This window comes from Streptomyces sp. NPDC031365 (assembly GCF_055569765.1).
Genome location: NZ_JBVIIM010000002.1, coordinates 214,614 through 256,559 on the forward strand (window position 1 = coordinate 214,614; position 41,946 = coordinate 256,559).

Genomic DNA, 41,946 nt, shown 5'->3' on the forward strand with positions numbered 1-41,946 from the left:
TCCCCCACGGGGACTGCGGAGCCGTCGCCGGACCCGACCGGCCCGAGCCCTTCGCCGAGCACCCCGGACGCCTGCCCCTCGGAGCCGGACACACCGTCCCCCGACCCCACGGCCTCCCCGGCCGACCCCGACTCACCCTGCCCGACCCCGTCGGCCACATCGCCCGAGGAGTAGGGGCAGGGGAACTGGGGATCAGGGGAAGGCGACGGGTGGACCGGGCCGTTGCCGCCCGTGGGTGGCTCAGCCCGCCTGCCCCATCCCCGCCGCGTTGGGCCAGGCGGTCTGCGGTCCCGGCCAGCCCGTCGCCGGGGCCATGGAGAGGCCGTCGGTGCCCCTGACCTGGGCGGCCGTCAGGCCGCCGCGGGCCGGGACACCGGGCGGGGTGGGGCCGGCGGGCGGCGGCATCTGGGCGGCCGGTACCGGCGCCGGGTACGCCGCCGCGGCGGGCATCGGAGCCTGCGCCGCCGGCGCGAGCGGCTGTGCTGGCATCGGTGCTGGCATCGGTGCGGGCTGCGGGACCGGCTCCGGGACCGGCTCCGGGAACTGCTGGGGCACGGGGTGCGGCACGGGCTGAGGCAGTTGCTGCGGCACCGGCCGGGCGACAGGCTGAGGCATCCCCTGGGGCCCCAGCCCGATCCCCGGCGAGGCCGCGGCCGGCACCGGTATCCCACCGCCGGCGTCCGCCATCACGGTGGACGCGGCTGCGGGGAGCGGCATACCGGTGCCGGCGGCCGGAGCGGCGAAGAGCCCCGGGGCGCCGGCACCGATGGCCTGAGCGGCGAGTCCCCGCATCCCCGACCCGTTGGTCTCGCTCACCAGGCGGTCCACGGCCGCCGTGCCCGAGCTGTAGCTGGTCCCCGAAGCCTGCTCGGGTACGGCGGCTCCCCTCCTGGATGCCCCGTAGAGCACCTGTTCCAGGCCGGACACCAGGCGACGCACATCCACCTGGGGGCGCACCACGAGACGCAGGAAGCGGCTGGACGAGCCGATCTTGTTGCCGCACTCACGGACCAGGATGCGGTGCTCGGTGAGCATCCGGTCCCGGACCACGGTTCCCTCGGCGCCCACGGGGAGGCGTACGAAGAGGAAGTTGCCCTGGGACGGGTAGACCGTCAGCCCGGGCAGCGACGAGAGCTGGCCCGACATGTCCATCCGGTCGCGGCGGACCTGGTGGAGGCTCTGGGCGTACTCGGCGCCGTGCTCCTTCAGCATGAACACCACGTGCTCCGCGAACGAGTTGAGGTTCCACTTGGGGAGCATCGAGCGCACCTTGCCCGCGAGCGCCGGGTTGGCGACCAGATAACCGAAGCGGATGCCGTGCAGACCGAAGTTCTTGCCGAGGCTGCGCAGCACGATGACGTTGGGCCGCAGCATCGCCTCCTGGACCACACTGGGTTCGTTCTCCGCGTCGGCGAACTCCAGGAAGGACTCGTCGATCACCACCAGGTCCAGGTCGGCCATCGCGTCCATGAACTGCACGACCGCGTGCTTGTGCAGGAAGCCGCCATCAGGGTTGTTCGGGTTGCAGATCACCGCCACCCGGGTGCCCCTGGCCCGTATGAACTCCGCGTACTGCGCCAGGTCGAGCGCGAATCCGCCGGACTCCTGGAGCGGGAACATGTCGACCCGCTTGCCGGTCTCCATGGGCTGGTCGGTCCAGCGGCCGAAGGTGGGGACGGGCACGGCGAGGGACTCGCGGACCAGGAGGTGGTCGATCCAGGTGATGAGCTCCGTCGAACCGTTGCCCATGGCCACGCACTGCGGCGGCAGTTGCAGCAGGCTGCACAACTCGGCGGTGATCGTGTCGGCGCTGCTCGGGTAGTACGTGATGATGTCGCGCAGCCGGACCGCCATGTCCTCGAACATGGCGGGGGTCGGGAAGTACGGATTGCAGGGAATGCAGAAGTCCACCGGGCCGGCCCCGTCGCTCTCCCGTGCCAGCGCCGCCATCGACGGACTGTGCGCCGCGGTGCTGCGGAACAACGAGGTGACGTTGTCGGCCATGGAACCTCCGTGTACGGCGGGCCGGCCGGGGAGGTTGCGGGCCCGTCATGCCTGGGTGGCCCGTGCGGGGGAGCACGGGCCACCCAGGAGTACGGAGCGGGACAGGCCGCCGTTCAGCTCATGTGTGGGAAATGTGACGGCGGCTCATGGCCGGGGCTCACGCTCCGAAGGAGTGCAGCGTCGTCGTCCGGTAGGTCTCTCCCGGCCGCAGCACGGTCGACGGGAACGACGGCTGGTTCGGCGAGTCCGGGAAGTGCTGGGTCTCCAGGCACAGCCCGTCGCCCTGCCGGTAGACCCGGCCGCCGCTGCCGACGAGGGTGCCGTCGAGGAAGTTGCCGGAGTAGAACTGCAGGCCCGGCTCGGTGGTGGCGATGCTCAGGGTACGGCCGGAGCCCGGGTCACGGAGTACGGCGACCCGCTCGGGGCGGCGGGTGATGCCCTTGTCGAGGGCCCAGTTGTGGTCGAACCCCTGCCCGTACAGCACCTGCTGTTGCGCGCTGCGGATGTCCCGGCCGACCGGCTTGGTCCGCCGGAAGTCGAAGGGGGTGCCCCCGACCCGCGCCCGTTCGCCCGTGGGGATCAGCCCGGAGTCGACGGGTGTGTAGCGGGAGGCGTCGATGGACAGCTCGTGGTCGTATATCGAGCCGCTGCTCTCGCCGGCGAGGTTCCAGTAGACGTGGCTGGTGAGATTGACGACGGTGGCCTTGTCGGTGGTGGCCTCGTAGTCGACGCGCCAGTCGCCGTCCCGGGTGAGGGTGTACGTGACCTTCGTGCGCAGCGTGCCCGGGTAACCCATCTCACCGTCGACGGCGGTGTAGTACAGGTACAGTCCGATGTCCGAGCCCCGGGTGAAGGGCTCGACGTCCCAGACCCGCTTGTCGAAGCCCCGGTCGCCGCCGTGCAGGCTGTTCTCGCCGTCGTTGACGGAGAGCTGGTACGGAGTGCCGTCGAGGGTGAAGCGGCCGCTGGCGATGCGGTTGCCGTAGCGGCCGATCAGGGCTCCGAAGTACGGGCTGGAGGCGACGTACTCCTCGAGGGTGTCGAAGCCGAGGGAGACGTTGGTGCGGCGGCCGTGGCGGTCGGGGATCTCCAGGGACTGGACGATGCCTCCGTAGGAGAGCACCCTCATCCGGGTCCCGCCGTTCGCCAGGGTCCAGCTGTGGACCTTGGTGCCGTCGGCGAGCCGGCCGAAGAGTGTCCGCGCCGGCTTCCCCCTGCCCGGCGAGGCGTGTGCCGTACCGCCGAGGGCGGTGGTGGCGGCCACCCCGGCCGCCGCCGCTCCGGCTCCTGCGATGACCGTGCGTCTGCTCAGTTCCATGTGCGGCTCCCGAAAGGGAAGGGGCCCCGCCGTCCGGCGGGGCCCGAGCTGACTTACGAACCGACCTTGCGCTTGTTCCACACGTCGAAGCCGACCGCCGCGAGCAGCACCATGCCCTTGATGACCTGCTGCCAGTCGGTGCCGATGCCGACGAGGTTCATACCGTTGTTCAGCACGCCCAGGACCAGGCCGCCGATGATGGCGCCGAGCACGGTGCCGACACCGCCGGCCATCGACGCTCCGCCGATGAACGCGGCGGCGATCGCCTCGAGTTCGAAGTTGAGGCCGGCCTTGGGAGAGGCCGCGTTGAAGCGGGCGGCGAAGACCAGACCCGCCAGGGCCGCGAGCATGCCCATGTTCAGGAAGACCAGGAAGGTCACCCTCTTGTCCCGCACGCCGGACAGCTTGGCCGCGGGCAGGTTGCCGCCGATGGCGTAGATGTGGCGGCCGATGACGGCGTTGCGCATCACATAGCCGAACCCGACGAGCAGCGCGCCGAGGATCAGCAGCACGATCGGGGCGCCCTTGTAGCTGGCCAGCAGCATCGTCACCACGAGGATGGCGGAGGCGAGCGCGACGAGCTTCAGCAGGAACAGCTTGGTGGGCAGGACGTCGAGGTCGAACTCCTTCTGGCGCCGGCGGTCGCGCATCTCCTGGAGGAGGACGAGCGCGATCAGCGCGAGGCCGAGGAGCAGGGTGAGATTGTGGTAGTTCGTCTGCGGGCCGACCTCGGGCATGAAGCCGTTGGCCACCTTCTGCAGGCCCTTGGGGAAGGGGCCGAGGGTCTGGCCCTCCAGGAAGATCTCGGTGAGACCGCGGAAGGTCAGCATGCCCGCGAGGGTCACGATGAACGACGGTATGCCGCCGTAGGCGATGAACCACCCTTGTATCGCGCCCGCGATGGCCCCCACGGCCAGGCACAGCACCACCGCCAGTGGCCAGGGTATGTCGTTCCTGACCATGAACACCGCGGCCATCGAGCCGACGAACGCCGTCAGTGAACCGACCGACAGGTCGATGTGGCCGGCGATGATGACCAGCATCATGCCGATCGCGAGGATCAGGATGTAGCTGTTCTGCAGCACCAGGTTGGAGACGTTGCGCGGCAGCAGCAGGTCGCCGTCGGTCCACACCGCGAACAGCGCCACGATCAGGCCGAGCGCCATCAGCATGCCGTACTGCCGCATGTTGCGGCGCATACCGTCCAGCATCAGCTGGAGCAGGCCGTCACCGCTGCCCGTCCCGTTCCCGCCCGGCGGCGCGGCCGCCGGGGTCTTGTCGGTGACTGTGCTCATCGGGATACCTCTTTGTCCTTCGTCATCTGACGCATCAGCGATTCCTGGGAGGCCTCGGCCCGCGGGAACTCACCGGTCAGCCGCCCCGCGGCCATCGTGTAGATGCGGTCGCACATGCCGAGCAGCTCGGGCAGTTCGGAGGAGATGAAGACGACCGCCTTGCCCTGGGCGGCCAGCTTGTCGATGACCGTGTAGATCTCGTACTTGGCGCCCACGTCGATACCGCGGGTCGGCTCGTCGAGGATCAGTACATCGGGACCGGCGAAGATCCACTTGCTGAGCACGACCTTCTGCTGGTTGCCGCCGGACAGCTTGCCCACCGGCTCGAACACCGTCGGCGCCTTGATGTTCATGGACGTGCGAAAGCCCTCGGCGACCTGCCGCTCCTCGTGCTCGTCCACGACGCCCCGCTTGGCGACCTTGCCGAGCGCGCTGAGCGAGATGTTGCGGTTGATGGTGTCGATGAGGTTCAGGCCATAGTGCTTGCGGTCCTCGGTGACGTACGCGATGCCGTGTCCGACCGCCTCCGGCACGGTCTTCGTACGGATCTCCTTGCCGTCCTTGAGGACCGTGCCGCCCGCGTGCCGGCCGTAGGTGCGGCCGAAGATGCTCATCGCCAGCTCGGTGCGGCCGGCGCCCATCAGCCCGGCGATCCCGACGATCTCGCCGCGCCGGACCGTCAGCGACACGTCGTCGACGACCTTGCGCTGCTGGTCGATGGGGTGGTGCACGGTCCAGTTGCGGACCTCCAGGGCCGGGGCGGTGCCCTCCTCCGGGTGGTGCGGGGTGCGCTCCGGGAAGCGGTGCTCCAGGTCGCGGCCGACCATGCCGCTGATGATCCGGTCCTCGCTGGTCTCCGGGGCCTTCACGTCGAGCGTCTCGATGGTCTGCCCGTCCCGCAGGATCGTCACCGAGTCGGCGACCCTGCGGATCTCGTTCAGCTTGTGGGAGATGATGATGCAGGTGATGCCCTGTCCCTTCAACTGCAGGATCAGATCGAGGAGTTTGCCGCTGTCCTCGTCATTGAGCGCCGCGGTGGGCTCGTCGAGGATGAGCAGCTTCACCTTTTTCGACAGCGCCTTGGCGATCTCCACCAGCTGCTGCTTGCCCACACCGATGTCGGCGACGCGGGTCTCGGGATGCTCGCCGAGCCCGACCCGGCGCAGCAGTTCGGCGGCGTGCCTGAGGGTCTCGTTCCAGTTGATGAAGCCCCGGGTGGCGTGTTCGTTGCCGAGGAAGATGTTCTCGGCGATCGACAGATAGGGCACCAGGGCCAGCTCCTGGTGAATGATCACGATGCCGTGCTGTTCGCTGGCCCGGATGTCCTTGAACCGGCAGGCCTCCCCCTCGAAGAGGATCTCCCCTTCGTAGGAGCCGTGCGGGTGGACGCCGGAGAGGACCTTCATCAGGGTCGACTTGCCGGCGCCGTTCTCCCCGCAGATGGCGTGGACCTCGCCCTGCCGGACGGTCAGTGTGACGTCCGACAGCGCCTTGACGCCGGGAAAGGTCTTGACGATCGAGCGCATTTCCAGGACGGGTCCCGCCATGGTCGTGCCTTCCAATCCGTGGTGGGCGGGAGTTAGCTGAGGTCGCCTTCCTTGATGTAGCCGGAGTCGACGACGGTCTTCTGGTAGTTCTCCTTGTCCACCGCGACCGGCTCCAGCAGGAAGGCCGGGACGACCTTGGCGCCGTTGTCGTAGGTCTTGGTGTCGTTGGTCTCGGGCTTCTTGTCGTTGAGCAGGGCGTCGACCATGTTGGAGGCCACCTTGGCGAGCTCGCGGGTGTCCTTGTAGACGGTCATCGACTGCTGGTCGGCGATGATCGACTTCACCGAGGCGACCTCGGCGTCCTGGCCGGTGACGACCGGCAGCGGCTTGTCCTTGGACCCGTAGCCGTCCGACTTGAGGGCGGACAGGATGCCGATGGAGATGCCGTCGTACGGCGAGAGCACCGCGTCCACCCGGGCGTTGCGGTAGGCCGAGGTCAGAATGTCGTCCATGCGCTTCTGGGCGGTGCCGCCGTCCCAGCGCAGGGTGGTGACCTGGTTCAGTTCCGTCTGCTTGGACTTGACGACGAGCTGCTTCTTGTCGATGTAGGGCTGGAGGACGTTCATGGCGCCCTGGAAGAAGTAGCGGGTGTTGTTGTCGTCGTTGGAGCCGGCGAACAGCTCGATGTTGAACGGGCCCTTCTCGCTGCCGTCCTTCAGGCCGAGCTGCTCGACGATGTAGGTGCCCTGGAGTTCGCCGACCTTCTCGTTGTCGAACGAGGCGTAGTAGTCGACGTTCTCCGTGCCGAGGATGAGGCGGTCGTAGGAGATCACCGGGATGTCGGCGTCCTTGGCCTGCTGGAGGACGTTGTTCATCGACTTGTTGTCGATGGCCGCCACGATCAGGGCGTCCACGCCCTGCGTGATCATGTTCTCGATCTGCGAGACCTGCTGGTCGGTGTCGTCCTCGCCGTAGGCCAGCTTGGTCTTGTAGCCCTTGGACTCGAGGTTCTTCACGACGTTGTTGCCGTCGGCGATCCAGCGCTCGGAGGACTTGGTCGGCATCGCGATGCCGATGGTGGCTCCCTCGGAGCCTCCCTTGTTCTCCTCGCTGCCGCCCTCACTGTTCTGGCCGCAGGCGGTCAGGGTGAGGGCGAGGGAGGCGGCGGTGGCCATGGCGGCGAAGGCGGCTCTGCGATTACGCATGGTCATCATCCTTGATCTGTGCGGGTCGGGTCTGGGCGGGCGGGGCGCTTGCGGGGGTGAAGCCGTGGAGCCGAGAACAGTAGTGTGCGATTGTGCGCGGCTGTGTCCACTTCTGTGAAGCCGAGTTTCCGAAGCGTTATCACGAGATGTCGAACCGGCTCAGATTCCCGGGGAGCCGTGAGCCGAGCGGCGCCATGTCGCCGTCCGCGCCGTGGCGGGCCAGCAGATCCAGGGCCAGCCGTCCGCGCCGCACGCGCTCCTTCGCGGTCGCCAGGGTGAGCTCCCGCAGCTGGTGCCCGTAGGGGTAGATCCCGGGTGCCTTCGCCAGGCCGAACTTCAGGTACAGCGGGGCACCGCGCCGGATGAGCTCGGCGACCTCGTACATCCGCACGTATCCACCCAGGTCGTCAGGGGCCTCGATGTACATGTCCATCGGGGCGGCCGAGACCCTGCGTATCTCCGTGAGATGCGCGAGCGTCAGATCGCTCGGCACGTTGATCGAGTCCGCGCCGAGCCGCTCATGGACCGCGTACGAGGCCGGGTTGACGGGTCCGACGAGCGCCGACACCTTCAGCGTGGTGTCGGCGGGCAGCAGCCCGGCCGCCCGCGCCCGGTGCAGTGTCCACAGCACGCCCTCGTCCGCGACGAGCAGGCACCTGACGCCCAGTTCCGTGGCCCGCACGGCGTCCTCGACGCATCCGGCGACCGCGTCGTGTCCCCGGGCGCGCACTCCGGCGCCGTGGGACTCGGTACGGGTCGAGCCGCCGATGTCCCAGGTGCCGCGCGGGCCGGTGAACAGGCACAGCTCGATGTCCCGCTCCGCGGTGGCCTCGACCATCTCGGTGACCTCGGCGTCGGTCAGCATCCAGACGCCGCTGCCCTGGCTGATCCGGTGGATCGGCACATCGAGGCGCGAGGCCTCCTTCAGTACCACCGCCAGCGCCTCGGGTCCCTCGCACGAGGGGATCTCGGTGCGCCAGCGGCCGCCGCCGGGGAAGGTGTGCGGTGAGGCGTCGGCGGGGTCGAGGGCGGGCGCGCTCAGGCCGAGCGCGGTGAGCGCCTGCTCACCGGGCCGGCGGGGCGCCTTGGCGGAAGCGTCGGTCACGGGGTGTCCTTTGTGTTCGATATTTCGGACGAGGTTCGCGGCTCGGGGTGCGGGCCGGGAAGGTCGCGGCGAGGGGGAGGGGGAGGGTGGGAGTACGCCGGTGCGACGGCCGTCAGGTCGCCCTCGTACCGGCATACGGTCAGGGACGCAGCAGGACCTTGCCCACCTTCGGGTCGCCCGACCCCACCAGCTCGATGGCCTGTGGGAACTCGGCGAGCGGCAGCTCGTGGGTCACCAGCGGCAGCGGATCGAGGAGCCCGGCGGCGAACACCCGCACCGTGTGCGCCCAGGCGTCCGGCGGTGCGCCGAAGACGGTGTGCACCTCCAGTTGCCGTACGACCAGGTCGGTCGGGTCGAGCCCGTCGGCCCCCGGCGCCGGGATCCCGGTGAGGACCAGGCGCCCGCCGCGCCGCAGCAGTGAGGCCGCCGTACGGGCCGCGTCCGCGGACCCGGCGGTCTCGATCACCACGTCGAAGTCGTCCGGGAGCCGGCGGTCCTTGGTCCGGAATTCGGTCGCTCCGTACTGCCGCGACAGCGCCTCCCGGTCGCCCCGGGTGCCGACGACCAGCAGCTCCGAGGGGGAGTTCGCCCTGAGGAACTGCACGGCGAACATGCCGAGCGTGCCGGTGCCCACCACGGCCACCCGCTCACCGGGCACGGCGTTCGCCTTCAGCGCGGCAGCGGCGATGCAGGCGGCCGGCTCCAGCAGCGCGGCCGCGCTCAGGTCGGCGTCGTCCGGGAGGACGTGCAGCAGCCGGGCGGGCAGGGTCAGCGTGGCGGCCATGGCGCCCGGCTGGGTGAACCCGGTCTCCTCGTAGCCCGCCGAACACAGCGTCGTCTCGCCCGCGTGACAGCGGTCGCAGACCTGGCAGTTGCGGAACCCCTCGCCGACGACCTTGCGGCCGACGAGCGACTGAGGCACCCCCGTCCCCACCCGCTGCACGGTCCCGGACCACTCGTGGCCCGGCGTCAGCGGGTAACGCACGTACCCCTCGGGGCGGTTGCCCTGGTACACCTCGCGGTCGCTGCCGCAGATACCGGCGGCGTGCACCCGGACCAGGGCCTCGCCGGGTGCGGGATCGCGCGGCTCGTGCGGGACCAGGCGGTGCTCGCCGGGCGCCTCGATGACGACGGCGGTGCCCGCCCCGGGGCGCGGGTGGCCGGCGGCGGTCACTTCGTGTCCTTGGGCTTGCGCTGTTCCCAGCCCTCGGCCCACAGGTCGAACCGGGCCTGCTGCTGCGGGAATTCGGCCGCCGCGTCGACGTCCAGCTCGACGCCGAGACCGGGGGCGTCGGAGAGGTGGAAGCAGCCGTCCTCCGGGTTCACCTGGGGCGCGCCCTTGACGACCTTCTTGATGTCCGCGTCCGCGAAGTCGTTGAAGTGCTCCAGGATCTTGAAGTTCGGGGAGGTGAAACCGACCTGGAGGGACGCGGCGGTGAGTACGGGGCCGCCGACGTTGTGCGGGGCGACCAGCATGTAGTGCGTCTCGGCGGTCGCGGCGAGCTTGCGGGTCTCCCAGATGCCGCCGATGTGGCCGACGTCCGGCTGGAGGATGTCGACCGCCTGGCTCTCGAACAGTTCGCGGAACTCGATGCGGTCGTGGATGCGTTCACCGGTGGCGACCGGCATGTCGACCTTCGCGGCCACCTTCTCCAGCGCCTTGAGGTTCTCCGGCGGGACCGGCTCCTCCAGCCAGGCCGGCTTGAAGGGCGCGAGCTCCCCGGCGAGGCGGACGGCGGTGGCGGGGGAGAAGCGGCCGTGCATCTCCAGCATCAGCTCGGCGTCGGGGCCGATGGCGTCACGCACCGCCTCGATCAGGGAGACGGCGTACAGGGTCTGCTGGTGGTCGAGTTCGAAGTGTCCGGTGCCGAACGGGTCGATCTTCAGCGCCCGGTAGCCGCGCTCCATCACCGTCCGCGCGGCCTTGTGGTACGCCTCCGGGGTGCGCTCCGTGGTGTACCAGCCGTTGGCGTACGCCTTGACCTTGTCGGTGACCTTGCCGCCGAGCAGCTGCCAGACGGGGACACCGAGTGCCTTGCCCTTGATGTCCCAGCACGCCATCTCGACGACGGCGATACCGGACATCACGATCTCGCCGGCGCGACCGTAGTCGCCGTACTTCATCCGGCGGACGAGGTCCTCGACAGCGAACGGGTCGGAGCCGAGAATGTGGTTGACCTGGGCTTCCTTGAGGTAGCCCAGGAGGGCGTCGGTGTGCCCCAGCATCCTGGTCTCGCCGACTCCCGTGATCCCCTCGTCGGTGTGCACCTGGACGTACGTCAGGTTGCGCCACGGCGTCCCGACCACGTGTGTGCTGATTCCGGTGATGCGCACGGCAGTTCGCCCCTCGCTGCGGTTGTGGACCCTGTCCTCGGTGTCCGCGGTTCGACATGTTCGATATTTCGTCACACGTTCGAAATGCTGGCGTGACAGTAAGGACGGGGTGGTGGGGGTGTCAATGGGTCACGCGCACATAGGTTTCGGCAGTTTCGAAACCTATGAGCATTGGTCCGCACCAAACCTTCACAGCAGGGCCTATGAAGCGGACCCGAACGGAACCTAACCTTCCCGCGTCATGGACTTTTGCCACTCGTGCCGACGGCACCTCAATGGCGCGCTCGCATGCCCCGGCTGCGGCACGCCCGTCGAGACGCTCCGCGCCCGCCGGCAGCAGGAGCTCGCCGCGTCTTCGGGACACGAGGGTGCGGCGGGCGGAACCGCGGAGGCCGCCGGAGCCGCCGGGTCCGCCCAGGCCGACGGGTACGGGCAGGAGTACGACGCCGAGCGGCCGGACGAACGGTACGGCGACCAGGGTGACGGGGAGTCACCGGCCGAACAGCCGGGCGGGCGGCGGGCGGCCCGGCGCCGGGGACGCGGGCCGGAGGACGAGGCCCCCTCGGCGAGGCAGAGCCGCCGGGACCGCAAAGCCGCCGCGCACCGCCGGCGGCGGAACCGCACGCTGCTGATCGCGGCGGGCTTCGTCCTCGCGGCGGGCGGACTGAGCCTCGCCGAACTCGGGCTGGACGCGCCCGGATCGAAGCCGGAGCCGGCGGCGGCCGGGGAGGACTCGCCCGACGGCGGCTCGGCGGAGGTGGATCCGGCGGAGTCGGCGGAGTCGGCGAGCGGCGCGGTGGACACGGAAGCGCCGGATAAGTCCCCCAGTCCTTCGGCGTCCGGCTCCCCTTCCGCCTCCGCCTCCGCGTCCCCGGACGACGAGGAGTCGGAGAAGGCGGAGAACGGGACCGGGGAGGGCGCCTCGACCGCGCCCGCGAACACACCCCCGACCGACCCCACGACGCCTCCGCGGACCGGCCCTCCCTCCGCACCGGAGACCCCGAAGCCCGACCCGACCACGGAGGAACCCGAACCGGAACCCGAGCCGTCGGAGACCTGCGACCGGTTCCTGTGGTGGTGCACCTGAGCCGACCGGGCGTACGCGGCCCCGGTGTCGGCGGGTTGCCCCGGTGTCGGTGTGCTCCGGGGGCGTTGGCGCAGACCGGCGCCGGAGGGGTGCCTCCCCCGCTCACGTCTGCGCCCGAGCGGGGGGACCCCCATCGCCCACCCGTGCCGTCCTGGGGGCACCTCCCAGGCCTTTGACGCACGGGAGGAGGCGCGACTGTCCGCGGGAGCGTGAGCGGGGCCCGGCGGGAGTGACGGCCCGAGGGACGGGGGAGTGACGGCTCGCGGAGGCGGGGGAGTGACGGCCCGAGGGGCGGGGGAGTGGCGGCTCGCGGGGTGCCGCGTTCAGTCCTGGCTCGGTCCGCGCTCGTTCTCCTGCGAGCCCTCGCTCAACATCCTCCGCAGAGCGTCCCGCAGCGCCACCCGTTCCCCCTCCGAGAGCCCCGCGAGCGGCTCACGCGCGAACCGAAGGGACTGCTGCAGACTCCGCGCCACCCGCCGCCCCTCGGCCGTCGCCGCCGCCAGCTTCACCCGCCGGTCCGCCGGGTCCGGGCGGCGCTCCACCAGGCCGCGTGCCTCCAGCCGGTCCACGATGCCCGTCACGTTCGACGGCTCGCACTTCAGCCGCCGCGCCAGCCTCCGCATCGGCAGCGGCTCCAGGGACAGCAGGCTCAGCAGCCTCGCCTGCGCGCCCGTCAGCGCGTGACCGGCGGCGGCCTCCTCGTACTCCTCGTGGTAGCGGGCCACCACCGAGCCGATGAGCTCGACGACCTCCAAGGTGAGGGAGTCGGGGCGCCTGGGCGTGTCGCGGGGTGTGGCCATGCTCTCCAGGGTACCCAGTTGCTTGACATCCTGAAATATTCAGCCGCATGGTTGTTTCAGATAGTGAAGTATTTCTAGGAAAGGTCCCGGTCATGTCCGACGCCCCCACGCCCCCCGCCACCGGCCGCGAGTGGCATCTGCTGAGCCGGCCCGTCGGCTGGCCGAAGCCCGAGGACTTCGCCCTCGTCGAGGCGGAGGTACCCACCCCGGCCGAGGGGCAGGTGCTGGTGCGGAACACGTACCTCTCCGTCGACCCCTACATGCGCGGCCGGATGAGTGACGCCAAGTCCTACGTCGCCCCGTACGAGCTGGGCAAGGCCATGCAGGGCGGTGCCGTCGGCGAGGTGGTCGCCTCGAACGCCGAGGGGATCGCGGCCGGCGACCATGTCCTGCACTTCCTCGGCTGGCGCGAGTACGCCGTCATGGACGCGAAGAACGCCGTCACGGTGGACCCGGAGGCCGCGCCCCTGTCGGCGTACCTGGGCGTACTGGGCATGACCGGGCTCACCGCCTACGCGGGTCTGCTGCGCACCGCCTCCTTCAAGGAGGGCGACTCCGTCTTCGTCTCCGGTGCCGCGGGCGCCGTCGGCAGCCAGGTCGGGCAGCTCGCGAAGCTCAAGGGGGCCTCGCGGGTGATCGGCTCGGCCGGCTCCGACGAGAAGGTCAGGCTGCTCCTCGAGGAGTACGGCTTCGACGCCGCGTTCAACTACAAGAACGGCCCCGTGAGCCGGCAACTGCGTGACGCAGCCCCGGACGGGGTCGACGTCTACTTCGACAACGTGGGCGGCGACCACCTGGAGGCGGCCGTCGGCTCCCTCAACCGGGACGGCCGGATCGCGATCTGCGGAGCGATCTCGGTCTACAACAACACCGAGCCCGCCCCCGGCCCGCGCAACCTCGCCCGTCTGATCCAGACCCGGGGCCGCATCGAGGGCTTCCTCGTCGGCGACCACTACGACCTCCAGCCCCAGTTCGTCCGGGAGGTCGGGCCCTGGGTCCGGTCGGGTGAGCTCAAGTACCGGGAGACCGTCGTCGAGGGCATCGAGAACAACCTCGAGGCGTTCCTCGGGGTGCTGCGCGGCGACAACACCGGAAAGATGATCGTCAAGCTCTGAAACCGGTTCGCGGCGTACCGTGACGCCGGTGTAAGCGCGGTCGTTGCGTACGGCGGGGGGCCGCACCCCTGGACGTGGGGTGCGGCCCGCACCCTTCCCGCGTCCGGAGTCGACCGGGACCACGCGCCCCACCCCACCGGCCCCCGATAAGGTGCTGCCATGCGCGATTTCGGGGTGGGTTTCCGGTACCTGATGAAGGGCCAGAAGTGGGTGGGCCGGCACGGCAGACAGTTCGGCTTCGGGCTTCTGCCAGGTCTGATCACACTCGTCCTGTACGCGGCCGCACTGGTGGCCCTCGCCCTGTGGGGCGCGGACTTCGTCACCTGGGCGACACCCTTCGCCGACGACTGGTCCAGCCCCTGGCCGGGACTGTTCCGCGGCTTCCTCACCGCCGTCCTCTTCGCGCTCGCCCTGCTGCTCTCCGTCCTCACCTTCACCGCGATGACCCTGCTCATCGGCCAGCCCTTCTACGAGAACCTCTCCGAGAAGGTCGACCGGGACGTCTCACCCGACGGCACCGCGCCCGAGTCCGGTCTGCCCCTGCTGCGGGAGCTGTGGATCTCCGCCCGCGACAGCCTCCGTATCCTCGCCCGGGCCCTCGTCTGGGCCGTGCTGCTGTTCGCGCTCGGGTTCATCCCGGTGGCCGGGCAGACCGTCGTACCGGTGATCGGGTTCCTCGTCACCGGGTTCTTCCTCACCGAGGAGCTCACCGCCGTCGCGCTGCAGCGGCGCGGGGTCGAAGCGCGCGAGCGGCTCGGCATGCTGCGGTCCCGCAGGACCCTCGTCTGGGGCTTCGGCACTCCTCTGGCGGTGGCGTTCCTCATCCCGTTCGTCGCCGTGTTCCTGATGCCGGGCGCGGTCGCCGGAGCCACCCTCATGGCGCGCGACCTGCTCGGCGAGGAGACCGCCGGGGACGACAGCGAGGAGCCCGAGCAGGAGGGCGTCACCTCGTGACCGAGGTGCTCGCCGTCGCCGTCATCACCGTCCTGGCCGTGATCGCCCCGGGCGCCGACTTCGCCATGGTGGTGCGGGGCAGCTACCTCCACGGCCGCCGCACCGGACTCCTCGCCGCACTCGGTGTCGCCGCCGGTGTCCTGGTGCATGTCACGTACACCATGCTCGGCGTGGGACTGCTGATCGCCTCCTCCACCTTCCTGTTCACCGTCATCAAGCTGGCCGGCGCCGCCTACCTCGTGTACATCGGCGTCCGCACCTTCCGCTCGCGCGCCGAGGTCACCGTCGACCTGGAGAACAGGACCGGTCTGACCCCGTTCGCGGCCCTGCGCACCGGTTTCCTGACCAACGTCCTCAACCCGAAGACGACCCTGTTCGTCGTCTCGACCTTCGCCCAGGTCGTCAGCCCCGGCACCCCCGTGCCCCAGCAGGTGGGCTACGGCCTGTTCATGTCGCTGGCCCACCTGCTGTGGTTCGGCGTCGTCGCGGTGTTCTTCTCCCACGACCGGATGCGCGGCCTGATGCTGCGCGGCCAGAAGGTCCTCAACAAGGTCATCGGATCCGTCCTGGCCGGCCTCGGCATCAGTCTCGCGTTCGCTCCGTCGCACTGACCGCCACGGTCACGATCGACCGCACCTGACCGATGATGTCCAGCCGGTTCCGTACGAACTCGGGGTCGGTGACCTCGGTGGTGTTCCCGTCGGCGAACCGCAGCACGGGCGTGTGCACATGCCCGCCCGGCAGCCTCTCGTGCAGCCCGAGCCGGTCCCGGAGCAGGGTCGCCCGGTAGGCGATCTCGTTGGAGAGGTAGTCCCCGCCGCCCCCGGCCCGGGCGGTGGAGCCGGGCGTCGGCCCCTCCGGCCGGACCACGGCCTCGGTGCCACCCGCCGGGATCTCCGTCACGCTCGTGTTGTCGTACACCGGGAACCGCCCGGTCCCGGCGGCGACGATCTCCGCGTACGGCAGCGTGGTCGACGTCCACTGCGGCTGCGAGGCCGGGTCGGTGACCGGGATCGTCTCCGTGCGGCCGACGTTCTCGTTGTCCCCGAAGCCGCCCCGCCAGGCGCCGTTGGTGCGCTCGATGTCGAAGCGGCCCACCCGGCCCTGGCTCACCGTGGCGAAGAGGTCGGCCTTCGGCAGATGCGGCCGCAGCGCCCGCTCCACCGACCCCTCCGCGAAGTCCCGCCAGCGCACGGGGAACATGGCCGTCTCGATCCGCGCCGGACCGTCCGCCGTCTCGATCACCGTGCCGTCCAGGGCGAGCGCCACGGCGCCGGACGGATTGGAGATACGGATGTCCCGGTCCAGGGTGAACGGGTCGAAGCCGGTCACCAGGATGCGCTTCATCCCTTCGCCGTGCGGATATCGGATGGCGGTCTGTCCGCGCGAGGTCCGCTCCAACGCGTCCAGCAGCCGCGCCCGCTGCCCGTCGCTCAGCCCGAACCCCGCGTCCCAGGTACGCAGTTCACGGGTCATACCGAGCCGAGCCCAGTACAGCGGCCGGTCGTCGTCCCGGCTCAGGTCACCGGCCGCAGGGCCGCGCCCCTGCGCCCGGTCGACGGCTCTGCGCCACAGCTCGGTCCCCTCGCGCACGGCGGCGCGCCGGGCCTGGGCGTAGGAGCCCGCCCGGTCGAGGGCACGGGCGAAGTCCGGTGCCACGGTGTCGAATCCGGAGCGGCGGAGTATCTCCTGAGGGACGGCCCCGTCGAGACGGCGTTCCTCGACGGTGGGGCCCGTGGTCGTATCGGCGGAATGCGCGGTGGCTGTGGACGTCGTGGGAGTCGTGGCGATGGCGGTGGTCGTGGCGGCGGTGAGACCGGTCAGCAGGGCCAGACCGAGAACGCCTGTGCGAACACGTGAGGAGTTCAAGGAGGTTGAGGCCTTCCGTCGTCGTGGGGTACGGGTGGGTGCCGGAGGCCGCAGTATCGCGTGACCGGAGTGGTCCACGCCATGGGCGGGACACTCGGGCGGGGATCGGCACGACCGCCCGTCCCGGCCGCCGGGGGAGCCCCCTGGGGCCGGGGCGGGAACGTCCGCGCACGGACGCCACGCACACCGCGCGGTCCGGCGCCCTCGTCGGGCACCGCGGCGGAGTCCGGGCGTACGGACTCGGCGGCCGGCGCGGGGGAGCGGTGCGACGCCGGGACCGGTGGCCACGTACCCCCGCGTGGCGGTCCCCTCGGCGACGACCTGCGTGACGAGCGGCCGGAAGCCCCGTCGCAGGGCCACGCCCGGCAGGGTGCCGTCGGGGGCGCCCGCCGCCGGGGATCCTGTCGGCGTCGGCGGACCGGTCGAGCCGTACGGGGCCCTCGTGACCGGCCTGCGGGTGATCCGCGCCGGCCGACGACACGCAGGGTGCGTCGAGGAGGCGGCGGAGCGCGCGCACATCCAGCGAGCCGCGGCCTTCTTCGCGGCCCCCGCGGACCCGTCGGCCGGGATGTCCTTCCAGGTCCCGCGCCTGTTGCGGCCCGAGGTCAGGAGCGGGCCGAGGGCGTGGCCGTGGTGGGGCCGTCCCGAAAACAGATGTGAAAGGTTCGCACGGGATTGAAGCGGGCAGTCTGAACGAGGGCCGCCGGGGCCCGGCAGGGATTACCGTCGGGTCCGGGACGTGCCCACATGAGCAGCCCCGGCCCGGGACCCTGACCCCGGACCGGGGCTCATGTGTGCGGGAAGCCCGCGCTCCACCACGGACGGGACGCCCTCGGTCTACCGCACGGAGAAGCCGTACACCGTCTCCGAGCGGAACACCCCGTCCGGCCTGAGGACCGTGCCGGGGAACTCCGGACGGTTCGGCGAGTCGGGGAAGTGCTGGGTCTCCAGCGCGATGCCGTCCCCGGGCGTGAAGGGCTCCGTGATGTGGTCCGCGGTGTAGAGCTGCATCCCGGGCTCGGTGGTCGCCACCGTCAGTACACGGCCGGACGACGGGTCGTACAGCTCGGCCACCTCCACCGGGGTCCGGGTGACCCCCTTGTCGAGCACGAAGTTGTCGTCGTACCCGGTCCCCGCCTTACGGGCCTCACGGAAGTCGAAGCGGGTACCGGAGACGTCGGCGAGCTCACCGGTCGGGATCAGGTCCGCGCCGGACGGGGTGTAGCGGGAGGCGGCCAGCCGCAGCTCGTGCCCGGCCGCGCTGCCGGAGCCGGCCAGGTTCCAGTACGAGTGGTTCGTCAGGTTCACCGGCGTCGGGGCGTCCGTCACCGCCTCGTACGCGATGCCCAGCGCGCCCCGCTCGTCCAGCGTGTACGTCACCGAGACCTCCAGCCGTCCCGGGAAACCCTCCTCACCGTGCGCGCTCACCAGGGAGAGGCGCACGCCGTGCCCGACCGGGGAGACATCCCACACGCGCTTGTCGAAGCCCCGCTCACCGCCGTGCAGCGAGTTCGGCCCGTCGTTCGGCTCGAGGGCGTACGTGAACCCGTCCAGGGGGAAGCGCGCGCCCGCGATCCGGTTGGCGTACCGGCCGATGAGGGCGCCCAGGAAGGGCTCCGGATGCCGGAGATAGCCGTCCAGGTCGGAGAACCCCAGCACCACGTTCCCGGTCCGCCCGTCCCGGTCCGGCACCTCGACGTCCTGCACGATCCCGCCGTACGACAGAATCCGTACCTGTACGCCCGCCCGCCGCAGGGTCCAACGGTGCACCGGCGTGCCGTCGGAAAGTGTGCCGAAGAGTTCGTTCATGTGTGAAACAATAAGTCACGGCTTCGTCGCCGTGACCGTCCGGTATGCGATCTCGGCCAGCTTGGCCTGCCCGTCGATGCTGGGATGGAACCAGTCCCAGCGGCTCAACTGCGCCGTGCCGAAGCGGTACGCGTGCACGGCGCCCCCGTCGAAGCGGCAGCGGCGGTCCTCGGCGCAGACCTCCCGAAGCACCTCGTTGTAGTCCTCCACCCGATTGTGCACCGTCTCGCGACGCAGCGTCGCCGCCGCGTCCAGCGCGTCCGGGTCGCCCAGCATCGTCGGGCAGATGCCCAGCTTCCACACCTGCTTGCCCATGGCGCTGGTCCGCCCCTGCGACCACAGCCGCTTCAGGTCCGGCACACTCGCCACATAGACCTGCGTCTTCGGCAGCGCCTCGCGCAGCGTGCGCATCGCCTCCCGGAAGTCCGCACGGAAGTCGGCCACCGGTGTCATCGCCGACGTGGTGTTCCGGCAGGCGTCGTTCGCCCCGGCCATCACCGCCACCAGCTCCGGGGAGCGCTGCACCGCCCACACCATCTGTCCGGGCAGATCCGCCATCCGGGCCCCGGTCACCGCGTAGTTCCAGCTCCGCTCGGCCGCCCGAGCCCGCCCCAGCAGCCGTACGGCGAGACTGTCGACCTGCTCGCTGGTGCCCGTCGCCCATGACACCTCGGGGCAGTCCGTCAGCACCGCGCAGGCGTCGAAGCCCGTGGTGATCGAGTCACCCACGGCGGCGACCGAGTCCGGCCCGGTGTCCCACACGGGCGTGGGCTTCGGGGACGGCCGCCCCTCCTTCGCCGCCGTGCCGGACGGTGCGGGGGAGTCACCGCCCACGGCGTCACAGCCCGCCACGCCGAGCGCGGCGGCCGTCACCACGGCGAGCACGGCCCGTCGGCCGCGCCCCCTCCTCCGCGTCGCCTGCTCCATCCCTCGCCTCCCCGCGCCGTGCCGGTGTGTCTGTCCCCCACCCTTACAACGCAGGGGAGTTCCCGCCCGTCCGAAGGACGCGCACGAAAGCAACGCCCCTCACCCGTACAGGCGTCCTGCCGGGTGAATGACGGGTGTTTCCCGGCACCAGGACGGACGGTACGTCACACTCCTTGCTCCGTCGCACGGTAGCCTCGCCATCAACGCGGCCCGCGGCCGTTCCGCCCGATCGACGACCCGCTCAGCCCGGAGGTTCCGGTGACGACTCGTGGAGTTCTGTACGTGCACTCCGCGCCCCGCGCGCTGTGCCCGCACGTCGAGTGGGCCGTCGCGGGGGTGCTCGGCACGCGCGTCAGCCTGGACTGGATCCGCCAGCCCGCGTCCCCCGGCACCTGGCGCTCGGAGTTCTCCTGGCAGGGCCGGCCCGCCACCGCCTCCCAGCTCGCCTCCGCGCTGCGCGGCTGGCAGATGCTGCGCTTCGAGGTCACCGCCGAGCCCAGCGTCACCGCGGAGGGCGAGCGCTACAGCTGTACCCCCGACCTCGGCATCTTCCACGCCGTCACCGGCATCCACGGCGACATCCTCATCCCCGAGGACCGCCTGCGCGCCGCCCTGGTCCGCTCCCGGACCGAGGAGACCGACCTGGAATCAGAGATCGCCAGACTCCTCGGCAAGCCCTGGGACGACGAACTCGAACCCTTCAGACACGCAGGCGAAGGCGCCCCGGTCCGCTGGCTCCACCAGGTGGTCTAGAAGCGCCCCAGGGGCGCGGGAACTGCGCGCCCCACCCTCACGACCCGCACCCGACCACCCCACCCCGTGGGGCCCCAGGGGCAAAGCGCCCCTGAGCACGGGACGGGAAGGGAAGGGGCAGGAAAGAGCGGCGGGGGCGGAAAACTCCAGGTCCCAGGCTGCGCCGCACGGCAAAGGGCCCCCGCCTCACCCGAGGCGGGAGCCCTCCACACAGCCGACCGCGCCTACACGGACCGGAACGCCAGCACCACGTTGTGCCCACCGAACCCGAACGAGTCGTTCAACGCGGCGATCCGCCCGTCCACGGGCAGCTTCCGCGCCTCACCCCGCACCACATCCGCGTTCGCCGCGGCCTCAGGATCAAGGTTCTCGACATTGATCGTCGGCGGAGCCACCCGGTGATAGAGCGCCAGCACGGTGGCCACCGACTCCACCCCACCCGCTCCACCGAGCAGATGACCCGTCATCGACTTCGTCGCGGAGACCGCGAAGTGGTCCGCGTCGTCCCCGAACACCTTCCGCAGCGCCTTCAGTTCGGCGATGTCACCCGCCGGCGTGGAGGTGGCATGCGCGTTGACGTGCACGATCTCCGCCGGATCCAGGTCCGTGCGGTCCAGCAGGTTCTGCAGGGCGTGTGAGATGCCCCGCCCCTCCGGCTCCGGCTGCACGATGTCGTGCGCGTCGGCCGAGATGCCCTGGCCGACCGCCTCCGCGTAGACGCGGGCGCCACGCGCGGCGGCGTGTTCGGCGGATTCCAGGACGACGACACCCGCGCCCTCGCCGAGGACGAAACCGTCCCGGCCGACGTCGTAGGGACGCGAGGCGCCCTCGGGGTCGTCGTTGTTCTTCGACATCGCCATCATGTTGCCGAACGCCGCGATCGGCAGCGGGTGGATCGCCGCCTCCGTGCCGCCCGCGACGACCACGTCGGCGCGGCCGGTGCGGATCATCTCGATGGCGTAGCCGATGGCCTCGGCACCCGACGCGCACGCCGAGACCGGGGTGTGCACACCGGCACGGGCACCCACCGCGAGACCCACGTTCGCGGACGGGCCGTTCGGCATCAGCATGGGGACGGTGTGCGGGGAGACGCGGCGGACGCCCTTCTCCTTCAGCACATCGTACTGGTCGAGCAGGGTCGTCACACCGCCGATGCCGGAGGCGATGACCGCGCCCAGCCGGTCGGGGTCGACGTTCGGGTCCTCGCCGGCCTTGGCTTCGAACCCGGCGTCGGCCCACGCCTCCTTGGCCGCGACCAGCGCGAACTGCGCCGAGCGGTCCAGTCGGCGGGCCTGCGGCCGGGGAATGACCTCGGTGGGTTCAACAGCCACCGGTGCCGCGATACGGACTGCCTGGTCGGCGGCCCACTCCTGGTCCAGGGGCTTGACGCCGGAACGTCCGGCGACCAGGCCCTCCCAGGTAGAGGCTGCGTCGCCACCCAGCGGTGTGGTTGCGCCGATACCGGTGACGACCACGGTGCGATTGGTCGGGCTCATCGGAATTCCTTCTCCAACGGATCTACGAGGATTCGTACGGCGCCACCGCCGGGTGGCGGGGCCGGGCTCCCGGCCCCCGGGCCTCCCGTACGGACGGAAGGCCCGGCAGGGCTCAGGCCTGGTGCTTGAGGATGTACTCGGTCGCGTCGCCGACCGTCTTGAGGTTCTTGACGTCGTCGTCCGGGATCTTGACGTCGAAGCGCTCTTCGGCGGCGACGACGACCTCGACCATGGACAGCGAGTCGACGTCCAGGTCGTCGGTGAAGGACTTGTCCAGCTGGACGTCCTCAACCGGGATGCCGGCGATCTCGTTCACGATCTCCGCGAGACCGGCGACGATCTCTTCCTGAGTGGCGGCCATGATGGCGCTCCTTCTTTGTGATTCCAGAGGATGAAACGGTGTTTCCTCGCGTACCGGACCGATGATCCGGCACGGAGTGCCTAGGGGAGGGTAACGACCGTCGCGGCGTAGACGAGACCCGCCCCGAAGCCGATGACGAGCGCGGTGTCGCCGCTCTTCGCCTCGCCGGTCGCCAGGAGCCGCTCCATCGCGAGCGGGATCGAGGCGGCCGAGGTGTTGCCGGTGGTGCGGATGTCACGGGCGACCATGACGTGCTCCGGCAGTTTCAGGGTCTTCACCATGGAGTCGATGATCCGCACGTTGGCCTGGTGCGGGATGAAGACGTCCAGGTCGTCCGGGCTGATCCCGGCCGCGTCCAGCGCCTGCTGGGCGACCTTCGCCATCTCGAACACGGCCCAGCGGAACACCGCCTGGCCCTCCTGCGTGATCGCGGGGAACTTCACGTTTCCCTCGCTGTCGAGCGGCAGCTGGGAGACGTCGCCGACACGGTACTTGTCCCACGACACGGTCTGCTTGATCGTCTCCGACTTGTCGCCCTCGGAGCCCCACACGGTCGGGCCGATCGCCGGCTCCTGGGACGGGCCGACGACCACGGCGCCCGCGCCGTCACCGAACAGGAAGGCCGTGGCCCGGTCGGTCAGGTCGGTCAGGTCGCTCAGCCGCTCCACGCCGATGACGAGTACGTACTCTGCCGAGCCCTCGACGATCATGCCCTTGGCCAGGGTCAGACCGTAGCCGAAGCCGGCGCAGCCGGCCGAGATGTCGAAGGCGGCGGCCTTGTCCGTGCCCAGCCTGTCGGCGATCTCGGTGGCGACGGCCGGGGTCTGGCTGAAGTGCGAGACGGTCGACACGACCACGGCGCCGATCCGCGAGGCGTCGATCCCGGCGTCCGCGATCGCCTTGCCGGAGGCCTCGATCGACATCGCGGCGACGGTCTCCTCGGGCGAGGCCCAGTGCCGGGTCTCGATGCCGGAGCGCGAACGGATCCACTCGTCGGACGAGTCGATCGTCTCCAGGATCACCTCGTTCGGCACGACCCGGGTGGGGCGGTAGCCGCCCACGCCGAGGATGCGCGCGTACGGGGCGCCCTTGCTGGGCTTGATCTTCGCCATGCGGGTCGGCTCCTTAAGGCGATCAGGCGGCGTGCTCGGCGACGAGCTCGCGGGCCGCGTCGAGGTCGGCGGGGGTCTTCAGGGCCAGCGTCTTGACGCCGGGCAGCGCGCGCTTGGCGAGGCCGGTCAGCGTGCCGCCGGGGCAGACCTCCAGGAGGGCGGTGACGTCGAGTCCCTTGAAGGTCTCCATGCACAGGTCCCAGCGGACCGGGTTGGCGACCTGGCCGACCAGGCGCTCCAGCACCTCGGCACCGGAGGAGACCGCCGCGCCGTCCCTGTTCGACACGTAGGTGAGCTTCGGGTCGCCGGGCGTCAGGGCCTCGGCGGCCTTCGCCAGCGCCTCGACCGCGGGGGCCATGTGGTGGGTGTGGAAGGCGCCTGCCACCTTCAGGGCGACGACCTTGCGCACGCCCTCGGGCTTGTCCGCCTCCAGCGCGGCGATCTGCTCCCTGGTGCCGGCCGCGACGACCTGCCCCGCGCCGTTGATGTTCGCCGGGGTCAGGCCCAGCTTCTCCAGGTGCGCCAGGGTCACCTCGGGGTCCCCGCCGAGCAGCGCCGCCATCCCGGTCTCGGTGATCGCGGCGGCGTCGGCCATGGCCAGACCCCGCTTGCGGACGAGGGAGAGCGCGGCGGCGTCGTCGAGGACACCCGCGAGGGTGGCGGCGGTGATCTCGCCGACGCTGTGACCGGCGACGGCACCGGGTGTCACGTCCCCGAGCGCGGAGGCGGACAGCAGCCCGGCCGCGACCAGCAGCGGCTGGGCGACGGCCGTGTCGCGGATCGCGTCCGCGTCGGCCTTCGTGCCGTAGTGGACGAGGTCGAGTCCGATGGCGTCGGACCACGCGGCGACGCGGTCCGCGGCACCGGGGAGTTCGAGCCATTCTGTCAGGAAGCCGGGCGTCTGGGCACCCTGGCCGGGAGCGACGAGTACGAGCACTCTCACACTCTCTCTTGGGGACGGGCACGGCCGCCCGTGGGGACAAGGACGAAGAACAGCAGGGGGTTTTGTGGAGCCTCCACAAAAGACTAGGACTGAAGATCGCCGTCAGCCAGACGCCCCAGGATCAGCGCGATCCGGAGCGTGAACGCAGAGCGTACATCGGAGGGTGACCATCCGGTGACGTCCGTCACACGTCGGAGCCGGTAACGGACGGTGTTGGGATGCACGAACAGCATGCGCGCCGCGCCCTCGAGACTGCTCGCCTGTTCGAGGTACACGCTGAGTGTCTCCAGCAGAGCCGCCCCGGCCTCCTCCAGCGGTCTGTAGATCTCCTCCACCAACTGCTCACGCGCCGAGGGGTCCGAGGCGATCGCCCGCTCCGGGAGCAGATCGTCCGCCAGCACCGGACGCGGCGCGTCCTGCCAGGCGGAACACGCCTTGAGGCCCGCCGCTGCGGCCTGTGCGGACCGGGTCGCGGCCAGCAGGTCCGGCACCACCGGGCCGGCCACCACCGGACCCGCCGCGTACGGCCCGATCAGCGACTTGGCGACGGTCAGCGGATTGTCGCTGCCGCCCGCGATCACCACGAGCCGGTCCCCGAGCACACCGGTCAGCACCTGGAGCTTGGCGTGCCGGGCGGCCCGCCGGATCGCCTCCACGGTCAGTTCCGAGTCACCGTCGGGCGCCGTGCCCAGCACCACGCACACATGCTCGGGCGAGTTCCACCCCAGCGCGGCGGCCCGCGACACGGCCCCCTCGTCGGCCTCCCCGCTGAGTACGGCGTTCACGACGAGGGATTCCAGACGGGCGTCCCAGGCACCCCGTGCCTCGGCGGCCTGCGCGTACACCTGGGCGGTGGCGAAGGCGATCTCCCGGGCATACACCAGGAGCGCCTCGCGCAGAACCCTCTCGTCGCCCGGCGCCGCCACCTCGTCGATGGCGGACTCCATCACCTCGATGGTGGTGCGCACCATCTCCACGGTCTGGCGCAGCGTGATCGCCCTGGTCAGCTCACGCGGTGCGGTGCCGAACACATCGGTGGAGATGGCCTGCGGGGCGTCGGGGCGCCGGAACCACTCGGTGAACGCGGCGATGCCCGCCTGGGCCACCAGGCCGATCCAGGAACGGTTCTCCGGGGGCATGGCCCGGTACCAGGACAGCGTCTCGTCCATCCGCGCGATCGCCTGCGCGGCGAGAGTGCCGGACGACCTCTCCAGCCGCTTCAGCGTCGCGGCATGACGATGGGCGGGGCGTGCTGCGGCTGCGGGGGTACTGGTTTCGGGTTCGGGCACGGGGACAAGACTGCCTTATCGGGACGGCCGCGCGTGTCGCAGGGCCTACGGTGGACCATGTGATGGACGTACGGCGCGCGGACGAGCGCTACCAGGGCGGCGATCCGGCGGCCGGAATCGAGACCCGCCACGCCTTCTCCTTCGGCCCCCACTACGACCCCGACAACCTCCGTTTCGGCGCGGTGATCGCCTGCAACGAGGAGCGCCTGGGCCCCGGCGCCGGCTTCGAGGAGCATCCGCACAGCCACACCGAGATCGTGACGTGGGTGGTCGAGGGCGAGCTGACCCACCGGGACTCCACGGGCCACGAGACGGTGATCCGCCCCGGGGACGTGCAGCACCTGAGCGCGGCGTCCGGCGTCCGCCACGTGGAACGCAACGCCGGCCTCGCCCCCCTCACCTTCCTCCAGATGTGGCTGGCCCCGCGGGAGCCCGGGGGAGAGCCCTCCTACGAGGTCGTCCACGGCATAGCCGACTCCACCCCGTACGCCCTCCCGGAGGCGGCCGCGATGCTCCACGTCCGCCGGCTGGGGGCGGGGGAGCGGACGGCGGTGCCGGACGCCGCGTATGTGTACGTCCATGTGGTGCGCGGTGGCGTCCGGCTGGACGGGGAGCGGCTGGGGGTGGGCGACGCGGCCCGGATCACGGACGCCAAGGGCGTCGAGGCGGTCGCGGTCGGTGGACCGGTGGAATTGCTGCTGTGGGAGATGCGCGGCGCGTGACGCGGGCCGGTGGTGCGCGAGGTCGTGACGTCCTAGGTCCGGGCCGCGAGCCACTCCTGCAGTTCACGGTGGCGGAACTGATAGGCGAAGCCCTCGACGCGCATGATGCCGGCTTCGACGCACCAATCGAGGAAGCCGCCGAGTCCTACGGGGAGCCGGCGGCCCGCGGCCCACTTGAAGAGGAGGTAGCGACGCCAGGCCCTCGCCGCGATGATGAAGGCGGGGAGGACGGAGAGGGCCGCGCCGTAGGCGAAGCCGAGGAAACTCTCCGATCCCAGGGCGATCACCGAGCCTCCCCACAGCGCAGTGACGGCCGCCCAGAAGAGCGCATAACGCAGTTCCGCGCGCAGCGGGTCGCGTGGATCCGTCAGGGTGGCCCGCGGGTGGTCGCCCGTCCTCCAGACGGCCTGTGAGGTCACGAACGACAGGACGTTCGCCACCAGGATCGACGCGAACAGTGACGGACCGAGGCCCCGGTCCACCAGAAACAGCACCCAACCGATGACGTACAGCACATTCCAGCCGATCATCTTCGGCTCTCCCAGCAGCCGCCAGTCGAGGTGACGTGGAACGGGCTGCTGTCGGGTGCTGTCCAGCGCCATGGGCAGTACCGTCTGTATCAGGGTCAGCACGCCGAGGGCGGCGAAGACCTGCGGGTACGGGAGGCGCTCCCAGGGGGTGATGCCGAACCACTCGGCCAGGGTGATCGAGACGATGAACGGCCAGGTCAGCACCACGAGTTCGGCGTACGCCATCCCGGTGCCGCGCTCCATCCGCCACAACCGGTGCAGCACGAGATCCGTGTCGGAGACCACCTCGTCACGGGGGCGCGGGGCACCGCCCGTCTCATCGGGCCGATGGTCGTCCCGCAGATGCCTGGCCAGGGTCGTCAGCCACTCCTCGACCTTCGCGGGGTCTCGGCGGCGGCCGCCGTGCGGAGCCTGATTGTGCGTCGACGCGGCGGCGTGGGTGTACAGGCCGAGCAGATGGGCCGGTACGGCGTTCAACGGCATCGCCAGGAGCGCGTCGGGGTTGCGCAGCGGGCGGAAGTCGTGTTTCTCGGTGTACGCCGTGGTCAGCAGGGCCATCCGCCACGGCGTGTCGAGGACCCGGGCCAGCCCACGCGGGGTGCCGGTCCAGGTGAGGGCTTCGGCGAGCCGTCGCCATTCGGGCAGCCACTGCCCGGTCTCGTCCTGGCCGCACCTGCCCAGGAACGCGAGCTGTTGGTCGCTGGAGAGCGGCTGGAGGGTGACGACGGTGGCGTGTTCGAGCTTCTCCTTCGATTTGAGGGCGTTGTAGTGGTCGGTTCGGCAGACCACCACGAGCGACGCCTGGCCCGTCCGGCCGTCGTACTCGCGGTTGAGCCGTTGCAGGGCCTTCAGCGCCCGGGTCTTCGCGGGCGTTACGTCGGGCGGGTCCATCTCGTCGAGGCCGTCGAGGATGGGCAGGACGAGCCGGTCGCCGAGGAGTTGGCGCGCCACGGCCCTGGAGCGGACCAGGCCGCTTTCCTTGAGGTAACCGGAAAGCCAGTCGGTCAGCGTGAGTTCGGTGTTCCAGGTGGACAACGGGATGCGTACGGGCACCGGATCACCGTCCTGCCACCCGTCCATCAGATGGGCCATCAGCTGGGTCGCGGCGACCGTCTTTCCGGAACCGGGGCCGCCGAGGATGACCAGGCGGGCCTTGCACCGTGACGAGGTGAAGTAGTCGCCCAGCGGATCCGACACCGTGCTCCCGGGGTCGGCGGAGTCCTTGAAACCGACAGGGATCACATTGTCGGAGCCCGGGAAGTAGCCGCGCGGAGCGGCTATGAGACGCCGGTCCACCAGGTTCTTCAGCTCGGCCAACTGGCGCGTGCGGTCCAGTTGTTCGGCCCTGAACGTGAAACCCAGCGCGTACACGGTGAGACCGACGGACGCCGCGCTGAACGCGGTCGCGAGGATGTCGGCCAGTGGGCTGTCGCGCAGCGGCGCGGTGTCCCGGAAGACGAAGAGACTGGCCGCACCCGTCAGGAAGACGACCGCCAGGACACCCCATATGGAACCGCGACGCGTCCCCCGTGTTGCCCTCATGATCCCGTAAGTGTGTCGAGACCAGGGGCACTTGGCAATGTGTCAGGTGTGTCGGAGAAGTCACGGGTGGGCTCCCCCTTCGAGGGCTCGGGCGCCGAGCGGTGGGGCAGGGTGCGGGACGAGTGTCTGGCCGACGCGTGACCGCGGTGGACAGGCTTCCGCCCCGGCGCGGGGGACCGTGCCGGGGCGGAGCGGGCAGAAGGGCTGAGGGTCAGGACGTCAACGTCAGAACGTCAGGCCCCAGCTGTTGATGTAGCCGGTGTCGGCGGAGTAGTTGTCCGTGACACGGAGCTTCCACGTGCCGTTGGCCGTCTCCGAGGAGGCGTTCACGGTGTAGGTGGTGTTGATGTTGTCCGCCGAGCCGCCGGTGCCGGACGACTTGAGGGTGTAGAGCGAGCCGTCGGGGGCGACCAGCTGCACCGTCAGGTCACCTATGTAGGTGTGGACGATGTTCACCGGCACCTGGAGGGCCGAGGGGGCGTTGCCGGAGACACCGGTGACGGTGACCGGGGACTCGACGGTGGACCGGTCACTGATCGTGTAGTCCGCGGTGTTGGTGAAGGTCTTGCCGGGCGGCGGGGTGGTGCCGCCGCTGCCGCCGACGTTCAGCAGACGGTTCGGGGAGCCGGTGCCCGGGTTGGTGACGGCACCCGAGACGGACTTGGTGATCAGCGCGGAGGCGACCTGCGCGGGGGTGGCCGACCGGTTGTCCGCGAGGTACAGCGCCGCGGCGCCCGCGACGTGCGGGGTGGCCATCGAGGTGCCGGAGATGGTGTTGGTGGCGCTGTCGCCGGTGTACCAGGCGGAGGTGATGGACGAGCCCGGGGCGAAGATGTCCAGGTTCGAGCCGTAGTTCGAGTAGCTGGCGCGGGCGTCCGTGTTGGTGGTGGCGCCGACGGTGATGGCCTCGGACACCCGGGCCGGCGAACCGGTCGCGGTGGTGGACTCGTTGCCCGCGGCGACGGCGAAGGTGACGCCGGCGGCGATGGCGTTGCGCACGGCGGTGTCCAGGGTGGCGCTGGCGCCGCCGCCGAGGGACATGTTGGCGACGGCCGGGAGGACCGCGTTGTCGGCGACCCAGTCGACGCCCTCGATGACGCCGGCGGTGGTGCCGGAGCCGTTGTTGTCGAGGACGCGGACGCCGACGATGGAGGCCTTCTTGGCGACGCCGTAGGCGCTGCCCGCCACCGTGCCGGCGACGTGGGTGCCGTGGCCGTTGCCGTCCTGGGCGACGTTGTCGCCGTCCACGGCGTCGTAGCCGTTGCGGGCGCGGCCGCCGAAGTCGCTGTGGGAGATGCGTACACCGGTGTCGATGATGTACGCGGTGACGCCCTGACCGGCGGTGTCGTCGTACGTGTACGAGCCGCTCAGCGGCAGCGCGGTCTGGTCGATGCGGTCCAGACCCCAGGACGGCGGGTTGGTCTGCGTCGCCTGGGTGGTGAAGGTGCGGTTCTGCTCGACCAGTGCGACCGAGGGGTCGGCGGCCAGCTTGGCGGCCTCGGCCTCGGTGGCCTCGACGGTGTACCCGTTGACGGCCTCACGGAAGGTGTGCTCGACCTCGGCACCGTGCTTCTTGGCGACGCCCTTGCCCTTGGCGGAGGTGGCCTTGGTGTCCGACTTGAGGGTGACGATGTAGCTGTCGGCGACCGCGTTCGGCGCGTCCGCGTAGGCGATCGTCCCGGTCGCGGGGTCGGCGGCGTGCGCGGGAAGCGCGGTGAAGAGACCGCCGGCGAGCGCGGCCGCGGCGACGGAGCAGACTCCGGCGAGCGATCTCCGCTTGGTGTTTCGCGTCAGGGCCATCTGAGGGTCCTCCTCGACAGGGGGATGTGGGGGATGTGCGTCTGCGTGAGGCGCACGTGGCGAACGCCTGTACCGGGGCTCCGGACAGGAACCGGTAATGGTCAGGTACATGCCAATCACGGTCACTGTGGCCGCGTTCACATGTCCCTGTCGCCAGCCGAATGATTGAACGGTCTACGCGGATTGCACAAGGGGTTCCGCCGGGCCTTAACCGCGACGCCACACGGCAGAAATGACACAAGGTCATCAACCGGTACAGATACGCTGCGTAAACGAGATCACTGTCACAGCGATCTCGTGGAGTCACGTCGAGGCCCTCGGCCGGCCTCCCCGAGGGAACCTGTCGTTCACCGGCCTGCGGCAGGCCCCGCTGCTCACCGCGGTGCGAGAGGACATCACGTCGCGTTCGTGCCGGTTCGGTTCAAGAAGACCCATGCGCGGATTGCCTGACGTCTCGTCACACAGAGTGGTCTCTGTCGACCTCTCCGTCTGGACCGTGGGTGGAGGACGCACCGTCGGGCGGGTCGAGCCGACCTTCAAGACGGGCCCGGCGGCAGGGGGGTTTATGGACCAGTCGAGCAGGTTCCCTTTGGCTCTGCCCCTCGGACCAGAACCGCGTCAGGCTGGGAACACCGTCGACCTCCCGGAGGGTTCCCTTGAGTCTCGCGTTCCTGCTGACCACCCTGGTCGTGGTGGTCACCCCCGGCACCGGGGTGGTGTACACCCTCGCCGCCGGACTGGCCCACGGCCGCCGCGCCAGTGTGGTGGCCGCGTTCGGCTGCACCCTCGGCGTCGTGCCGCACCTCGTGGCGACGATCAGCGGCCTCGCCGCGCTGCTGCACACCAGCGCCGTCGCCTACGGGGTGGTGAAGTACCTCGGTGTCGGCTATCTGCTGTACATGGCGTGGGCGACGCTGCGCGACGGTGACGCGCTGTCCGTCGAGGCGGAGGCCGAGCCGCGGTCGGCGGTCCGCGTGGTCACCTCCGGAGTCCTGATCAACGTACTGAACCCGAAACTGACGTTGTTCTTCGTCGCGTTCCTCCCCCAGTTCGTGCCCGCCGGCACGCCCGGCTCCCTGGGCCTCATGCTCCGGCTCGGCGCGGTCTTCATGGCCCTGACGTTCGTCGTCTTCGCCGCGTACGGCATGTGCGCCGCGGCCGTGCGCGACCGCCTGTCGGCCCGGCCCCGGATCACCACGGGTGTCCGCCGGGTGTTCGCCCTCTGCTTCGTGGGCCTGAGCGCACGGATGGCGGTGGCGTGAGATGCGTTTCCGGCACGCCGACTCCATCTGGTCCGACCACCCCCGCCTCGTCGCGGGCGTGCTGCACGCCACCGGCGTGAACCGGACGGCCGACGTCGGCCCGAGCGTCGCGGAGTACACCGCCCGCGCCCGGGCCCGGCTGGCCGGCACCTCCGAAGGCCGGTTCCCCGAAGTACTGGCCTGGCGCCGGGCCTTCGCCCGGATGGGTCTGAAGCCGACCCAGTACCGCTGTGCCTCGGAGTCCCTGCTGCGGCGGCTGCGCAAGGAGGGGACGCTGCCGCACATCCACCCGGTGGTCGACCTGTGCAACGCCGTCTCCGTCGCGCACGCGGTCCCGGTCGCGGTGCTCGACGCCGACCGCGTCACCGGTCCGCTGCTCGAAGTGCGCCACGCCCACGGCGACGAGGAGTACACGACCTTCGGCGGCGACACCGAACACCCGGCACCCGGTGAGGTGACGTACGCCGACTCCGCCGGGCGGGCGCACGCCCGCCGCTGGACCCACCGGCAGAGCGGGCACTCGGCCGTCGGCGAGGACACCCGCCGCATCCTCGTGATGGTGGAAGCCGTTCACGACGGCGGTACGGACACCGTCGCGGAGGCGCTGAGCACGATCGCCCGGGAACTCACCGCGCACTGGCCGACTGCCCCCGTGACGGCCCTTCTCACCTCCTCCTCGCGGGAGTGCACGCTCGACGACGGGCCGCTGACCGGCACTCGGGCGCCGTAGCGGTGCGTGGCACCATGGGTGCGGTGAGCGAGAGGGACGGAGTGACGAGCGGTACGGCGGCGGACGACGCCCCTTCGGCGTCCGGCTCCGACTTCCTGCAGCTGCGGTCCGGCGACGCGCCCGCGGGCGGCAAGGCGGACTGGCTGGCACAGCGGCTCCGGCAAGCGATCACCGACCGCCGGCTGACCGTGGGCAGCAGACTGCCGGCCACCCGGGTGCTCGCCGCCGAACTGCGCGTCTCCCGGGGCGTCGTCACCGAGGCGTACCGGCGGCTCGCCGAGGACGGCCACGTCGAAGGGCGCCGGCGCGGCGGCACGGTGGTCGTCGCCGCGCCCCCGGCCCACCAGCCGCCCCGTGCCGGTCGAGCCGCAGCGCACTCCCCCTTCACCGGCGAACCCGGCGCCGACGTCTTCGACGCGCTGCGCGCCGCCGACGCCCGCATCGACCTCACCCCCGGCCGGCCCGACCTGCCCGCGTTCCCCCGTGCGGCCTGGCTGCGCGCCGAACGATCCGTGCTCGCCGAACTGCCCGCCGCGGACCTCGGGTACGGAGACCCTCGTGGTGCCCCACCGCTGCGCCGTGCCGTCGCCGCCTGGCTGGCGCGCAACCGCGGCGTCCGGGTCGGGCCGGACGGCATCCTGATCGTCTCCGGCACCGCGCAGGCGCTCAGCCTGCTGCACCCCGTGCTGAGGGCGGACGGCATCACCGGTGTCGCGGTGGAGGACCCCGGCTCGCTCGGCACCCGCCAGCACCTGCGGCACGGAGGACTGGCGACGCCGCCGGTGCCGGTCGACGGCCAGGGCCTGCGCGTCCACGCGCTGCGTGCCACCGGCGCCGACGCCGTACTGCTCACCCCCGCCCACCAGTTCCCCACCGGTGTCGTAACGAGCGGTGGGCGCCGCCGCGAACTGTTGCGCTGGGCCGCGGACGGCGGGCTGATCGTGGAGGACGACTACGACGCGGAGCACCGCTACGACCGGCCGCCCGTGCCCGCCCTGCGCTCGATGCTCGCCGACCGGCTGTGCTACATGGGCAGCGTGTCCAAACTGCTCGCCCCCGCACTGCGGATCGGCTGGCTGGTCCCGCCACCCCACCACCTGGACGGGCTGACCGACGCGAAACGCCTCGCGGACCTCGGCAACGCCGTGCTGCCCCAACTGGTCCTCGCCCACCTGATGGAGTCGGGGCAACTGGAGCGCCACTTGCGGCTGCAACGCGGCCGGCACATCCGCCGCCGCGACGCGATGATCGCCGCCATCGACGCACACCTGCCGGGCGCGGTCGTCCACGGCGCGGCGGCCGGCCTGCACCTGACGGTCACGTACGCGCCGGACGTGCCCGACACCGCACTCGCCGCCGCCGCGCTCGCCCACGGCGTGAAGTGCCATCCCCTGTCCTGGCACCGGCAACTCCCCGGCCCTCCGGGCCTGGTCCTCGGCTACGCGGCGGATCCGCCGGGTGTCCTCACGGAAGGAGTGGCCCTGATCGGCCGCGCCCTGCGCGAGCTGTCCTGACCTCCCTGAGGGCGGCCCGGTGCCGCCTCGGGCCGCACACGCGACCTCGCCCGCCGGCAGGGCCCGCGGATCGCGGTGCCCGCCGCCTGGTGCCGGAAGTCGAGGACGTTGCCGGGGTGGCGGAGCACGGGGCGGCGGTTCCCCCGGCCCACCGACCGGGGCAGCCGGATGTGGCAGCGAGGGCGGGGACCGGCGGCACGGGCCGGGGCTGTACCGGGCCTCTCGTGGGACGTCCCGCCGGACCGCCGGCGGCGCCCGGCCGGTGCGCGAGGGTCAGCCGCGCAGTTCCGCCAGCACCGCGTCCGTGAACGGCGGCCACGCCTCGGCCGCCCACGGCCCGAAGGCGCGGTCGGCCAGGGCCACGCACGCCGCGCCCGCGTCCGGGTCGATCCACAGGAACGTGCCCGACTGGCCGAAGTGGCCGAAGGTGCGCGGCGACGACGACGCGCCCGTCCAGTGCGGCGACTTCGCGTCGCGGATCTCGAAGCCGAGACCCCAGTCGTTGGGATTCTGGTGGCCGTAGCCCGGCAGGACGCCCTTGGTTCCCGGGTACTGCACGGTCATCGCCGCCGCGACGGTGCGCGGGTCCAGCAGGCGCGGCGCCTGCACCTCGGCGGCGAACCGCAGCAGGTCGTCCACCGTGGAGACGCCGTCCCTCGCCGGGGAACCCTCCAGCGAGGTCGCCGCCATCCCCAGCGGCTCCAGCACCGCCTGCCGCAGATACTCGCCGAACGGGATCTCCGTCGCCTTCGCGACATGGTCCCCCAGCTGTTCGAACCCGGCGTTGGAGTACAGCCGCCGCTCACCGGGCGTCGAGGTCACCCGGTGCTCGTCGAAGGCCAGCCCCGAGGTGTGCGCGAGCAGATGCCGCACGGTCGAGCCGTCCGGGCCCGCCGCCTCGTCCAGTTCGATCGCGCCCTCCTCGTACGCCACCAGCACCGCGTACGCCGCGAGCGGCTTGGTGACCGAGGCCAGCGGGAAGCGACGGTCGGCCGGCCCCTGGGTGCCCAGGACGGTACCGTCCGCCCGTACGACCCCCGCCGCGGCGGTGGGAACCGGCCAGTTCTCGATCAACGCCAGACTCTTCAACGACATGCCGTCGAGCCTAAGCGCTCAGAGCGTCAGCTCCAGCAAGGGGTCGGACCGGCGCTGGAAGCCCAGCGAGACGTACAGCGGTTCGGCCTGCGAGGACGCGGTGAGGCGGACCCGCCGGACGCCCCGCCCGCGGAACCACTCCAGCAGCGCCTGCACACAGGCACGCGCGTATCCGCGGCGGCGCGCGTCCGGGTCGGTGGCGACGCTGAACACGGAGCCGTCCAGGCCGGACGGATTGCGTGCCCCGCCGATGCGGTAATCGACCGTGCCGGCCACCAGCGTCGCCAGCGCACCCGGCCGCTCCGGGTGGTCCACGACGAACGCGGCGAAGTTCCCGTCCGGCTCGGCCAGCCGGGCGCGCAGCACGGGCAGGGACTCGGCATGCCAGGCGGTGGACGGGTCGGAGCGGGCCATCGCGTCGATCATCACCTGACGCAGCCGGAGCACTTCCTGCGCGTCCCGGGGTGTCGCACGGCGTACTGAACCCATGCCCGTACGGTAATCGGCCACCGGTCCCCATGTCCCGCTCATTTCCCCGCTGCGCCGCTTGCTTGGAGCGCACTCCAACGTTCTAGCGTGGGGGCATGACGGTGACGGAGAGCACAGGTACCAGCGCCGACACGTGCGCCGGACCGCCGCAGGGGAATCGCCGGCCGGACGGCGAGGACAGGTACACGATCAGCGAGGTCGTCGCCCTCACCGGGCTGACCGCACACACGCTGCGCTGGTACGAGCGCATCGGACTGATGCCGCACATCGACCGTTCCCACACCGGTCAGCGGCGCTACAGCAACCGCGACCTCGACTGGCTCGCCCTCGTCGGCAAGCTCCGCCTGACCGGGATGCCGGTCGCGGACATGGTGAGGTACGCGGAACTGGTCCGCTCGGGCGACGACACCTACACCGAGCGTTTCGAGCTGCTCAAGCAGACCCGCGAGGACGTGCTGTCCCGGATCGCCGAGCTCCAGGGCACCCTCGCCGTGCTCGACCGGAAGATCAGTTTCTATGCGGACGCGGGGCGGGCCCTGGCGTCGGAGAGGGCATGATGGCAGGCGACAGGATCGGCACGGCGGCGCTGGGCGGCGGTCCCCGGGTGGGCGTACAGGGCCTCGGCTGCATGGGTATGAGCTTCGCCTACGGCCCGGCGGACGCGGACGCCTCCCGGGCGACCCTGGAGCGGGCCCTGGAACGGGGCGTCACGCTGTACGACACGGCCGACGCGTACGGGGACGGCGCCAACGAGCGCTTCCTCGCCCCGTTCTTCAGGGCGCACCGGGACGAGGTGGTCGTCGCCACCAAGTTCGCCCTGGCGATCCCGCCGGACGACCCCGACCGGCGGATCATCCGCAACGACGCGCCCTACATCCGCCAGGCCGTCGAGGCGAGCCTGCGGCGCCTGGACACCGACGTGATCGACCTCTACTACATGCACCGGCGCGATGTGAACGTGCCGATCGAGGAGACCGTCGGCGTCATGGCCGAGCTGGTGCGCGCGGGCAAGGTCAAGCAGCTCGGCCTGAGCGAGGTCACCGCCGGCGAACTGCGCGCCGCGCACGGCGTGCACCCGATCGCGGCCGTGCAGTCGGAGTGGTCGCTGTTCAGTCGGGACATCGAGGACAGGGTGGTACCGGCGGCACGCGAGCTGGGCGTGACCCTGGTCCCGTACTCGCCGCTCGGCCGTGGCTTCCTGACCGGCTCCTTCGCCGACGCAGGCCAGGATCTCACCGCCGACGACGTCCGCCGCCGGATGCCCCGCTTCACCGGCGACAACGCCGCGGCCAACGCGGCGCTGCTGGAACCGGTCCGCACCGTCGCCCAGGCCCACGACGCCTCCCTCGGCCAGATCGCCCTGGCCTGGGTCCACCAGCAGTCGGAGATCCACCGCCTCCCTGTCGTCCCCATCCCGGGCACCCGTAAGCCGGCCCGGGTGGAGGAGAACACGGCGGCGACGCGCATCACTCTGACGGCAGAGGAACTGACCCTCTTGGACCCGATCGCCGCGAAGGTGGCGGGCACCCGCTACGCGGACATGGCGTTCACTTCCGCGGGAAGGGAGTAGATCAGCACCCAGGAGCGCGGGGGCCGTATCGACGTGCGGCTCCGCCGCGTGGGCGCGACCAGCCACGAAGAGCCCCCGGTCCGAACCCGGCCTCCCCGCCGGAGGTCAAAGCTCCGAGAGCAACTCCGCCTTCTTGGAGGAGAACTCCTCATCGGTCACCAGCCCGGCCTGATGGAGTTCTCCCAAGTGCCGGATCCGCTCGGCGATGTCCGCGGGGTCACGGCGCGCACGCGTCGTGGACAGCGCCGGCACCGGAGTGCAACTCCGCACCGCCGCCAGCACCGCCCCCGCGAACGGCAGTGACTCGTGCACCGGCCCGTATCCCAGCCCGAACACCACCGCGCCCGGATCCTGGTCGGCCTGCGCCGGCGGAGCCCCCGCGTCCCGCCGCACCAGCCGCAGATGCCCCTCGAACACCTCGGGCGAGCGCCACTCCACCCCGCACAGCTCACCGATCGGGAACCGCTGGTCCCCGGCCTTCCACTTCGCCGACGACGCGCCCGTCCAGAACCACCGGAAGGACACCGCCGTACCGTCGAAGGTCGCCTTCCCGTCGTACGCCTTGAACTGCAGCGGCGCCTCGGGGGCGGCCACCAGATGGCGCTCCGCGGGTCCCGACTCGGTGAGCCGCGCGCGCAGTTCGTCGGCGTAGTACTCGGCGAGCGTCTCACGTTCGGCGGGCAGCACCAGCCGGTAGGGGTCGCTGCTCTCCTTCAACTGCCCGGCGGCCGCCTCCAGAAGGGGATCCGCACCGGGCCGGAGCTCCGCACGCAGGACCACGGTCCCGCGCCTGCCCGGCGTGAGGGTCACCCCCTCGATCGCCTCCAGCGGCACCCGCCGCTCCCCGAGTGCCTGGAAGAGCTTGGGCGTTCGGATCCCCCGTTCGTAACGGATGAGCACGGAGTCGGACTCGAACTCCCAGGCGGCATGCATTCCGGCCAGTACGTCACCCATGCGGCTCATCGTATGCGGCACGAGCTTCTCCGTCCCCTCCCCAGGCATACCGCAGTATCTCCGCCGCTACGCGCGTCCGGTAGGGGTCGTACCGGACAAACCCGCCCGGCAGACGTCGCCCTCGTGCGCGCAGGAGACCGCTCGGTATGCGCCAACACCGATCTCGGCGAAGTTCCGCACACTGTCCGTGCCCGGCACGAAGTACCCGGCGTGGCCCTTCGCCTGCCGTGCCGACAGCACTCGCGCCCCGAACCCGTCGGCCACCGGGTCGGCCCCGTGTCCCAGGCCGCCCAGCTCCAGGTACGGCACGTCCTGGATCCAGTCGTCGGCGTCCCGCATCGCCCACACCCGCGCGGTGGTGTCCAGCTGGGAGGCCTTCTCGACCCGCATGCCGGGGCTGCCGGCCACCGCGATGTCCGCCACCCGCTCCGGCAGGGTGTGCGCGGCGATCCCGCACACCACGGAGCCGTAGCTGTGGCAGAACAGCGAGACCGGTGACCTCCCCGGCAGTCCGCGCAGCATCGCCTCCAGCCGCTCGGCGCCGTCCCGGGCGCGCATCGCCATGGCCGCGTCCATACCGAGCCCGCTGGGGGCGGTGTAGTCGGCCCAGGCGATCACGGCCGTAGGGGTCGTGGGGTCGGCGTGGCGCTCCGCCGCGTACAGGGACTCGGCCATGCCGGCGGGGGCCGAGTACTTGCGGTCGGCACGCTGAAAGGTCAGCAGGTCGGTGTCGGCACCGGGGACGACGACCGAGACCCGCTCGGCCCCCGGCAGATCACCGAAGACCTCCGCGACCCGGCCGGAGCCCGCCGGGTCGAAGGCGAGGATGTGCCGGCCCGGGCGCATCAGCGCCCCGAAGCGTTCCATCCTGAGGGCGGCGTGCCGCTGGCCCGACGCGGTGAGACGGTCGTCGTGCACGCGCTCCGACTCGACCTCGAGGGCCTGTGCCAGCGCGATGCGGTTGGCGCGGTAGCGCAGCTCGAGGGGTGCGCCGTTCATGTTGCCGACCGCCAGCGGGTAACGGTGGGCCAGATGCGCACGCTGTCCCTCGGTGAGGGTGGCGAAGAACCGGGCCAGCCGCGCGGGCGCCGACCGCGGGTCCGGGAGCCGGTGGCCCGCCATGCGGCCGTGTTCCCAGGCGCTGACCGACGCCTGCAGGGGAGCGGGGTGACGCTGGTGGCGCAGCGCCGTCCATCCGCTGGTCGCCAGCATCACGAAAACGACGGTGAGCGCGAGCAACGCGCGCCAGACGTTCAGCTGCGGGGAGGTGTCGAAGGAAGTCACTGAAAGGACACACTAGGAGAACGGGAGTGTCTCGCGTGAGCCAAGTGACCGGTATCACGTTTCGGTGCGGCGGTTCGGGGATCGGTCCGTACGCCAGTTTCCCGCGAGGGCCGGGCCCACATGGTCGAGGCAGCTCGTCATCAGGTCCCGCATGGCCGCGACGCTGAAGTCGTCACCGGCGGACCAGCGCCGCTCCGCCACGCGGACCACCCCGCCGAACGCGGCCACCAGGATCCTCGGCCGGGGGTCGTCGTCCACGTCGAGCCCCTCGCGCTCGGCGATGACGCGGGCCAGCTCCTCCTCCAGCTCCGTGGCGCGCCGCAGATGGGCGGCGAGCAGGGCGGGTGTGGACTCGATCACCCGGTAGACCCGCAGGTGCAGTTCCAGCGGGACCAGCTGCTCCACGGCCTCGTGGATGGTGTCCCAGCTGTCCAGCACGGCCCGGCGCAGCACCTCCAGCGGCGTCTCGCCCGGCGGGCGCTCGCGCACGGCCTCCAGGACGTGCGACTCCGCGAGCCGCGGGACGAAGAACGCCACCTCCTCCTTGCTGGCGAAGTAGCGGAAGAAGGTGCGCTGCGAGACGTCGACGGCCGCGGCGATGTCGTCGACGGTCGTCCCCTCGTACCCGCGCGAGGCGATCAGCTCCAGCGCGGCCCGGACCAGCGCGTCCCTGGTGCGCTGCTTCTTGCGCTCCCGCAGACCCGGCCGCGGCAGCGCGTCCACGGCGGTCCCGACCGTCTCCATTGCTCCTCCTTGAACTGTTTCCCCAGTTCAGGCTATAACCGAGCGTCGTGTCAGTGACCGACCGGTGAATCAGTTTGTCAACTGTCAGCGGCTGACATTAGCCTCGAACGCATGACTAGTCAGACCACCATCGACAAGGCGGAGCCGGGGGACGGGCCTCCGGTCGCCCCGTCGGGCGCGACACCGGGCAAGGGGTTGCGCGGGCACCCCTGGTTCACACTCGTGACCGTCGCCGTGGGGGTCATGATGGTGGCCCTGGACGGCACCATCGTGGCCATCGCGAACCCGGCCATCGGCAAGGACCTGGGGGCCACCTGGTCCGATCTCCAGTGGATCACCAACGCCTACTTCCTCGCCCTCGCGGTCTCCCTGATCACCGCGGGCAAGCTCGGCGACCGGTTCGGCCACCGGCAGACGTTCCTCATCGGCGTGGCGGGCTTCGCCGTCGCGTCGGCCGCCATCGGACTGTCCAACGGCATCACGATGGTCGTCGTCTTCCGTGTCTTCCAGGGTCTGTTCGGTGCCCTGCTGATGCCGGCGGCGCTCGGCCTGCTGCGGGCCACGTTCCCGGCCGAGAAGCTCAACATGGCGATCGGCATCTGGGGCATGGTCATCGGTGCCTCCACCGCGGGCGGCCCGATCCTCGGCGGTGTCCTCGTCGAGCACGTGAACTGGCAGTCGGTGTTCTTCATCAACGTGCCGGTCGGCATCCTCGCCGTCGTGCTCGGCGCGTGGATCCTCCTGGACCACCGCGCGGAGAAGGCGCCGCGCTCGTTCGACCTGCTCGGCATAGCCCTGCTGTCCGCCGCGATGTTCTGCCTCGTCTGGGCGCTGATCAAGGCCCCCGAGTGGGGCTGGGGCGATGCGCAGACCTGGTCGTTCATCGCTGCCTCGGTGGCCGGCTTCGGGCTCTTCGCCTTCTGGGAGACGAAGGTCAGGGAGCCGCTGATCCCGCTGGCGCTGTTCCGTTCCGTTCCGCTGTCCGCGGGTGTCGTGCTGATGGTCCTGATGGCCATCGCCTTCATGGGCGGCCTGTTCTTCGTCACCTTCTATCTGCAGAACGTGCACGGCATGAGCCCAATCGACGCCGGTCTGCACCTGCTGCCGCTCACCGGCATGATGATCGTCGGATCCCCGCTGGCCGGAGTGATGATCACCAAGGTCGGACCGCGCATTCCGCTGGCGTTCGGTATGGCCTGCACGGCGCTGGCCATGTACGGCATGTCGACGCTGGAGACCGACACCGGCAGCGGCGTGATGTCGCTCTGGTTCGCCCTGCTCGGTCTCGGCCTCGCCCCGGTCATGGTGGGCGCCACCGAGGTCATCGTGGGCAACGCCCCACTGGAGCTGTCCGGCGTCGCCGGTGGTCTCCAGCAGGCCGCCATGCAGATCGGCGGCAGCCTCGGTACGGCCGTGCTCGGCGCGGTGATGGCCTCCAAGGTCGACAGGGACCTCGCGGGCAACTGGGCGGAGGCGGGGCTCCCGCAGCTCACCCCGGCCCAGTCGGAACAGAGCGCGGAGCTCGTCCAGCAGGGCATCGCCCCGGTGCCCGAGGGCACTCCGGCACAGATCGCCGCGAAGATCACCGACGTGGCGCACGACACCTTCATCTCCGGCATGAGCCTGGCGTCCCTGGTCGCCGCCGGAGTGGCCGCGGTGGCGGTCCTGGTCGCGTTCCTCACCAAGCGCGGTGCGAACGCGGAGGCCGGCGCGGGTGTGGGCCACATCTGACGGGCCGTCCTATGATCCGGTTTCACTCATCAGGGTGAACCGACGCGGTGATCTCTCCCCGGAGGCCGGCACCGCGGGCCACGGTGGGTCGATCCCTCCGCAGGGCAGGAGGAGGGCCGGCCGTCGCGTGCTGCCGGAGGGGGGCAGCGCGCGGGCGGCGGCCCCACCCGCCATGTGCGGGGGGTGAATTCACCACGGAAGCGGGGGTACCCGCCATCTCAACGAACCCTTCAGGGAGTTGATGATGGCGAGCTTCGGACACGGAACGCGCAGGCACCCCCGCACACGTGGCCGGACGGGGTCACGATGGGGGTCCCCCCGGGCGAGCGTGTTCGAGGCTGGGGGAGGGCCGGACCGCGCGACGCTCGGGATCATCGGACTCATCTGCGCGGTCGCCGGGTTCTTCGTGCTGGGGATCGTCCTCGGCCCGGTGGCGATCGTCTGCGGATGGCTCGCGATGGGCCGTAGCTGGGCGGGCTCCCGCCCGGTGCCGGCCCTGGTCGCCGTGGTCCTGGGTGCCATCGACACGCTCCTGGCCATCATTTTCCTGGCCGGAGCGACAACGCCGGGTTACGGCATGTTCTGACCCGGAGTCACAGGGGTGGGGGGGGGGGGAGGGGGGGGGGGGGGGGGGGGGGGTGTGCGTTCCCCCAGTGGAGGGGGAGCAACAAAGGCGAACCACTCGCACTCGCCCACCGGCAGACCCAAAAGACCAC

The 41,946-nt window shown here is 71.1% G+C and carries 38 protein-coding genes (1 of these 38 cut by a window edge); 14 read left to right on the top strand and 24 right to left on the bottom strand.

What is annotated here, in order from left to right; all coding sequences use genetic code 11:
• On the top strand, positions 1 to 174 hold the final stretch of the coding sequence (locus ACZ5C2_RS03670; RefSeq protein ID WP_468786140.1) for a lytic transglycosylase domain-containing protein. It extends 1,101 nt beyond the left edge of the window; the window shows 174 of its 1,275 coding nt (coding positions 1,102-1,275); its start codon lies beyond the left edge, outside the window; it ends in the stop codon at positions 172 to 174.
• Positions 175 to 240: 66 nt separating this feature from the next.
• On the opposite strand, the gene ACZ5C2_RS03675 is transcribed toward ACZ5C2_RS03670, so the two are convergent.
• The 8 genes from ACZ5C2_RS03675 to ACZ5C2_RS03710 all read right to left on the bottom strand — a co-directional run bounded on the left by ACZ5C2_RS03675 (position 241) and on the right by ACZ5C2_RS03710 (position 10,748).
• A complete protein-coding gene (locus tag ACZ5C2_RS03675; protein WP_468786142.1) occupies positions 241 to 2,004 on the bottom strand; it encodes a pyridoxal phosphate-dependent aminotransferase in 1,764 nt (587 codons plus the stop codon).
• A 157-nt stretch (positions 2,005 to 2,161) separates the two neighbouring features.
• Positions 2,162 to 3,322, bottom strand: a complete 1,161-nt coding sequence (locus tag ACZ5C2_RS03680) for an aldose epimerase family protein (protein ID WP_468786144.1) — start codon at positions 3,320 to 3,322, stop codon at positions 2,162 to 2,164.
• A 53-nt stretch (positions 3,323 to 3,375) separates the two neighbouring features.
• A complete protein-coding gene (gene mmsB, locus ACZ5C2_RS03685) occupies positions 3,376 to 4,617 on the bottom strand; it encodes a multiple monosaccharide ABC transporter permease (protein ID WP_468786146.1) in 1,242 nt (413 codons plus the stop codon).
• Positions 4,614 to 6,164, bottom strand: coding sequence for a multiple monosaccharide ABC transporter ATP-binding protein (gene mmsA, locus ACZ5C2_RS03690; RefSeq protein WP_468786148.1), 1,551 nt, complete (start codon positions 6,162 to 6,164; stop codon positions 4,614 to 4,616). The genes mmsB and mmsA overlap by 4 nt, the downstream gene beginning before the upstream one ends.
• A 32-nt stretch (positions 6,165 to 6,196) precedes the next feature.
• Positions 6,197 to 7,309, bottom strand: coding sequence for a multiple monosaccharide ABC transporter substrate-binding protein (chvE, locus tag ACZ5C2_RS03695; RefSeq protein WP_468786150.1), 1,113 nt, complete (start codon positions 7,307 to 7,309; stop codon positions 6,197 to 6,199).
• 139 nt (positions 7,310 to 7,448) lie between these two features.
• On the bottom strand, positions 7,449 to 8,414 hold the full coding sequence (locus tag ACZ5C2_RS03700) for a hypothetical protein (RefSeq protein WP_468786152.1): 966 nt from the start codon (positions 8,412 to 8,414) through the stop codon (positions 7,449 to 7,451).
• A 139-nt stretch (positions 8,415 to 8,553) separates the two neighbouring features.
• Positions 8,554 to 9,588 carry a zinc-dependent alcohol dehydrogenase gene (locus ACZ5C2_RS03705; RefSeq protein WP_468786154.1) on the bottom strand — a complete coding sequence of 345 codons (1,035 nt, stop codon included), beginning with the start codon at positions 9,586 to 9,588 and terminating at the stop codon, positions 8,554 to 8,556.
• The gene (locus ACZ5C2_RS03710; RefSeq protein WP_468786156.1) at positions 9,585 to 10,748 is read right to left on the bottom strand and encodes a mandelate racemase/muconate lactonizing enzyme family protein; all 1,164 of its coding nucleotides are present in this window, start codon (positions 10,746 to 10,748) and stop codon (positions 9,585 to 9,587) included. The genes ACZ5C2_RS03705 and ACZ5C2_RS03710 overlap by 4 nt, the downstream gene beginning before the upstream one ends.
• 241 nt (positions 10,749 to 10,989) lie before the next feature.
• On the opposite strand from ACZ5C2_RS03710, the gene ACZ5C2_RS03715 reads away from it, so the two are divergent.
• Positions 10,990 to 11,835 carry an SCO2400 family protein gene (locus ACZ5C2_RS03715; RefSeq protein ID WP_468786158.1) on the top strand — a complete coding sequence of 282 codons (846 nt, stop codon included), beginning with the start codon at positions 10,990 to 10,992 and terminating at the stop codon, positions 11,833 to 11,835.
• Positions 11,836 to 12,158: 323 nt separating this feature from the next.
• On the opposite strand, the gene ACZ5C2_RS03720 is transcribed toward ACZ5C2_RS03715, so the two are convergent.
• Positions 12,159 to 12,635, bottom strand: coding sequence for a MarR family winged helix-turn-helix transcriptional regulator (locus ACZ5C2_RS03720; protein WP_468786160.1), 477 nt, complete (start codon positions 12,633 to 12,635; stop codon positions 12,159 to 12,161).
• Between the two features lie 92 nt (positions 12,636 to 12,727).
• Between ACZ5C2_RS03720 and ACZ5C2_RS03725 the strand changes: the two genes are divergently transcribed.
• The 3 genes from ACZ5C2_RS03725 to ACZ5C2_RS03735 all read left to right on the top strand — a co-directional run bounded on the left by ACZ5C2_RS03725 (position 12,728) and on the right by ACZ5C2_RS03735 (position 15,315).
• Positions 12,728 to 13,750 carry an NADP-dependent oxidoreductase gene (locus ACZ5C2_RS03725; RefSeq protein ID WP_468786162.1) on the top strand — a complete coding sequence of 341 codons (1,023 nt, stop codon included), beginning with the start codon at positions 12,728 to 12,730 and terminating at the stop codon, positions 13,748 to 13,750.
• 159 nt (positions 13,751 to 13,909) lie between these two features.
• Positions 13,910 to 14,704 (top strand): EI24 domain-containing protein, encoded by a 795-nt coding sequence (locus ACZ5C2_RS03730; RefSeq protein WP_468786164.1) that lies wholly within the window; start codon positions 13,910 to 13,912, stop codon positions 14,702 to 14,704.
• Entirely contained in the window at positions 14,701 to 15,315 is a 615-nt protein-coding gene (locus ACZ5C2_RS03735; protein ID WP_468786166.1) for a LysE family translocator, read from the top strand. Before ACZ5C2_RS03730 ends, ACZ5C2_RS03735 begins: the two co-directional genes overlap by 4 nt.
• Here ACZ5C2_RS03735 and ACZ5C2_RS03740 read toward each other — a convergent pair.
• The 3 genes from ACZ5C2_RS03740 to ACZ5C2_RS03750 all read right to left on the bottom strand — a co-directional run bounded on the left by ACZ5C2_RS03740 (position 15,287) and on the right by ACZ5C2_RS03750 (position 19,309).
• On the bottom strand, positions 15,287 to 16,573 hold the full coding sequence (locus ACZ5C2_RS03740; protein WP_468786168.1) for a pyroglutamyl-peptidase I: 1,287 nt from the start codon (positions 16,571 to 16,573) through the stop codon (positions 15,287 to 15,289). The two genes, ACZ5C2_RS03735 and ACZ5C2_RS03740, sit on opposite strands and share 29 nt — an antisense overlap.
• 837 nt (positions 16,574 to 17,410) lie before the next feature.
• Positions 17,411 to 18,382: an aldose epimerase family protein gene (locus ACZ5C2_RS03745; protein WP_468786170.1), complete on the bottom strand. Its 972-nt coding sequence runs from the start codon at positions 18,380 to 18,382 to the stop codon at positions 17,411 to 17,413.
• A gap of 15 nt (positions 18,383 to 18,397) precedes the next feature.
• A complete protein-coding gene (locus ACZ5C2_RS03750; protein ID WP_468786172.1) occupies positions 18,398 to 19,309 on the bottom strand; it encodes an SGNH/GDSL hydrolase family protein in 912 nt (303 codons plus the stop codon).
• Positions 19,310 to 19,567: 258 nt separating this feature from the next.
• On the opposite strand from ACZ5C2_RS03750, the gene ACZ5C2_RS03755 reads away from it, so the two are divergent.
• Positions 19,568 to 20,062, top strand: a complete 495-nt coding sequence (locus ACZ5C2_RS03755) for a DUF3145 domain-containing protein (protein ID WP_468786174.1) — start codon at positions 19,568 to 19,570, stop codon at positions 20,060 to 20,062.
• Positions 20,063 to 20,286: 224 nt separating this feature from the next.
• Here ACZ5C2_RS03755 and fabF read toward each other — a convergent pair whose 3' ends face one another.
• The 5 genes from fabF to fasR all read right to left on the bottom strand — a co-directional run bounded on the left by fabF (position 20,287) and on the right by fasR (position 25,263).
• A complete protein-coding gene (fabF, locus tag ACZ5C2_RS03760) occupies positions 20,287 to 21,558 on the bottom strand; it encodes a beta-ketoacyl-ACP synthase II (RefSeq protein ID WP_468786176.1) in 1,272 nt (423 codons plus the stop codon).
• 112 nt (positions 21,559 to 21,670) lie between these two features.
• On the bottom strand, positions 21,671 to 21,919 hold the full coding sequence (locus tag ACZ5C2_RS03765; protein WP_004988657.1) for an acyl carrier protein: 249 nt from the start codon (positions 21,917 to 21,919) through the stop codon (positions 21,671 to 21,673).
• A gap of 80 nt (positions 21,920 to 21,999) precedes the next feature.
• Positions 22,000 to 23,031, bottom strand: a complete 1,032-nt coding sequence (locus tag ACZ5C2_RS03770; RefSeq protein ID WP_468786178.1) for a beta-ketoacyl-ACP synthase 3 — start codon at positions 23,029 to 23,031, stop codon at positions 22,000 to 22,002.
• Positions 23,032 to 23,053: 22 nt separating this feature from the next.
• The gene (locus ACZ5C2_RS03775; RefSeq protein ID WP_468786180.1) at positions 23,054 to 23,968 is read right to left on the bottom strand and encodes an ACP S-malonyltransferase; all 915 of its coding nucleotides are present in this window, start codon (positions 23,966 to 23,968) and stop codon (positions 23,054 to 23,056) included.
• Positions 23,969 to 24,057: 89 nt separating this feature from the next.
• Positions 24,058 to 25,263 (bottom strand): fatty acid biosynthesis transcriptional regulator FasR, encoded by a 1,206-nt coding sequence (fasR, locus tag ACZ5C2_RS03780; RefSeq protein ID WP_468786182.1) that lies wholly within the window; start codon positions 25,261 to 25,263, stop codon positions 24,058 to 24,060.
• Between the two features lie 62 nt (positions 25,264 to 25,325).
• On the opposite strand from fasR, the gene ACZ5C2_RS03785 reads away from it, so the two are divergent.
• Positions 25,326 to 25,985, top strand: coding sequence for a pirin family protein (locus ACZ5C2_RS03785; protein WP_468786184.1), 660 nt, complete (start codon positions 25,326 to 25,328; stop codon positions 25,983 to 25,985).
• 32 nt (positions 25,986 to 26,017) lie between these two features.
• Here the strand turns inward: ACZ5C2_RS03785 and ACZ5C2_RS03790 are convergent, their stop codons facing one another.
• Positions 26,018 to 28,057, bottom strand: coding sequence for an NACHT domain-containing protein (locus ACZ5C2_RS03790; RefSeq protein WP_468786186.1), 2,040 nt, complete (start codon positions 28,055 to 28,057; stop codon positions 26,018 to 26,020).
• Between the two features lie 225 nt (positions 28,058 to 28,282).
• Complete coding sequence (locus tag ACZ5C2_RS03795) at positions 28,283 to 29,857, bottom strand: S8 family peptidase (protein WP_468786188.1); 1,575 nt, start codon at positions 29,855 to 29,857, stop codon at positions 28,283 to 28,285.
• A gap of 656 nt (positions 29,858 to 30,513) precedes the next feature.
• Here ACZ5C2_RS03795 and ACZ5C2_RS03800 point away from each other — a divergent pair.
• The 3 genes from ACZ5C2_RS03800 to pdxR are packed head-to-tail and all read left to right on the top strand — an operon-like array spanning position 30,514 to position 33,363.
• A complete protein-coding gene (locus ACZ5C2_RS03800; RefSeq protein WP_468786190.1) occupies positions 30,514 to 31,119 on the top strand; it encodes a LysE family translocator in 606 nt (201 codons plus the stop codon).
• A 1-nt stretch (position 31,120) separates the two neighbouring features.
• Entirely contained in the window at positions 31,121 to 31,849 is a 729-nt protein-coding gene (locus tag ACZ5C2_RS03805; RefSeq protein ID WP_468786192.1) for a B3/B4 domain-containing protein, read from the top strand.
• Positions 31,850 to 31,863: 14 nt separating this feature from the next.
• A complete protein-coding gene (gene pdxR / locus ACZ5C2_RS03810; protein WP_468786194.1) occupies positions 31,864 to 33,363 on the top strand; it encodes a MocR-like pyridoxine biosynthesis transcription factor PdxR in 1,500 nt (499 codons plus the stop codon).
• A gap of 273 nt (positions 33,364 to 33,636) precedes the next feature.
• Here pdxR and ACZ5C2_RS03815 read toward each other — a convergent pair whose 3' ends face one another.
• Positions 33,637 to 34,458, bottom strand: a complete 822-nt coding sequence (locus ACZ5C2_RS03815) for a serine hydrolase domain-containing protein (RefSeq protein ID WP_468786196.1) — start codon at positions 34,456 to 34,458, stop codon at positions 33,637 to 33,639.
• Positions 34,459 to 34,476: 18 nt separating this feature from the next.
• Positions 34,477 to 34,947 carry a GNAT family N-acetyltransferase gene (locus tag ACZ5C2_RS03820; RefSeq protein ID WP_468786198.1) on the bottom strand — a complete coding sequence of 157 codons (471 nt, stop codon included), beginning with the start codon at positions 34,945 to 34,947 and terminating at the stop codon, positions 34,477 to 34,479.
• Between the two features lie 95 nt (positions 34,948 to 35,042).
• Between ACZ5C2_RS03820 and ACZ5C2_RS03825 the strand changes: the two genes are divergently transcribed.
• Complete coding sequence (locus ACZ5C2_RS03825) at positions 35,043 to 35,504, top strand: MerR family transcriptional regulator (RefSeq protein WP_468786200.1); 462 nt, start codon at positions 35,043 to 35,045, stop codon at positions 35,502 to 35,504.
• On the top strand, positions 35,504 to 36,517 hold the full coding sequence (locus tag ACZ5C2_RS03830) for an aldo/keto reductase (protein WP_468786690.1): 1,014 nt from the start codon (positions 35,504 to 35,506) through the stop codon (positions 36,515 to 36,517). The genes ACZ5C2_RS03825 and ACZ5C2_RS03830 overlap by 1 nt, the downstream gene beginning before the upstream one ends.
• A 105-nt stretch (positions 36,518 to 36,622) precedes the next feature.
• Here the strand turns inward: ACZ5C2_RS03830 and ACZ5C2_RS03835 are convergent, their stop codons facing one another.
• From ACZ5C2_RS03835 to ACZ5C2_RS03845, 3 genes are all read right to left on the bottom strand, one after another.
• A complete protein-coding gene (locus ACZ5C2_RS03835; RefSeq protein ID WP_468786202.1) occupies positions 36,623 to 37,471 on the bottom strand; it encodes a DUF4429 domain-containing protein in 849 nt (282 codons plus the stop codon).
• A 66-nt stretch (positions 37,472 to 37,537) separates the two neighbouring features.
• The gene (locus ACZ5C2_RS03840) at positions 37,538 to 38,755 is read right to left on the bottom strand and encodes an alpha/beta hydrolase (RefSeq protein ID WP_468786204.1); all 1,218 of its coding nucleotides are present in this window, start codon (positions 38,753 to 38,755) and stop codon (positions 37,538 to 37,540) included.
• Between the two features lie 54 nt (positions 38,756 to 38,809).
• Complete coding sequence (locus tag ACZ5C2_RS03845) at positions 38,810 to 39,499, bottom strand: TetR family transcriptional regulator (protein ID WP_468786206.1); 690 nt, start codon at positions 39,497 to 39,499, stop codon at positions 38,810 to 38,812.
• Positions 39,500 to 39,610: 111 nt separating this feature from the next.
• Here ACZ5C2_RS03845 and ACZ5C2_RS03850 point away from each other — a divergent pair, with 111 nt between their 5' ends.
• Together ACZ5C2_RS03850 and ACZ5C2_RS03855 are read left to right on the top strand one after the other, a co-directional pair.
• Positions 39,611 to 41,230, top strand: coding sequence for an MFS transporter (locus ACZ5C2_RS03850; RefSeq protein ID WP_468786208.1), 1,620 nt, complete (start codon positions 39,611 to 39,613; stop codon positions 41,228 to 41,230).
• 241 nt (positions 41,231 to 41,471) lie between these two features.
• Entirely contained in the window at positions 41,472 to 41,816 is a 345-nt protein-coding gene (locus ACZ5C2_RS03855; protein WP_468786210.1) for a small hydrophobic protein, read from the top strand.
• Positions 41,817 to 41,946 lie beyond the last annotated feature (130 nt).

Excerpts from the sequence above, each read along its gene's own strand:
- ACZ5C2_RS03675 (WP_468786142.1), bottom strand. The coding sequence starts at position 2,004 with ATGGCCGACAACGTCACCTCGTTGTTCCGCAGCACCGCGGCGCACAGT.
- ACZ5C2_RS03680 (WP_468786144.1), bottom strand. The coding sequence starts at position 3,322 with ATGGAACTGAGCAGACGCACGGTCATCGCAGGAGCCGGAGCGGCGGCG.
- mmsB (WP_468786146.1), bottom strand. The coding sequence starts at position 4,617 with ATGAGCACAGTCACCGACAAGACCCCGGCGGCCGCGCCGCCGGGCGGG.
- mmsA (WP_468786148.1), bottom strand. The coding sequence starts at position 6,164 with ATGGCGGGACCCGTCCTGGAAATGCGCTCGATCGTCAAGACCTTTCCC.
- chvE (WP_468786150.1), bottom strand. The coding sequence starts at position 7,309 with ATGCGTAATCGCAGAGCCGCCTTCGCCGCCATGGCCACCGCCGCCTCC.
- ACZ5C2_RS03715 (WP_468786158.1), top strand. The coding sequence starts at position 10,990 with ATGGACTTTTGCCACTCGTGCCGACGGCACCTCAATGGCGCGCTCGCA.
- ACZ5C2_RS03720 (WP_468786160.1), bottom strand. The coding sequence starts at position 12,635 with ATGGCCACACCCCGCGACACGCCCAGGCGCCCCGACTCCCTCACCTTG.
- ACZ5C2_RS03725 (WP_468786162.1), top strand. The coding sequence starts at position 12,728 with ATGTCCGACGCCCCCACGCCCCCCGCCACCGGCCGCGAGTGGCATCTG.
- ACZ5C2_RS03730 (WP_468786164.1), top strand. The coding sequence starts at position 13,910 with ATGCGCGATTTCGGGGTGGGTTTCCGGTACCTGATGAAGGGCCAGAAG.
- ACZ5C2_RS03745 (WP_468786170.1), bottom strand. The coding sequence starts at position 18,382 with ATGAACGAACTCTTCGGCACACTTTCCGACGGCACGCCGGTGCACCGT.
- ACZ5C2_RS03750 (WP_468786172.1), bottom strand. The coding sequence starts at position 19,309 with ATGGAGCAGGCGACGCGGAGGAGGGGGCGCGGCCGACGGGCCGTGCTC.
- fabF (WP_468786176.1), bottom strand. The coding sequence starts at position 21,558 with ATGAGCCCGACCAATCGCACCGTGGTCGTCACCGGTATCGGCGCAACC.
- ACZ5C2_RS03765 (WP_004988657.1), bottom strand. The coding sequence starts at position 21,919 with ATGGCCGCCACTCAGGAAGAGATCGTCGCCGGTCTCGCGGAGATCGTG.
- ACZ5C2_RS03770 (WP_468786178.1), bottom strand. The coding sequence starts at position 23,031 with ATGGCGAAGATCAAGCCCAGCAAGGGCGCCCCGTACGCGCGCATCCTC.
- ACZ5C2_RS03785 (WP_468786184.1), top strand. The coding sequence starts at position 25,326 with ATGGACGTACGGCGCGCGGACGAGCGCTACCAGGGCGGCGATCCGGCG.
- ACZ5C2_RS03790 (WP_468786186.1), bottom strand. The coding sequence starts at position 28,057 with ATGAGGGCAACACGGGGGACGCGTCGCGGTTCCATATGGGGTGTCCTG.
- ACZ5C2_RS03795 (WP_468786188.1), bottom strand. The coding sequence starts at position 29,857 with ATGGCCCTGACGCGAAACACCAAGCGGAGATCGCTCGCCGGAGTCTGC.
- ACZ5C2_RS03805 (WP_468786192.1), top strand. The coding sequence starts at position 31,121 with ATGCGTTTCCGGCACGCCGACTCCATCTGGTCCGACCACCCCCGCCTC.
- pdxR (WP_468786194.1), top strand. The coding sequence starts at position 31,864 with ATGGGTGCGGTGAGCGAGAGGGACGGAGTGACGAGCGGTACGGCGGCG.
- ACZ5C2_RS03815 (WP_468786196.1), bottom strand. The coding sequence starts at position 34,458 with ATGTCGTTGAAGAGTCTGGCGTTGATCGAGAACTGGCCGGTTCCCACC.
- ACZ5C2_RS03820 (WP_468786198.1), bottom strand. The coding sequence starts at position 34,947 with ATGGGTTCAGTACGCCGTGCGACACCCCGGGACGCGCAGGAAGTGCTC.
- ACZ5C2_RS03825 (WP_468786200.1), top strand. The coding sequence starts at position 35,043 with ATGACGGTGACGGAGAGCACAGGTACCAGCGCCGACACGTGCGCCGGA.
- ACZ5C2_RS03830 (WP_468786690.1), top strand. The coding sequence starts at position 35,504 with ATGGCAGGCGACAGGATCGGCACGGCGGCGCTGGGCGGCGGTCCCCGG.
- ACZ5C2_RS03835 (WP_468786202.1), bottom strand. The coding sequence starts at position 37,471 with ATGGGTGACGTACTGGCCGGAATGCATGCCGCCTGGGAGTTCGAGTCC.
- ACZ5C2_RS03845 (WP_468786206.1), bottom strand. The coding sequence starts at position 39,499 with ATGGAGACGGTCGGGACCGCCGTGGACGCGCTGCCGCGGCCGGGTCTG.
- ACZ5C2_RS03850 (WP_468786208.1), top strand. The coding sequence starts at position 39,611 with ATGACTAGTCAGACCACCATCGACAAGGCGGAGCCGGGGGACGGGCCT.
- ACZ5C2_RS03855 (WP_468786210.1), top strand. The coding sequence starts at position 41,472 with ATGATGGCGAGCTTCGGACACGGAACGCGCAGGCACCCCCGCACACGT.